This window comes from Nocardioides sp. NBC_00850 (assembly GCF_045207335.1).
Lineage (GTDB): Bacteria > Actinomycetota > Actinomycetes > Propionibacteriales > Nocardioidaceae > Nocardioides.
Map to the genome: position 1 here is coordinate 1,121,086 of NZ_CP108845.1, position 56,986 is coordinate 1,178,071.

The 56,986-nt window shown below is 69.0% G+C and carries 55 protein-coding genes and 1 tRNA gene (1 of these 56 cut by a window edge); 21 read left to right on the plus strand and 35 right to left on the minus strand.

The genetic code is table 11. The features are described from left to right. Positions 1-249: 249 nt before the first annotated feature. Positions 250-1,044 (minus strand): HAD family hydrolase, encoded by a 795-nt coding sequence (locus tag OH802_RS05505; protein WP_406025858.1) that lies wholly within the window; start codon positions 1,042-1,044, stop codon positions 250-252. A gap of 124 nt (positions 1,045-1,168) precedes the next feature. On the opposite strand from OH802_RS05505, the gene ssd reads away from it, so the two are divergent. From ssd to OH802_RS05540, 7 genes are all read left to right on the plus strand, one after another. Beyond that, the gene (gene ssd / locus OH802_RS05510; protein ID WP_406025860.1) at positions 1,169-2,224 is read left to right on the plus strand and encodes a septum site-determining protein Ssd; all 1,056 of its coding nucleotides are present in this window, start codon (positions 1,169-1,171) and stop codon (positions 2,222-2,224) included. Beyond that, entirely contained in the window at positions 2,221-3,387 is a 1,167-nt protein-coding gene (locus OH802_RS05515) for a TadA family conjugal transfer-associated ATPase (protein ID WP_406025862.1), read from the plus strand. Before ssd ends, OH802_RS05515 begins: the two co-directional genes overlap by 4 nt. Further along, positions 3,384-4,157 (plus strand): type II secretion system F family protein, encoded by a 774-nt coding sequence (locus tag OH802_RS05520; RefSeq protein ID WP_406025864.1) that lies wholly within the window; start codon positions 3,384-3,386, stop codon positions 4,155-4,157. The genes OH802_RS05515 and OH802_RS05520 overlap by 4 nt, the downstream gene beginning before the upstream one ends. After that, positions 4,154-4,870, plus strand: a complete 717-nt coding sequence (locus OH802_RS05525) for a type II secretion system F family protein (RefSeq protein ID WP_406025866.1) — start codon at positions 4,154-4,156, stop codon at positions 4,868-4,870. The genes OH802_RS05520 and OH802_RS05525 overlap by 4 nt, the downstream gene beginning before the upstream one ends. A 257-nt stretch (positions 4,871-5,127) precedes the next feature. Then, a complete protein-coding gene (locus OH802_RS05530; protein WP_091044736.1) occupies positions 5,128-5,304 on the plus strand; it encodes a DUF4244 domain-containing protein in 177 nt (58 codons plus the stop codon). Between the two features lie 3 nt (positions 5,305-5,307). Continuing rightward, positions 5,308-5,691 (plus strand): TadE family type IV pilus minor pilin, encoded by a 384-nt coding sequence (locus tag OH802_RS05535; protein WP_406025869.1) that lies wholly within the window; start codon positions 5,308-5,310, stop codon positions 5,689-5,691. Continuing rightward, the gene (locus OH802_RS05540) at positions 5,688-6,059 is read left to right on the plus strand and encodes an Rv3654c family TadE-like protein (RefSeq protein ID WP_406025871.1); all 372 of its coding nucleotides are present in this window, start codon (positions 5,688-5,690) and stop codon (positions 6,057-6,059) included. Before OH802_RS05535 ends, OH802_RS05540 begins: the two co-directional genes overlap by 4 nt. Here OH802_RS05540 and OH802_RS05545 read toward each other — a convergent pair. Together OH802_RS05545 and OH802_RS05550 are read right to left on the minus strand one after the other, a co-directional pair. Beyond that, positions 6,056-6,403, minus strand: a complete 348-nt coding sequence (locus tag OH802_RS05545; protein ID WP_406025873.1) for a hypothetical protein — start codon at positions 6,401-6,403, stop codon at positions 6,056-6,058. The genes OH802_RS05540 and OH802_RS05545 overlap by 4 nt on opposite strands. 15 nt (positions 6,404-6,418) lie before the next feature. Then, positions 6,419-8,725, minus strand: a complete 2,307-nt coding sequence (locus OH802_RS05550; RefSeq protein ID WP_406025875.1) for a DEAD/DEAH box helicase — start codon at positions 8,723-8,725, stop codon at positions 6,419-6,421. 186 nt (positions 8,726-8,911) lie between these two features. Between OH802_RS05550 and OH802_RS05555 the strand changes: the two genes are divergently transcribed. Then, entirely contained in the window at positions 8,912-9,247 is a 336-nt protein-coding gene (locus tag OH802_RS05555; RefSeq protein ID WP_091044749.1) for an anti-sigma factor antagonist, read from the plus strand. A gap of 102 nt (positions 9,248-9,349) precedes the next feature. Continuing rightward, complete coding sequence (locus tag OH802_RS05560; protein WP_406025877.1) at positions 9,350-10,828, plus strand: methyltransferase; 1,479 nt, start codon at positions 9,350-9,352, stop codon at positions 10,826-10,828. Here the strand turns inward: OH802_RS05560 and OH802_RS05565 are convergent. Further along, complete coding sequence (locus tag OH802_RS05565; protein ID WP_406025879.1) at positions 10,776-11,531, minus strand: hypothetical protein; 756 nt, start codon at positions 11,529-11,531, stop codon at positions 10,776-10,778. The genes OH802_RS05560 and OH802_RS05565 overlap by 53 nt on opposite strands. Positions 11,532-11,823: 292 nt before the next feature. Between OH802_RS05565 and topA the strand changes: the two genes are divergently transcribed. Beyond that, positions 11,824-14,517 (plus strand): type I DNA topoisomerase, encoded by a 2,694-nt coding sequence (topA, locus tag OH802_RS05570; RefSeq protein WP_406025882.1) that lies wholly within the window; start codon positions 11,824-11,826, stop codon positions 14,515-14,517. Positions 14,518-14,646: 129 nt separating this feature from the next. Here the strand turns inward: topA and OH802_RS05575 are convergent, their stop codons facing one another. The 6 genes from OH802_RS05575 to OH802_RS05600 are packed head-to-tail and all read right to left on the minus strand — an operon-like array spanning position 14,647 to position 19,301. Then, a complete protein-coding gene (locus tag OH802_RS05575; RefSeq protein ID WP_406025884.1) occupies positions 14,647-15,672 on the minus strand; it encodes an ion channel in 1,026 nt (341 codons plus the stop codon). Next, the gene (locus tag OH802_RS05580) at positions 15,672-17,243 is read right to left on the minus strand and encodes a polyamine aminopropyltransferase (RefSeq protein WP_406025886.1); all 1,572 of its coding nucleotides are present in this window, start codon (positions 17,241-17,243) and stop codon (positions 15,672-15,674) included. The genes OH802_RS05575 and OH802_RS05580 overlap by 1 nt, the downstream gene beginning before the upstream one ends. Beyond that, positions 17,240-17,662 (minus strand): DUF350 domain-containing protein, encoded by a 423-nt coding sequence (locus tag OH802_RS05585; RefSeq protein WP_350660294.1) that lies wholly within the window; start codon positions 17,660-17,662, stop codon positions 17,240-17,242. The genes OH802_RS05580 and OH802_RS05585 overlap by 4 nt, the downstream gene beginning before the upstream one ends. A 28-nt stretch (positions 17,663-17,690) precedes the next feature. After that, complete coding sequence (locus OH802_RS05590; protein ID WP_406025888.1) at positions 17,691-18,182, minus strand: DUF4247 domain-containing protein; 492 nt, start codon at positions 18,180-18,182, stop codon at positions 17,691-17,693. Next, positions 18,175-18,687, minus strand: a complete 513-nt coding sequence (locus tag OH802_RS05595; protein ID WP_406025890.1) for a DUF2617 family protein — start codon at positions 18,685-18,687, stop codon at positions 18,175-18,177. Before OH802_RS05595 ends, OH802_RS05590 begins: the two co-directional genes overlap by 8 nt. After that, positions 18,684-19,301, minus strand: a complete 618-nt coding sequence (locus OH802_RS05600; protein WP_350660291.1) for a DUF4178 domain-containing protein — start codon at positions 19,299-19,301, stop codon at positions 18,684-18,686. Before OH802_RS05600 ends, OH802_RS05595 begins: the two co-directional genes overlap by 4 nt. A 132-nt stretch (positions 19,302-19,433) precedes the next feature. Between OH802_RS05600 and tmk the strand changes: the two genes are divergently transcribed. The 4 genes from tmk to OH802_RS05620 all read left to right on the plus strand — a co-directional run bounded on the left by tmk (position 19,434) and on the right by OH802_RS05620 (position 23,470). After that, on the plus strand, positions 19,434-20,084 hold the full coding sequence (gene tmk, locus OH802_RS05605; protein ID WP_406025893.1) for a dTMP kinase: 651 nt from the start codon (positions 19,434-19,436) through the stop codon (positions 20,082-20,084). Next, positions 20,081-21,241, plus strand: a complete 1,161-nt coding sequence (locus OH802_RS05610) for a DNA polymerase III subunit delta' (protein WP_406025895.1) — start codon at positions 20,081-20,083, stop codon at positions 21,239-21,241. The genes tmk and OH802_RS05610 overlap by 4 nt, the downstream gene beginning before the upstream one ends. Then, positions 21,238-22,758 carry an alpha/beta hydrolase gene (locus tag OH802_RS05615; protein WP_406025897.1) on the plus strand — a complete coding sequence of 507 codons (1,521 nt, stop codon included), beginning with the start codon at positions 21,238-21,240 and terminating at the stop codon, positions 22,756-22,758. Before OH802_RS05610 ends, OH802_RS05615 begins: the two co-directional genes overlap by 4 nt. Positions 22,759-22,882: 124 nt before the next feature. Continuing rightward, on the plus strand, positions 22,883-23,470 hold the full coding sequence (locus OH802_RS05620) for a hypothetical protein (protein WP_406025899.1): 588 nt from the start codon (positions 22,883-22,885) through the stop codon (positions 23,468-23,470). Positions 23,471-23,570: 100 nt separating this feature from the next. Here OH802_RS05620 and OH802_RS05625 read toward each other — a convergent pair whose 3' ends face one another. Beyond that, positions 23,571-24,497 (minus strand): LysR family transcriptional regulator, encoded by a 927-nt coding sequence (locus tag OH802_RS05625; protein WP_406025901.1) that lies wholly within the window; start codon positions 24,495-24,497, stop codon positions 23,571-23,573. A gap of 11 nt (positions 24,498-24,508) precedes the next feature. Here OH802_RS05625 and OH802_RS05630 point away from each other — a divergent pair, with 11 nt between their 5' ends. Together OH802_RS05630 and OH802_RS05635 are read left to right on the plus strand one after the other, a co-directional pair. Further along, positions 24,509-24,784, plus strand: a complete 276-nt coding sequence (locus OH802_RS05630; RefSeq protein WP_406025903.1) for a hypothetical protein — start codon at positions 24,509-24,511, stop codon at positions 24,782-24,784. 13 nt (positions 24,785-24,797) lie between these two features. Then, positions 24,798-24,870 (plus strand) — tRNA-Thr (locus tag OH802_RS05635). Between the two features lie 59 nt (positions 24,871-24,929). On the opposite strand, the gene OH802_RS05640 is transcribed toward OH802_RS05635, so the two are convergent. The 7 genes from OH802_RS05640 to OH802_RS05670 all read right to left on the minus strand — a co-directional run bounded on the left by OH802_RS05640 (position 24,930) and on the right by OH802_RS05670 (position 30,439). Next, the gene (locus tag OH802_RS05640) at positions 24,930-25,781 is read right to left on the minus strand and encodes a tyrosine-type recombinase/integrase (RefSeq protein ID WP_406025905.1); all 852 of its coding nucleotides are present in this window, start codon (positions 25,779-25,781) and stop codon (positions 24,930-24,932) included. Between the two features lie 392 nt (positions 25,782-26,173). Further along, on the minus strand, positions 26,174-26,719 hold the full coding sequence (locus tag OH802_RS05645) for a hypothetical protein (RefSeq protein WP_406025907.1): 546 nt from the start codon (positions 26,717-26,719) through the stop codon (positions 26,174-26,176). After that, complete coding sequence (locus tag OH802_RS05650) at positions 26,716-26,949, minus strand: hypothetical protein (protein WP_406025909.1); 234 nt, start codon at positions 26,947-26,949, stop codon at positions 26,716-26,718. Before OH802_RS05650 ends, OH802_RS05645 begins: the two co-directional genes overlap by 4 nt. Beyond that, entirely contained in the window at positions 26,942-27,703 is a 762-nt protein-coding gene (locus tag OH802_RS05655; RefSeq protein WP_406025911.1) for a TIGR04255 family protein, read from the minus strand. Before OH802_RS05655 ends, OH802_RS05650 begins: the two co-directional genes overlap by 8 nt. Before the next feature lie 732 nt (positions 27,704-28,435). Further along, positions 28,436-28,627 carry a hypothetical protein gene (locus OH802_RS05660; protein ID WP_406025913.1) on the minus strand — a complete coding sequence of 64 codons (192 nt, stop codon included), beginning with the start codon at positions 28,625-28,627 and terminating at the stop codon, positions 28,436-28,438. A 55-nt stretch (positions 28,628-28,682) separates the two neighbouring features. Continuing rightward, the gene (locus tag OH802_RS05665; protein ID WP_406025915.1) at positions 28,683-29,564 is read right to left on the minus strand and encodes a hypothetical protein; all 882 of its coding nucleotides are present in this window, start codon (positions 29,562-29,564) and stop codon (positions 28,683-28,685) included. Between the two features lie 293 nt (positions 29,565-29,857). Then, entirely contained in the window at positions 29,858-30,439 is a 582-nt protein-coding gene (locus tag OH802_RS05670; protein ID WP_406025917.1) for a hypothetical protein, read from the minus strand. Positions 30,440-31,973: 1,534 nt separating this feature from the next. Here OH802_RS05670 and OH802_RS05675 point away from each other — a divergent pair. The 3 genes from OH802_RS05675 to OH802_RS05685 are packed head-to-tail and all read left to right on the plus strand — an operon-like array spanning position 31,974 to position 38,317. Next, the gene (locus tag OH802_RS05675; protein ID WP_406025919.1) at positions 31,974-34,250 is read left to right on the plus strand and encodes an immunoglobulin-like domain-containing protein; all 2,277 of its coding nucleotides are present in this window, start codon (positions 31,974-31,976) and stop codon (positions 34,248-34,250) included. Positions 34,251-34,260: 10 nt separating this feature from the next. After that, the gene (locus OH802_RS05680; RefSeq protein WP_406025921.1) at positions 34,261-36,816 is read left to right on the plus strand and encodes an alpha-L-arabinofuranosidase C-terminal domain-containing protein; all 2,556 of its coding nucleotides are present in this window, start codon (positions 34,261-34,263) and stop codon (positions 36,814-36,816) included. 10 nt (positions 36,817-36,826) lie between these two features. Then, positions 36,827-38,317, plus strand: coding sequence for a family 43 glycosylhydrolase (locus OH802_RS05685; RefSeq protein ID WP_406025923.1), 1,491 nt, complete (start codon positions 36,827-36,829; stop codon positions 38,315-38,317). Positions 38,318-38,475: 158 nt separating this feature from the next. On the opposite strand, the gene OH802_RS05690 is transcribed toward OH802_RS05685, so the two are convergent. After that, positions 38,476-39,777, minus strand: coding sequence for an MFS transporter (locus OH802_RS05690; RefSeq protein ID WP_406025925.1), 1,302 nt, complete (start codon positions 39,775-39,777; stop codon positions 38,476-38,478). A 182-nt stretch (positions 39,778-39,959) separates the two neighbouring features. On the opposite strand from OH802_RS05690, the gene OH802_RS05695 reads away from it, so the two are divergent. Next, the gene (locus tag OH802_RS05695) at positions 39,960-40,652 is read left to right on the plus strand and encodes an SDR family NAD(P)-dependent oxidoreductase (RefSeq protein ID WP_406025927.1); all 693 of its coding nucleotides are present in this window, start codon (positions 39,960-39,962) and stop codon (positions 40,650-40,652) included. Between the two features lie 20 nt (positions 40,653-40,672). Here the strand turns inward: OH802_RS05695 and OH802_RS05700 are convergent, their stop codons facing one another. The 10 genes from OH802_RS05700 to OH802_RS05745 form a co-directional block, all read right to left on the minus strand. Continuing rightward, positions 40,673-41,530: an alpha/beta hydrolase gene (locus tag OH802_RS05700; protein ID WP_406025929.1), complete on the minus strand. Its 858-nt coding sequence runs from the start codon at positions 41,528-41,530 to the stop codon at positions 40,673-40,675. 42 nt (positions 41,531-41,572) lie between these two features. Continuing rightward, positions 41,573-44,032 (minus strand): DUF6351 family protein, encoded by a 2,460-nt coding sequence (locus tag OH802_RS05705; RefSeq protein WP_406025931.1) that lies wholly within the window; start codon positions 44,030-44,032, stop codon positions 41,573-41,575. Between the two features lie 91 nt (positions 44,033-44,123). Then, positions 44,124-45,716 carry an MDR family MFS transporter gene (locus OH802_RS05710; RefSeq protein WP_406025933.1) on the minus strand — a complete coding sequence of 531 codons (1,593 nt, stop codon included), beginning with the start codon at positions 45,714-45,716 and terminating at the stop codon, positions 44,124-44,126. A gap of 99 nt (positions 45,717-45,815) precedes the next feature. After that, positions 45,816-46,421, minus strand: coding sequence for a TetR/AcrR family transcriptional regulator (locus OH802_RS05715; protein WP_406025935.1), 606 nt, complete (start codon positions 46,419-46,421; stop codon positions 45,816-45,818). Between the two features lie 73 nt (positions 46,422-46,494). Beyond that, positions 46,495-46,983, minus strand: coding sequence for a nucleoside deaminase (locus OH802_RS05720; protein ID WP_406025938.1), 489 nt, complete (start codon positions 46,981-46,983; stop codon positions 46,495-46,497). A gap of 50 nt (positions 46,984-47,033) precedes the next feature. Next, a complete protein-coding gene (locus OH802_RS05725; protein ID WP_406025940.1) occupies positions 47,034-47,621 on the minus strand; it encodes a superoxide dismutase family protein in 588 nt (195 codons plus the stop codon). A 72-nt stretch (positions 47,622-47,693) separates the two neighbouring features. Then, positions 47,694-48,371, minus strand: coding sequence for a hypothetical protein (locus OH802_RS05730; RefSeq protein WP_406025942.1), 678 nt, complete (start codon positions 48,369-48,371; stop codon positions 47,694-47,696). Positions 48,372-48,472: 101 nt separating this feature from the next. After that, positions 48,473-49,810, minus strand: coding sequence for an MFS transporter (locus OH802_RS05735; RefSeq protein ID WP_406025944.1), 1,338 nt, complete (start codon positions 49,808-49,810; stop codon positions 48,473-48,475). Between the two features lie 25 nt (positions 49,811-49,835). Next, positions 49,836-50,846: a PDR/VanB family oxidoreductase gene (locus tag OH802_RS05740; protein ID WP_406025946.1), complete on the minus strand. Its 1,011-nt coding sequence runs from the start codon at positions 50,844-50,846 to the stop codon at positions 49,836-49,838. 10 nt (positions 50,847-50,856) lie between these two features. Next, the gene (locus tag OH802_RS05745; protein WP_406025948.1) at positions 50,857-51,960 is read right to left on the minus strand and encodes a Rieske 2Fe-2S domain-containing protein; all 1,104 of its coding nucleotides are present in this window, start codon (positions 51,958-51,960) and stop codon (positions 50,857-50,859) included. A gap of 116 nt (positions 51,961-52,076) precedes the next feature. On the opposite strand from OH802_RS05745, the gene OH802_RS05750 reads away from it, so the two are divergent. Next, entirely contained in the window at positions 52,077-52,670 is a 594-nt protein-coding gene (locus OH802_RS05750; protein WP_406025950.1) for a PadR family transcriptional regulator, read from the plus strand. Between the two features lie 10 nt (positions 52,671-52,680). Here OH802_RS05750 and OH802_RS05755 read toward each other — a convergent pair whose 3' ends face one another. The 6 genes in view from OH802_RS05755 to OH802_RS05780 are tightly spaced (at most 4 nt apart) and all read right to left on the minus strand, a layout consistent with a single transcriptional unit that may run on beyond the window. Then, complete coding sequence (locus OH802_RS05755; protein ID WP_406025952.1) at positions 52,681-53,823, minus strand: ATP-binding protein; 1,143 nt, start codon at positions 53,821-53,823, stop codon at positions 52,681-52,683. Then, complete coding sequence (locus tag OH802_RS05760; protein ID WP_406025955.1) at positions 53,820-54,506, minus strand: response regulator transcription factor; 687 nt, start codon at positions 54,504-54,506, stop codon at positions 53,820-53,822. Before OH802_RS05760 ends, OH802_RS05755 begins: the two co-directional genes overlap by 4 nt. A gap of 4 nt (positions 54,507-54,510) precedes the next feature. Next, positions 54,511-54,945 (minus strand): hypothetical protein, encoded by a 435-nt coding sequence (locus tag OH802_RS05765; protein WP_406025957.1) that lies wholly within the window; start codon positions 54,943-54,945, stop codon positions 54,511-54,513. Then, complete coding sequence (locus OH802_RS05770) at positions 54,945-56,087, minus strand: molybdopterin-dependent oxidoreductase (protein ID WP_406025959.1); 1,143 nt, start codon at positions 56,085-56,087, stop codon at positions 54,945-54,947. The genes OH802_RS05765 and OH802_RS05770 overlap by 1 nt, the downstream gene beginning before the upstream one ends. After that, positions 56,084-56,776, minus strand: a complete 693-nt coding sequence (locus OH802_RS05775) for a methyltransferase domain-containing protein (RefSeq protein ID WP_406025961.1) — start codon at positions 56,774-56,776, stop codon at positions 56,084-56,086. The genes OH802_RS05770 and OH802_RS05775 overlap by 4 nt, the downstream gene beginning before the upstream one ends. After that, positions 56,773-56,986, minus strand: partial view of a DUF2064 domain-containing protein gene (locus tag OH802_RS05780; protein WP_406025963.1) — the 3' portion only. The gene runs 446 nt beyond the window's last position; only the last 214 of its 660 coding nucleotides appear in the window; its start codon lies beyond the right edge, outside the window; it ends in the stop codon at positions 56,773-56,775. The genes OH802_RS05775 and OH802_RS05780 overlap by 4 nt, the downstream gene beginning before the upstream one ends.

The window sequence follows — 56,986 nt, forward strand, 5'->3', positions numbered from 1 at the left end:
AACACCGGGTGCCACCGCTGACACGAGCGTTTCTGGTTACCAAGCGTGCAAGGTCTGGTCACTGCGTCGGGATTTCTCCCCGGCTACAGCACCCCATCAGATGGGTGGATCGCCGCGTGGGTGCCTCTCACTCGTGACGTCTTGTTACACCTCTGTTTCTACGCTGATCGGCGGCCAGATACAAGGCTGGAATTTCTGCAGGATGAGGAGGATCATGTCGCTCCTGCAGAATTCTGAATTCGGGGCGGGTCAGGCGCCGAGGCGACGGCGCTTCGTGCCCGCCCAGATGACGCCGCCGGCGATCGCCACGGCACCCCCGACGGCCAGTGCGGCCAGGGTCGGCGTGGACGGGCTGAGCACGCGGCTGCGCAGCGCGACCGGCTTGTTGAAGACCAGGATGTCCCAGCCGCGTTCCTTGGCGGCCTTGCGGAGGTCCTTGTCGGGATTGACCGCGAACGCGTGACCGACCTCCTCCAGCATGGGGAGGTCGGTGACGGAGTCGGAGTAGGCGTACGACTGCTCGAGGTCGTAGCCGAAGCGCTCGGCCAGCTGCTGGACCGCGCGGGCCTTCTCCTCGCGGTAGGCGTAGAGCGCGATCTCGCCGGTGTAGCGGCCGTCCTCGATCTCCATCTGGGTGGCGACGACGTGGTCGGCGCCGAGCATCGTGCCGATCGGCTCGACCAGCTCGGTGCCGGAGGCGGAGACGATGATGACGTCGTGACCCTGGGCGTGGTGCTGCTCGATGAGCTGAACCGCCTCCTCGTAGACGAGCGGGTCGACCACGTTGTGGAGGGTGTCGGCGACGATCTCCTTGACGGTCGCCACGTCCCAGCCGGTGACCATCTCGGAGAGTGCCTTGCGCATCTTCTCCATCTGGTCGTGGTCGGCACCGCCGACGACGTAGACGAACTGCGTGTAGGCCGAGCGGATCATGGCCGCGCGGGTGATCAGGCCGCCAGCCTGGAAATGCTTGGAGAACGCAAGCGTGCTCGACCTCGCGATGATCGTCTTGTCGAGGTCGAAGAACGCAGCGATGCGTGTCATGGCCACATCGTAGACGCCCGCTGGGCGGGCCGATCACCATCCACAGGGCGGGTCCAGGACGGGGTTATCCACAGGTCCCTGATTTGCGGGTGGAATTGTCGGTGTCCCGGCGGATCCTGCTGCCATGACCTCGGAACCGCTCGTCATCACCTCGGACTCGTTGCTCGCCGCTGAGGCGGCTCGCCTGGCCGCCGCCTCCGGCGTCACCGTCGAGGAGTGCACCGACGCCGTCGGCGCCCTGCGCCGATGGCAACGCCCACCACTGATCCTCGTCGGCGCCGACCTCCTGGCGGAGGTGGCATCGCTGCGTCCACCTCGAAGAGACGGGGTGTACGTCGTGGGATGGGGCTCGACCGGCGAGCCCCTGCTCCGGGCCGCGCTGGAGGTCGGCGCCGAGACGCTGCTCGAGCTGCCGTCGGCCGAGACCGTGGTCGCCGGACTGCTCGCCGACGTCAGCGACGGGGAGGGCGGCGACGGCATGGTCGTCGGCGTGCTGGCCGGATCGGGTGGAGCCGGTGCGACGACGTACGCCGCGGCCCTGGCAAGCCTGGGAGCCGATCGCGGGTCGACGCTGCTGATCGACGCCGACCGGCTCGGCCCCGGAGCCGGGCGGGTGCTCGGCCTCGACGAGATCCCCGGCGTCACCTGGGGCGATCTCGGGCAGACCGCCGGGCGACTGGGCGCGCGGGCGTTGCGTGAGGCGGTGCCGCACGTCGGGTCGCTGGGCCTGCTGGGGTGGCCGGGCGGCGAGGTGGTGCCACCGCGGCCGGAGGTGGTGCGCGAGGTGCTCGCCGCCGCTCGTCGCGGCCACGACCTGGTCGTGGTCGACCTGCCACGCGAGTCGGACGCCGGGGCCGAGGCACTGCTGACCGGCTGCGACATCGTCCTGGTCGTCGTTCGGGCGAACGTCACCGGCACCGCGTCCGCCGCCCGGCTGATCTCCCGCCTTCCCGAGCGGGATCGGGTGCAGGTCGTCGTCCGCGGCCGCGCGGCCGAGCCGGAGGCCGTCGGGCGTGCGCTCGGGCTCCCGGTGATCGCCTCGATGTCCGACCAGCGCGGGCTCTCGGAGGCCATCGACCTGGGCCTGGGGCCGATCCGGTCGAAGCGGGCGCCACTGGCCCGCGCTGCGGCCGAGGTGCTGACGCGCTGCCGGGTCCGAGCCGGGGTGATGGTCGCATGATCGGGGCCGTTGACATCGCACCCCAGGTCGTCGACCTCGTCCGCGACCACCTGGCGCGTACGCCGGGAGAGCTCACCCCGCACCGGGTTCAGGAGGCGCTCCGTGCGGAGGGGCGGATCGTCGGTGATGCGACCGTGCTGGCCGTCTTCGAGATGCTGCGCCGCGACGTGGTCGGCGCGGGGCCGTTGGAGCCGCTGCTGCGGTTGCCGGGGGTGACCGACGTCCTCGTCAACGGGCCCGATCAGGTCTTCATCGACCGCGGATCCGGTCTGGAGCCCGCTCCGGTCGCGTTTCCTGACGACGACGCGGTTCGGCGGCTGGCGCAGCGGTTGGCTGCCGGGGCCGGTCGCCGCCTGGACGATGCCTCGCCCTACGTCGATCTGAGGCTGGGCGACGGCAGCCGGTTCCACGCGGTGCTCGCGCCGCTGGCGCGACCGGGCACGGTGATCTCGTTGCGGGTGCCGTCGGCGCGGGCGTTCACGCTCGCCGAACTGGAGGCTTCGGGGATGGTGGTTCCCCACGTGGCCGATCTGCTGCGCCGGCTGGTGCTGGCGAGGTCGGCGTTTCTCGTCTCCGGAGGCACCGGCACCGGGAAGACCACCTTGCTGGCGTCGCTGTTGTCCTTGGTGCCGCCGGAAGAGCGGCTCGTGCTGGTGGAGGACGCCTCCGAACTGCGTCCGGACCATCCGCACGTGGTCGGCCTCGAGGCGCGCCCGGCCAACATCGAGGCCGCCGGCGCCGTCGAGCTCCATACGCTGGTCCGCCAGGCCCTGAGGATGCGTCCGGACCGGCTGGTCGTGGGTGAGGTGCGTGGCGCCGAGGTAGTCGACCTCCTCGCCGCGTTGAACACCGGCCACGAGGGCGGCTGCGGCACGCTGCACGCCAACTCAGCCGCCGATGTCCCGGCGCGGGTGGAGGCGCTGGCGCTCGCTGCCGGTCTCGGCAGGGAGGCGGCGCACAGCCAGTTCGCCTCCGGTGTCGACGTGGTCGTGCACCTGCGCCGACGTGACGGCCGCCGGGTGCTGACCGAGATCGCGGTCCCGTGTCGCGGAGCCGATGGTCTGGTCCGGATGGAGACCGCCTTCTCGGTTGCCGCCGATGACGTCGTGGTCGCCGGACCCGCCGCGGACCGGCTCGAAGCGCTGCTGGGAGCCGAGCGGTGAGCGGGCTGAGCCTCGGCGTGGTCGCCGGCCTGCTCGGTACCGCCGCCGCGCTGATGCTCCGCCCACGAGCAGCGGTCGGATCACGGTCGCCTGCGTGGCGGGTGCCGCGGTGGTCGTTCCTCCTGGTCGCCCTGATCCCCATCGTCTTCCCGGGCAAGGCGGTCGTCGCGGCTGTCTTGCTCGGGATCGCCACCTTTGGTGGTGTCGCTCTGTGGCGGCGCCGCTGCGAGCGGATCGAGGCTGGGCGTACGGCCAACCGCGTCGTCGAGGCCTGCGAGCAGATGGCCGCCGAGCTCGCCGCCGGGCACCCGCCTGGTCCCGCGCTGACGCAGCTCGCCACGGAGTGGCCGGTGATCGAGCCGGTCGCGGAGGCGCAGCGGATGGGCTCCGACGTCCCTGCGGCGTGGCGGCAGGTCGCCGAAGTTCCAGGTGCGGGATCGCTCAGGGTGGTCGCCGCAGCCTGGCAGATCGCTCACCAGACCGGGAGCGGTCTCGCGGACGCACTCGACCGGGTGGCGCTCGACCTGCGGGCCGCGGCCGCCACCCAACGGGTCGTCGACGGCGAGCTCGGCTCGGCGCGCTCCACCGCCCGCCTGATCGCGGGTCTGCCGGTGGCGGCCCTGGCGATGGGCAGCGGCGTCGGTGGCGACCCGCTGGCGTTCCTCTTCGGTTCGCCCGTGGGCCTGGCCTGCCTCGGTCTCGGACTGCTGCTCGGCTGGCTCGGGCTGTGGTGGATCGAGGGCATCGCGCGTGGGGTGGAGGCGAGATGAGCGTCTGGCTCGTGGCCGTCGCGCTCGGGCTGGCGGCAGCGTTGCTGCCGGCGCCGGCAGCAACACTTCCCGGCAGGGTCGCGGCCGTTGCGGATCGGGGTGATCCCGACGGCTGGATGATGCGCTGGCGGCCGTTGCTGGCGCTGCTCGCCGCCGGCGCCGTCTACTCGTTCGTCGGCGGCACAGCGGGTGCCGTACTCGCCGCTCCGGCGGGTGTCGTCTGCTGGCTGGTCATCGGCCGGGTCGAGCCCGCCGAGGTCCGGCGCGAGCGGGAGGCCGCGAAGGCCGATCTGCCTGCCTTGGTCCGCCTGCTCTCCGCCGCGCTCTCCTCCGGCGCGGCGCCCGCCGAGGCGCTCGTGGCCGTCGCCGCAGCGCTGCCCGGGCCGGCAGCCGCCCGACTCCTGCCGGCGGCTTCGCGGCTTCGTCTGGGAGCCGATCCGGAGAAGACGTGGCGCACCCTGGTGGACGATCCCGCGCTGGCGCCGCTGGGCCGAGCACTGGCCCGAGCTCAGGCGACCGGTGCCCCGGTCGCCACGACGGTCGAGCGCCTGGCCGACGATCTGACCAGAAACGCCCGCGCCGAGGTCGAGGACCGCGCCCGCGCGGTGGGCGTCAAGGCCGCCGTACCGCTCGGCATCTGCCTCCTCCCCGCCTTCCTGCTGCTCGGCGTCGTCCCCGTCGTCGGCGGCCTCCTCTCCAACCTCGGCATCTGACCCGTCGAGACGTCACCCCCGTCGGCCGAGACGTCACCCGCCTCGGCCGAGTTGGCAGCCGAATGCCGACTCGACCGACGTACGTGCCGTCTCGGCGTGCTTGTTTTCCCTGATCAACGGGCCGTTTGTCATCCACAGGTCGGGTTCGGGACCGGGTTGTCCACAGTTGGCGACATGGCGGTCGCGGATGTCGGTGGAGCGGGTCATTGTCGTCGTGAACGGCCGTACCGACGGCCATCGACCAGAGAGGACCAACCATGGCCAAGGCACATCTTCGGAAGGACGAGAAGGGGATCACGACGGCCGAATACGCTGTCGGGACGGCGGCAGGCGCGGGGCTCGCCGGTCTGCTCTACAAACTGCTCACCGGTGGCTTCGGCAACGACCTGCTCAACAGGCTGTTCCAGCACGTGCTCAGCCTGCTGGGGATCTGACCCGTGGTCCGCGGGCATCGGGACAAGCGGGACGAGCGAGGCGCCGCCACCGCGGAGCTGGTGATGGTGATCCCGCTCCTGGTGGCCGTGACCATCGGGCTGGTGTGGTTGCTGTCGGTGGGAGCGGCGCAGATCCAGGTGGTCGATGCGGCTCGGGAGACCGCCCGGGCCGTCGCTCGAGGGGACGACAGCGGCTCCGCCGCCGCCCGCGGACGTCGGGTCGGGCCTGTGGGCACACAGGTGAGTGTCAGCGCCGGCGCCGAGGAGGTCGTCGCCTCGGCCCAAGCCCGGGTGACCGGGCCCGGTGGGATCTTCAGCTGGATGCCGGGTGTGACCGTGCGCGGCGAGGCGGTCGCCGCGACCGAGGCGACGCAGGGGGAGCAGTGAGCACGGTCCGGCCCGGCATGGACGAACGCGGGTCGGCAGCCCCGTTCGCTGTCGGCGCCATCGGCCTGTTGCTCTTCCTCGGCGCGGCGCTGGGTGTGGTGGGCGCGGTCTTCGTCGCCCACCGCACCGCACAGTCCGCGGCCGATCTGGCCGCGTTGGCGGGAGCCAACGCGCTCCAGGTATCCGAGGACGCATGCGCGGCAGCGTCGACGATCACCGACCGCAACGGCGCCACATTGGAGTCGTGCGAGATCGCCGGCGAGGACGTCACCGTCACCGTGCGGGTCGAGGGACCGCGCTGGCTCGGTCAGCCGGGGGACCCGGTCGCCGAGGCGAGAGCCGGCCCGACGGACTCACGCTCGGACTAGGCGTCCTCGGACTTCGGCTCGGGCGCGATCTTGGGCTCGGTCTTGGTCTCGGTCTTGGTCTCGGACTTGGTCTCGGCGTCCTGCAGCGTCTTGGCCATGTCACGCATCTGGCGCTTCTGCTTCATGTACTTCACCTGGTGCTTGCCGCCCCACTTGGTGAGCGAGAGGCCGAAGAGGAGAAGGACGCCGGCGACGAGGCCGATCACGAAGATCGTGGTCGAGCCGACCGGGAGACCGAGCAGGGTGGCGGTCGGGTCGTCGAGATCACCGTTACCGGTGGTGAAGAGACCCAGCACGATGAGGACTGCGGCAACGACGATCAGGACAAGGCCAAGGATCAGCATTTCCCCAGGGTAGGCCTATTTGTGCAGCAGCAGCCGCAGCAACACGATCGCGCCTTGCTTGTCGAGCGGGTTGTTCTGGTTGCCGCACTTGGGCGACTGCACGCAGGAGGGGCAGCCGTCGTCGCACTCGCACGCCTCGATGGTCTCCAGCGTGGCGCCGAGCCACTCCCGGGCGGCACGGAACCCGCGCTCGGAGAATCCAGCCCCGCCGGGATGCCCGTCGTAGACGAAGACGGTGAGCATGCCGGTGTCCGGGTGGGACGCGGTGCTGACGCCACCGATGTCCCAACGATCACAGGTGGCGATCAGCGGGAGCAGCCCGATCGAGCAGTGCTCGGCGGCGTGGGCAGCGCCCGGGATGTCCGCCGTCTCCAGACCGGCTGCCTCGAGGGCCGAGGCGGGCACGGTCCACCAGACGGCGGAGGTGCGCAGCGTACGTTCGGGGAGGTCGAGGAGCTCCTCGCCCAGCACCTCACCGCTCGGCTGTCGGCGGCGCAGGAAGGAGACGACCTGGTGGGTGACGTCGACGTCGCCGTACGCCAGGCGGCACTCTCCCCACGCGACCTGCTCCCGCTCGGCGACGATCGAGATCTCAGTGATCTCCCGGGCGAAGGTGGAGTAGCCGGGGTCGTCGCGGGAGATGACCGCGACGTTCTCCTCCAGGTCGAGCTCGTGCACGAGATAGGTCTCGCCACGGTGTACGTAGACGGCGCCGGCATGCGCGCTCGCGTGTGAGCTCGCCGCGTCGACCGTGCCGACGACCCGGCCGGTCTCAGCCTCGATCAGCTGCACCTGAGATCCGCCCGAGGAGCGGATGTCGGCGAGGTCGGCCGCGCGGCGGCGGTCGGTCCAGTACCAGCCACGCGGCCGCTTGCGCAGCAGCCCCGAGGCGACCAGGTTGTCCAGGATCTCCCGGGCACCCGGCCCGAAGAGCGGCAGGTCCGGCTCGGTCAGAGGCAGTTCCTGCGCGGCGGCGCACAGGTGGGGGCCGACGACGTACGGGTTCGCGGGGTCGAAGACGGTGGCCTCGACCGGCTGGCCGAGAAGCGCATCGGGATGGGTGACGAGGTAGGTGTCCAGCGGGTCGTCGCGGGCGACCAGGATGCCGAGGGCGTCACCCGCGCCCCGCCCTGCCCGGCCGATCTGCTGCCAGAAGGCCGAGCGCCTGCCGGGATAGCCTGCCAGCACGACAGCGTCCAGACCGCTGATGTCGATGCCGAGCTCGAGCGCGTTCGTCGCCGCCAGCCCGAGCAGCTCGCCGGAGCGGAGCGATGCCTCGATCGCGCGGCGTTCCTCGGGCAGATAGCCACCGCGGTAGGACGCCACCCGCCCGGGCAGCGACGGATCGACCTCTTCCAGCTCGGCCGCCGCGGTCAGGGCGACCTGCTCGGCCCCGACCCGGGAGCGTACGAAGGCCAGGGTGCGTACGTCCGAGGAGACCAGGTCGGCGAGGAGGTCGGCGGTCTCGGCGGAGGCCGCGCGGCGCACGGGAGCGCCGTTCTCGCCCGCGTGCGAAGTCAGCGGCGGCTGCCACAGGGCGATCGAGAGCTCCCCGCGTGGTGACGCGTCGGCGGTCACCGGGAGGACCGGAAGGCCGGTGAGCCGCTCGCCCGCGATCGACGGCTCGGCGACGGTCGCCGAGGCGAGGATGAACGTCGGCGACGAGCCGTAGAGCGCACAGATGCGCCGCAGCCGCCGCAGCACGTGCGAGACGTGCGCCCCGAAGACGCCGCGGTAGTGATGGCACTCGTCGATGACGACGTAGCGCAGCGAGCGGAAGTACGCCGTCCATCGCTGATGACCGGGGAGCAGCGAGCGGTGCAGCATGTCGGGGTTGGTCAGGATGTACTCGCCGAAGTCGCGAGCCCAGTCCCGCTGCTCCCTGGTGCTGTCACCGTCGTGGGTCACCGCCCGCACGTCGACGCCCAGCTCGCGCAGCCCGGTCAGCTGGTCCTGAGCGAGCGCCTTGGTGGGTGCGAGATAGAGGACGCCGGCGCCGCGCTCACCACGTGGACCCCGCCCATCTCGGATCGCGGTCAGTGCGGGCAGCTGATAGGCCAGCGACTTCCCGGAGGCGGTGCCGGTCGACACGATCACATGCGTGCCGTCATGGGCGGCCTCAGCCGCCACCGCCTGATGCTGCCAAGGACGCTCGATCCCGCGAACGGCGAAGGCGGCGACCACATCGGCCGAAGCCCACGTCGGCCAGTCGGCGAAGACGGCCTCTCGCGGCGGGACCTGCTCGAGGTGAGCCAGCCGGTCCTCGCGGCCCGGGACGTCCGCGAGCCGGCGTACGAGATCACCGGTCGCTGTCGTCAACACCTGCCTATTCTCCCAGAATCCTGGTGGCCGCCACGCTTGCGGCCCCGCATCGTGTCCATGACGTTGCGAGTTTCTTGCGCGCATCCTGGTGAGCCGTGGTTACATTACGATCGACTCCGGGTATCGGACACCAGGCATGCCGACCGGAGCTGGTTGTCTCACGTTCCTTGGCAGGAGAACTTCGAAGTGGATCTGACGCTTGCGACTCGCGAGCTCGACTCGGCCACCATCGTGGCCGTGGGCGGCGAGATCGACGTCTATACCGCGCCGAAGCTGAGGGACAAGATCACCGAACTCGTCGCGCGGGGTCACTACGACATCGTCGTCGACCTCGAAGCCGTGGAGTTCCTCGACTCGACCGGCCTCGGCGTCCTGGTGGGTGGCCTGAAGAAGGTGCGCCAGCACAACGGCATGCTTCGCCTGGTCTGCACGCAGGAGCGGCTGCTCAAGATCTTCCGGATCACCGGCCTCGCCAAGGTCTTCGACATCCACGCCAGCGCCGAGGGCGCGGCAGCGGGCTGACCCAGGGCCACAGACGACTGAGCGAGGTCGAGCGGCGAGCTTGCTCGTCCGCTCGCGCCGAGCGAGGGAGTGAGCGCGCGAAGCGCGCATTAGGCTCCAGGTGTGAGTGACCTCCCGCACCGGCTCCGTGACGCCCTCCAGCAGGCCGACTTCTCCTACGACTCCGTCGCCGAGCTGCTCGGTCCGACCGCGCACAGTGCGCTGAGTCGCAACGAGACGCTGCCGGGCCGGCGGCGCACCCACGGAGGCTCCCCGCTGGAGACGCTCATCCGGCTCTTCCTGCTGCAGACGACCGTGTCCCTGGACCACGCCGAGGCAGCCCTGCCCGGGCTCGTCGACCGGCTCGCCGTCGAGGGGATCCTGGAGCAGTCGGTCGGCGAGGTCGCGGCCCGCCTCGACGTACGTCCGTACGCCACCGATGACACCGCCCTCTGGGTCGTCTCCGACCTCACACCGGGGCTCGACGGCGGCCCCCAGCGCGTCGGCCACGAGCACGTGCTCGGGATCAGCCCCGCCTCGACCTCCCTGGCGCAGCTGACCATCCGCGACCAGGTCGGCACCTCGCTCGATCTCGGCACCGGCTGCGGCGTCCAGGCCCTCCACCTCGCCACCCACAGCGACCGGGTGGTCGCGACCGACGTCAACCAGCGAGCCCTGTGGATCACCACCTTCAACGCCGCCCTCAACGACGTGGCGGACCGGATCGACGTACGCAACGGGTCGTTCTTCGAACCCGTCGCCGGTGAACGCTTCGACCTGATCGCCACCAACCCGCCGTTCGTGATCAGCCCGGCGACCGGTGAGCGCCTCGTCTACCGCGATTCCGGGCTCCCTGGCGACCGGGTGGTCGAGGACATCGTCAGAGCCGCTCCCGGCATGCTCACCGAGGGCGGCTGGTGTCAGATCCTGGGCAACTGGATCATCTCGGAGGACCAGCCCTGGGACGACCGCCTCGAGGGATGGCTCGGGGACGAGGTCGACGCGTTCGTGGTCCAGCGTGAGGTGCTCGACCCCGCGGCGTACGTCGAGCTGTGGCTCAAGGACTCCGGCCACCACGGCGCCCAGGACTACCTGACCCGCTACGACACGTGGCTGTCCTGGTTCGAGGAGCAGAAGATCGAGGGTGTCGGGTTCGGCTGGATCAACTTGCACCGCACCGGCGCGAGCAACCCGAAGCGCGAGCTCCTCGAGTGGCCCTACGACGTCGAGCAGCCGATCGCCCCGGCGCTCAAGGCGTGGGGCGACGCGGCCCGCGTCGAGGTCTCCGAAGACTCCACGCTGGTGATCGTCGAGGACGTCCAGCAGGAGACCCTCGGCCAGCCCGGCGCCGAGGACCCCAGCACCGTCATCCTGCGCCAGCAGCGCGGCCTGCGTCGCGCACGCCAGGCGGACACGATCGAGGCGGCCCTCGCGGGCGCGTGCGACGGCGACCTGACCGTCGGCCAGATCCTCGACGCGCTCGCGCAGATCCTCGACCGCGACCCCGCGGTCGTGCGCAGCAGCTATCTGCCGATCGCCCAGGAGCTGGTCAGCGAGGGCTTCCTCCGTCCCGCACCAGGCACGCCTGGTCCCGCAGCCTGATCAGGCGTCTGCGCACGCTCGAGACCAGCAGGTCCGGATAGCCCAGCGGCTCGAGGTCGGGAAGGTCGCGCATGCCCCACGGCCGCTGCGTCTGCCACGGCCAGAAGCCACGGAGAGCGGCCGCCAGCTGCTTGCCGTAGGCCGACGGCATCTTCTTCACCCCCAGCCGCTCCTTGAGCTCGGTCGCGGTGACCAGGCCACCCGGCCCGGCGAGCCCGTTGGCGCCCAGGACCGTCCAGACGATCCCGGCCGCCACCTGAGCCGGCTGTGTGGGCCGGTCGACGACCAGCGGGTCGATCTCCCACAGCCGCAGCAGCGCCCGTCGTAGCGCGAAGCCCACCTCCTCGACCGGGAAGTCGGCCGCGACCTCGTCGAGCAGCGCGGCGACCGCCTCCAGCTGCGTACGTCCCGCCGCATCCTCCACGACCGGCAGGTCCAGCTCGTCCTCGACCAGCGGCGCGGCATCCAGCGCGGTGACCGCCTCGTGGCCGCCGCACAGCGCGGCCAGCCAGTCCAGGGCCACCTCGTGGTCGGGTCGTGGCGGCGTATCCGGCTCCGCCCAGCGTGGCCGGGTCAGCTCGGCCTCCAGGCGCTCCAGGATCACGTTTGTCCGGGTGAGCAGCTGCGCGCACTCAGAGCAGACCAGGTGCTCCGGGGGTGTGGCCAGACCCTCTATGTAGTCGATGTATTCGGCGTCGATCATCAGCAGAGACCTCTCGGTTCGGATTGGTCTCGCCGTCCTCGAAAGCCACCATACGGACGAGCACCGACAGTTTTTGGACATGGCCGGATGAGACACCGATTTCACGCTCCCGCTCCCGACCGTGCTAGGTATTGTCTTCGCGGCGCCCAAGGCAACACGCCATGTTGTCCGAGAGCTCAGTGCCGCATGAACCGCGGTGACTGGACCCATGCCGGCTGGAGACACGCGCTAACGTGTCTCGCCAGAGCTTGTCAGTGGTGCCAGGCTCTGCTGCAGTGAGATAAGGACGTCAGTGGCACACAAGTTGGTGATCGTCGAGTCCCCGGCGAAGGCTCAGAAGATCGGCGGATACCTCGGACAGGGGTATGTCGTCGAGGCATCCGTCGGGCACATCCGCGACCTTCCGCAGAGCGCGGCAGACACCCCTGCCAAGATCAAGGACAAGCCGTGGGGGCGCTTCGGCGTCGATGTCGACAACGGCTTCACCCCTTACTACGTCGTGCCCAGCGACAAGAAGAAGCAGATCGCCAAGCTCAAGTCGCTCCTCAAGGACGCCGACGAGCTCTACCTCGCCACCGATGAGGACCGCGAGGGTGAGGCGATCGCCTGGCACCTTCTCGACGAGCTGAAGCCGAAGAAGGGCATCCCGGTCAAGCGGATGGTCTTCCACGAGATCACCAAGGCCGCCATCCTGGCTGCCGCCGAGAACCCGCGCGAGCTCGACATGGACCTCGTCGAGGCCCAGGAGTCGCGCCGCATCCTCGACCGTCTCTACGGCTACGAGATCTCCCCGGTGCTGTGGAAGAAGGTCATGCCCCGCCTGAGCGCGGGCCGTGTCCAGTCGGTCGCCACCCGGCTCGTCGTCGACCGTGAGCGTGAGCGGATCGCCTTCCGCACCGCCTCCTACTGGGATCTCGCCGGCACCTTCGACGCCGGCTCCGACCACGAGCCGCGGATGTTCCCGGCCCGGATCACCTCCGTCGACCGCAGCCGCGTCGCCCGCGGCACCGACTTCGGTCCCGACGGCCTGCTGAAGAGCGACAAGGTCGTCCACCTCGACCGCACCCGCGCCGAGTCCCTCGTCGCCGGCCTCGAGGGCCAGACCTACGAGGTCCGCTCGGTCGAGTCGAAGCCCTACAAGCGCAGCCCGTACGCCCCCTTCCGCACCACCACGATGCAGCAGGAGGCGAGCCGCAAGCTCGGGATGAGCGCGTCGACCACGATGTCGGTCGCCCAGCGTCTCTACGAGAACGGCTTCATCACCTACATGCGTACCGACTCCACGACCCTGAGCGGAGACGCGGTCAGCGCGGCCCGCGCTCAGGTCAGGGAGCTCTACGGTGCCGAATACCTGCCCGACGCGCCCCGGACGTACGCCTCCAAGGTCAAGAACGCCCAGGAGGCCCACGAGGCGATCCGTCCCGCGGGTGACTCGTTCCGCACCCCGGCGCAGACCGGCCTGACCGGCGACCAGTTCCGCCTCTACGAGCTCATCTGGATGCGCACCGTCGCCTCCCAGATGAAGGACGCGGTCGGCAACTCGGTCGCCATCCGTCTCGGCGCCACGGCGGCCACGGGCGAGGACGTGGTCTTCTCCGCGACCGGGCGCGTGATCACCTTCCACGGCTTCCTGAAGGCGTACGTCGAGGGCACCGACTCCGCCGACCAGACCTCCGACGACCAGCAGACGAGGCTCCCGAACCTCACCGAGGGCGACCGGGTGAACGCCGCGAGCCTCACCGCGGACGGTCACGAGACCAAGCCGCCTGCCCGTTACACCGAGGCGACCCTGGTCCGTGAGCTCGAAGAGCGCGAGATCGGCCGTCCGTCGACCTACGCGAGCATCATCCAGACCATCATCAACCGCGGCTACGTCTTCAAGAAGGGCACCGCGCTGGTGCCCGCCTGGGTCGCGTTCTCTGTGGTCAGGCTGCTGGAGGAGCACTTCCCGCGCCAGATCGACTACCGGTTCACGGCGAGCATGGAGGAGATCCTCGACGAGATCGCCAAGGGCGACAAGGACATGACCACCGAGCTCGGGGAGTTCTACTTCGGCTCCGAGCGGGTCATGGGCCTCAAGCCGCTGGTCGACGGTCTCGGCGACATCGACGCCCGCGAGCTGGCGACCTTCCCGGTCGGCGGCCCGGAGTCCGGGGTCAACCTCCGGGTCGGCCGCTACGGTCCCTACATCGAGGGTCCTGGCGACGACGGCACTCCGTTCGCGGTGCGTGCCAACGTCCCCGACGACCTGCCGCCCGACGAGCTCACACTGGAGAAGGCCAAAGAGCTCTTCGCCAACCCGGCCGGCGAGGAGCTCAACCTCGGCGTCCACCCCGAGACGGGTCTCACCGTCGTCGCGAAGAGCGGGCGGTTCGGTCCCTACGTCACCGAGCAGCTCCCCGAAGACGCGAAGAAGGGCGCCAAGCCCCGCACCGCGAGCCTCTTCAAGTCGATGAACCTCCAGACCATCACGCTCGAGGACGCGGTCAAGCTGCTGACCCTGCCCCGGGTCATCGGCACTGCCGCCGACGGCGAGGAGATCACCGCCCAGAACGGCCGCTACGGGCCCTACCTGAAGAAGGGCACCGACTCCCGGACCCTGAGCTCGGAGGACCAGCTGCTCACGATCACGCTGGAGGAGGCTGAGCAGATCTACGCCCAGCCGAAGCAGCGCGGCCGTGCCGCCGCCAAGCCGCCGCTCAAGGAGCTCGGCCCCGACCCGGTCTCCGGGCAGCCGATGGTCGTCAAGGACGGTCGCTTCGGCCCCTACGTCACCGACGGTGAATACAACGCCACTCTCCGGGCCGCCGACGACCTGGAGACCCTGACCGCCGAGCGTGCCGCCGAGCTGCTCGCCGACAAGCGCGCCAAGGGCCCGGCGAAGAAGACCACCAAGCGGGCGACGAAGAAGACGACCAAGAAGTCCCCGGCGAAGAAGTCGACTGCCAAGAAGACGACCAAGAAGGCCGCGACCAAGAAGTCGTGATCAGGTTGGAACTGAGCGTGGCGAATGAGAAGTACGCCTGACTTCTCAGGTGTTTCCTGCACTTCTCGGGTGTTGCAATGCCCGAGAAGTGCAGGAATACCCGGTTAACCGGGTATTCCTACCCACGCGTCAGCCGAGCGACCCGACGACCTCGTCGTAGTCCAACCGGTCGGCCGCGATGTAGAAGAGCCTCGCGCCAGGGGAGACGGGCAGGTCCCACGGCGGACTGACCTGGATGCCGTCGACGGTGCGTACGGCCAGGAGCGTGGCGCCGTGCGAACGGCCGAGAGCGGCGTGCCAGGCGCCGACGTCCACGGTTGCGGCCGAAGGGGGCACGGTGAGCGAGTAGGTGCCCTTGCCGCCCGCGGTGGCGAGCTCCTGGTAGACCTCCGCGATCCCGGGGTCACTGAGCTCCTCGGCGATCAGCTGGGTGTTGTGCCACTGGACGCAGTGGACGGTGGTGTCGACGCGGAAGATGGTGCGCTGCACGCGCAGGTCCCGCAGCGCCACGATCGTGTGCACCGAAGGAGCCGCGGTGTTGGCGGCGACGGTGAGCGTGACCGCCTCGTTGTCGTCACGCGGGTCGATCAGCACGCTGTGCGCCTTGGACAGCCCGGTGCGAGCGAGCACGTCGAGATCGGTGATGTCGCCGCGTACGAAATGAAGGCGGTCCTCCCCGGGCATCGGATGCTCGGAGAGCTGGTCCTCCCAGGTCGCGAGCACGACCTCCCGCTCCGGCTCGGAGAGCAGTTCGGTCAGGATCCGCTCGGTGCGTCTGGCGGCGTAGCCGAGCATCACGATGTGGTTCTGTCCGCTGAAGCTGATCTCTCCACGCATGCGGCGTCCTTTGGCGTTCTCGATGATTGCCGAGATCCGGCTGAACAAGATGGCGAGGGTGGTGATGGAGCCGAAGACGACGTACGCCCCGACGAGCCGACCACCGGTGGTCTCCGGGAAGAGGTCGCCGTAGCCGACCGTGGTCGCGGTGACCAGGAACCACCACCAGTAGTTGGTGGGGCGCACGATGTCGCTGCCCGGCTGGACCAGCGCCATCGCGATCCAGCCGGTGACGAAGACGAAGCCGATGATGGCGAGCGGGAGCACCCACGCGTAGTGCCGCGACGTGCGCCGGACCAGTCGGAGAAGGAAGAACATCAGTAGCCCACCCAACCGTTCCGGGCGTAGTCCAGGATCGCCGGATCCAACAACGTGGTGATCGACGTCGGCCGCTCGGCGCGGTCCGGCGGGAACGACGAGGCGGCCGCGAGCACGGCGTCGCTGGCGTAGCGCAGCCCGCCCGGCGCCTCGTCGTCGAGTGCCAGCTCAGGGGCGGAGCCGTCGCGGGAGGCGAGGACGTAGCCCCAGTTCCCGAAGGAGGGTACGTCCGCCTGGTAGGGCGTGGTCCGGTAGCCGGCCTCGGTGAGGGTGTGCCGCACCGACCAGAACGCGTCGGGCGCGAAGAACGGGCTGCCGGACTGCACGACCATCCGGCCGGACGGGGCGAGCAGCCGCGCGATCATGCTGTAGTTCTCGACGGAGTAGAGCTTGGCCAGAGCGGTCGAGTCCGGGTCCGGGAAGTCGGCGATGACCACGTCGAACGGAGCCCCCGAGTAGTCGCGCACCCAGGAGAACGCATCGTCGGCGACGTACGTCAGCCGGGGGTCCTCCAGGGACCCCGACGTCAGCGACGAGACCGGCTCGAAGGAGCGCGCCAGGGACACCACCGCCGGGTCGAGATCGACCAGCGTCACCGAGGAGACCGTCTGATAGCGCAGCACCTCGCGCGCTGCGAGCCCGTCGCCACCGCCGATGATCAGCACCCGCTGGTGCGGCCCGTTCATCGCCGGATGGACGAGCATCTCGTGGTAGCGGTATTCGTCGAGCGAGGAGAACTGCAGGTCACCGTCGAGGAAGAGGCGTACGTCATCGAACTCCGGCCCGACCGGAGCGCCCCGTGTCACCACGATCTCCTGATAGGCCGAGCGCTGGGAGTGGATGATCGGGTCGCGGTAGAGCGCCTGCCGGGCGTTGAGCTCGAAGGAGTCGGCGGTCACCGCGGTCAGGCCGAGGGCGACCGCGAGTGCGCCACAGATCGCCGTGACCGTCCCACGCTGCCGGCGTGAGCCGGCCAGCGCCACCCCGACCGTCCAGGCGGCGAGGACGTTCAGGGCAGCCGTCGCCACCGTCCCCACCAGCAGCCCCAGGGTCGGCAGCAGCACGAACGGGAACGCCAGCCCGCCGATGAGCGCCCCGACGTAGTCGACCGCGTTGATGTCGGCGACCGCGAGCGAGGCCTGCTGGCGCCGCAGCCGCTGCAGCAGCTCCATCAGCAGCGGGATCTCGGCGCCCACCAGAGCGCCGATGAGGAACGTCACCAGCAGCATCATCGGGGTGTAGAGATGCAGCCAGGCGAACGCCGCGTAGAGCGCCGGCACCGAGGCGCCGCCGACCGCGGCGAGCGCGATCTCCACACCGACGAACGAGCGCAGCGGCCGCGCGGTGAGCGGCTTGGCGAGCACGGCGCCGATGCCCATCGCGAACATCGACACCGCGATCACCAGCGACGTCTGGGCGATCGAGTTGCCGAGCAGATAGCTCCCCAGCGTCACCAGCGCGAGCTCGTAGACGAGGCCGCAGGCAGCGCAGACGAACACCGCCGCGAGGACGAGCAGCCGCGCTGCCCGTCCCTCGGGCAGCGCGGACAACGAGGGGAGAGTCAGGCTCACGTGATCGAGGCCGCCACGATCACGCCGACGGCCAGCTGCACCGCGACGGCGACCCAGATCGCCGGGTCGTCCTTGTCGTCGGTCATCAGCTCACCGAGCCGGCCCGGGGTGAGCAGGTCGAGGATCACGAACGCGAACGCGAGCAGGGCGATCCCGATGAGACCGTACGCAGCCGTCTCGGCGAGCCCCTGGAGCGTGTCCGCCTCCGCGGTGTAGATCGAGGTGGCCACGATCGTCGCGATCGCGACGACCGAGGAGCCGAGCAGCAGCGCCGGGTCGCGGCGGTGCTCGACGAAGATCAGCTGCCCAAGCCGGCCCGGCGTGAGCAGGTCGATCACGTAGAAGCCGATCATCAGCAGAACCAGCCCGAGGGCGGCGAAGGCGACGGTGGACAGCAGTCCGCTCACAAGGTCAGTCATCGGTTCATCTCTCCAGTCTGAGGGGTGGTCACTTGCCGGATCCGCTGCCGCCGCCGCGGAAGGAATCACCGCTGCTGCCGCCACCGCTGTTGCGGCCGTAGTAGCTGTTCCAGCCCCACAGTCCGATCACCGTCGCGTGGTGGCGGTAGCCACGGTCGTACTCGTAGAGCGTGATCGTCGATCCCGAGGGCGTACGCGGCTCCACGACGACCAGCCAGTCGTCGTCGTAGCGCAGGTAGTGGCTGGATCCCTCGGCGCGGTTCTCGTCGGCGTCGGTGCCGCTCGCGATCTGGTTGGCGACCGAGCTCACCGAGCCGTCGTCCTCGAAGACGATCCCGGCCTCGCTGTCGGGGTCGGTGCCGCTGACGTGGTCGAAGTTCTTGCGCAGGTACTTCTCTGGGCTGTTCCCGTCGCCGGACACGGCGATGGCGATGATGATGGCGAGCGCGACGCACCCCGCGACGATCGCCCAGCCGATCAGCTTGCGGTTCGGGCCTCCGGAGCCATGGGGTTCAGACACTTGTGCCCTCCTCGGGCCGGTAGCTGGTGGTGGTGGCGACGATCTCGCCGGTCTGTGGGTAGGTGTGCCAGGTGTTCCAGACGATCTGCCCGGCGTCGGACCGGTCCAGGGCCAGCGCGGTCACCGCGTGCGGGTCACCCGGGAAGTGCGCGACGACGGCATCCGTACGCCCGCTCAGCCGCTCCACGAGGCGCGACGCCCGCGCGGCGAGCTCCTCGGGCCCCATCTCCTCCACGTGCGAGGCGAGGCGGTAGCCGCCCGCCGCGTGAGCCTCGGGAAGGGGCGCGGCCTCCGCGATCCCGCACGCGATCGTCTCGTGCAGGAGCGGGCGGTCGTGGCGGCGTACGACGACCTGGTGGCTGGCACCCAGAACGCTCAGCGTCACCGTGAGACCGCTGCCGAGGTCAACCGTCCGGGAGGCCAGTGGGGTGCAGGGGGTCGGTGCGAGGGTCCAGCGCAGGGTGTCACCGCGTACGTCCGCGAACGGGACGTCGAGGAGCGTCACTCGTCGTCCAGGGTGGCGGGCCGGTCGGTGGAGGGGTAGACGGTCAGCTCGAACGGCTGCAGCACCTCGCCGAGGGAGGGCTCCCAGTTGCTGCCCCACTTCTCGAAGCCGAGCAGCTTGCCGTCGACCGACTTGTAGTCGGCGTACTCGGCCGTGCCCGAGGGCGCCGTGCCGGTCGCGCCGGTGGCGGTGAAGGCGGCGGAGCCCTTCTCCTGGAGCCGGTAGGCGACGCCGCCGACGATGATGTCGCGGTCACCGACGGCGCCCTGCTCGATGTCTCCGAGCGGGATCGCGTGCCACAGCGAGACCTCGAAGCTCTCGTCGTCCTCGATCGAGAGCCACTTCTTGCCCTCGGCGTCGTCGAGCATGTGCTCGGTCCAGCGGTAGCCGTGCTCGTCGAAGTCGATCCGTCCGCGGACGAACCAGTTGTGGCCGAGGTATTCGATGACGTCGCCGTTGCGCACCTGGCGCAGCTGGTCGGAGGCGTGCTTGTGCTGGTCGCCGATGAAGTCGTCGGGCTCCTTCTGCGCCGTCGGCTGCTGCCGGCTCTTCCAGAGCAGGTAGGCCGCGACCGCGAGGGCGGCCAGCAGCAGGACGATCAGGACGTAGATCACCGGAGACTCCTTGGTTCAGCGTGAGGACGACCCGAACCTTAACGTGGAGGTGCGACCTTCGACATCCGGGAATCGCCCCATCCGCGGGCGGCGTACTCCGGGGTTGTCGGTACCACCCCGTAGGTTTGCCTCGTGAGGTTTCCGGGTGTCTACGCAGAGCACGGCGTCTTCGTCTGTTTCGAGGGCGGCGAGGGGTCGGGCAAGTCCACCCAGTCGCGGCTGCTCCACGAGGCCCTGACCGCCCGCGGCCACCGGGTTCTGCTGACCTTCGAGCCGGGCGACACGGCCGTAGGCAAGGACGTACGCCGCATCGTGCTGTCCCCGGAGACCGGCGACCTCGACGACCGGACCGAGGCGCTCCTGTTCGCCGCCGACAAGGCCGAGCACATCGAGTCGATGGTCCGCCCGGCGCTGGAGCGGGGCGAGGTGGTCATCACCGACCGCTATGTCGACTCGATGCTGGCCTACCAGGGCGCTGGCCGGGTGCTGGACGCCGCGCAGCTCGAGGAAGTGGCGCGGTGGGCGACCGCCGACCTGCGGCCCCACCTGACCGTGCTGCTCGACCTGGACCCGACCGCCGGCTTCACCCGGTTCGAGGAGCGCGACCGGATGGAGCAGGAGTCGGTCGAGTTCCACCAGCGGGTCCGCGCCGCGTTCGTCGGGCTGGCCAAGCGGAATCCTGACCACTACCTGGTCCTGGACGCTCGCGCTCCGGTCGAGGAGATCCACGCCGCGGTGCTGGCGCGCCTGGAGCCGCTGCTCACTCAGGCGGTGAGTGCATGAACGTCGCCACGACCTCGGTCTGGGACAACCTGGTCGGCCAGCGCCACATCATCTCCACGCTGCAGACCGCAGCGACGGGCCACGGCATGACCCAGTCGTGGCTCTTCACCGGCCCTCCGGGCTCGGGACGGTCCAACGCGGCGATCGCCTTCGCCGCCGCGCTCCAGTGCCCCAACGGAGGCTGCGGCCAGTGCCACGCGTGCCACACCGTGCTCGCGGGCAGCCACGCCGACGTCAACCTCGTCCGCACCGAGAAGCTGACCCTCGGGGTCGACGAGATCCGCGACCTCGTCCGCCAGGCCGCCCTCAGCCCGGCCGGGAGCCGTTGGCAGATCCTGATCATCGAGGACGCCGACCGGCTCACCGAGCAGGCCAACAACGCGCTGCTCAAGGCGGTCGAGGAGCCCGGCGCCCGCACGGTGTGGATGCTCTGCGCGCCGACGGTCGAGGACGTACTCCCGACCATCCGGTCCCGGTGCCGGCTGGTCACGCTGTCCACTCCGACAGCGCCCGACGTCACCGTCTTTCTGCAGCGCACGCTCGGTGTCGACGAGGCGCGTGCGGCCTACGCGGCGCGCGCGAGCCAGAGCCACATCGGCCGGGCCAAGGCGCTGGCCCGCGACGACGACACCCGGCGCCGGCGCGAGCAGGTGGTGGCCTACCCGGCCCGGCTGAACACCCTCGCCGACGCGCTCCGGGCCGCGGGCGAGCTCGCTGCCGTCTCGAAGGAGGAGGCCGACGCGGTCACCGCCGACCTCGACGCTCAGGAGAAGGCCGACCTCGACACTGGCTACGGCGTGGTCGATCGCGGCCGCCGACCGCGTGAATACGGCCCGGCGCTGTCCGCGCTCGAGAAGGATCAGAAGCGCCGCGCCACTCGCCGCCACCGCGACGTGATCGACCGCGGGCTGATGGACCTGGTCTCGGTCTACCGCGATGCGATCGCGATGGCCGCCGGCGCTCCGGTGACCCTCGTCAACGAGGAGCACCGGCGCGAGATCGAGCAGCTCGTCGCGGCCTCGACCCCCGAGCTCAACCTGCAGCGGATCGGGGCGATCTTCGAAGCCCGTGAGCAGCTGCTGGAGTTCAACGTGCAGCCCCAGTTGGTCCTGGAAGCGATGATGGTGGCGCTGTTGCCGCCCGGAGGAGATCAGTGAAACTCAAAGCAGTGACCGGTGCCGCCGCGCTGACCGCTCTGACCGTGATCGCCGCAGGCTGTGGTGCCGACGGCGGCACCCCCGACGCCGACCAGGTGAGCCCGAGCGCGGAGGCGACCGCGGCCCCGACCGAGGGGCTGCAGTCCTTCTACAGCCAGAAGCTGGACTGGAAGGACTGCAACGGCACCTTCGAGTGCGCGACCCTAGAGGTCCCGCTCGACTACTCCGACCCGACCGGCCGCACCATCGAGGTCTCGGTCATCAAGGACCCGGCCAACGAGAAGAAGATCGGCTCGCTGGCGATCAACCCGGGTGGCCCTGGCGGCTCGGGCATCGAGTACGCCCTCTACAACAACCAGTCCTTCAGCTCCACCGTCCGCGACTCCTACGACATCGTCGGCTTCGACCCGCGTGGTGTCGGGCAGAGCACCCCGGTCGACTGCCTCGACGACGAGAGCCTCGACGCCTACGTCGCGGTCGACCCCGACCCCGACACTCCGGCCGAGGAGAAGGCGTACGTCGACACCGGCGTCGAGATGGCCAACGGCTGCGCCGCCCAGAAGGACGGCATCTCCGCCCACGTCAGCACCGTCGAGGCGGCTCGGGACATGGACGTACTCCGGGCTGCGCTCGGTGAGGACCAGCTCGACTACTTCGGCGCCTCCTACGGCACCCAGCTCGGCTCGACCTACGCCGAGCTCTACCCCGACCGGGTCGGCCGCTTCGTGCTCGACGGTGCGATCGAGCCCGGGCTGAGCGTCCTCGAGGCCAACCTCGCGCAGGCGAAGGGCTTCGAGGTCGCGCTCCGCTCCTACGTCGAGAACTGCGTCGACGAGGGCAGCTGCTTCCTCGGCGACAGCGTCGACGAGGGCGTCGAGCGCGTCCAGAAGCTGATGGCCGACATCGACGCCGAGCCGCTGCCCGCCGGCGACCGCGAGCTGACTGCCGGCAACGCCCTCTACGGCCTGATCACCCCGCTCTACGTCGAGTCCTACTGGCCCTACCTCACCGACGCCCTGCAGGCGGCGCTGAAGGGCGACGGCTCCCAGCTGATGAGCCTCTCGGACCAGTACGCGGGCCGTGACCCCGAGGGTGGCTACATCAACAACACGATGGAGGCCAACTGGGCGGTCAACTGCCTCGACGACTCCTCCGGCCTCAGCCCGGAGGAGGTACGCAAGCAGGTGCCCGCCTTCGAGGAGGCCGCTCCCACCTTCGGTGCCGCCCTGGCCTGGATGCTCAACGGCTGCGCCGCGGAGAAGTTCAAGGCCACCGAGCCCGAGCCCGAGATCGACGCCGAGGGCTCCAACCCGATCGTCGTCGTCGGCACCACCCGCGACCCGGCCACGCCCTACGCGTGGGCCGAGGCCCTCGCCAAGGCTCTCGACAACGGCGTACTCGTCTCCCGTGACGGCGACGGTCACACCGGCTACATGCAGGGCAACGGCTGCGTCGACGACGCCATCGACGCCTACCTGGTCGACGGCAAGGTCCCCGACGACGGCTTGGAGTGCTGACACCGCTCGAACAGCGGATTTACCTTATGTGGGGTGGGTTCTCGTCGTGACGCCCCGGCGGATCTCTCTGGACCAGAGGATCTCAGCCGGAAGCATCACTTCGAGAGGAAGGATCACGAGCACCGTGATCATCAACCAGCGAATCCGTTCGACGACGAAGGTCTTCGCTGCCACCGCCATCGCCTCCCTGGCGATCGCGGTAGCCCCCGTCATCAGCCAGCCCGCCCACGCCACTACACCCGACGGGACCGTCGCCAAGGTCATCACCAAGGTCGTCAAGGTCTCCGCCAGCAAGTACGGGACGACGTCCTACCGCCCCGTCGGCAAGCTGACCGCGGGCGGCAACCCGATCAAGGGCAAGCGCATCCACCTGCAGAAGAAGGCCAGCGGCCGCTGGATGAGCGTGACCTCCTGCGTCACGAACAGGTACGGCAAGTGCGCCGTGATCGTGACGCCGAAGGCCAGCCGCTACTACCGCTGGAAGTTCGCCGGCGACGCCAACCGGCGGGCCGACGTGTCCGCGTCGTTCTACCTGAAGAAGCGCGTCTCGGGTCTGGACTACACCTACGCCAACGGCGAGCAGGTCTTCAACGCCACCTCGACCAACGACCGCGACTGCGGTGAGATCCCGGGCTACAAGAAGCCCGTACGCGTCCACGGCTCCGACCCGTGGCGCCTCGACGCCGACAACGACGGTTACGGCTGCGACTGAGCCGGGACCTTCGTCAAGGTATGCAGGTCGAAGCTCACATCCCCAGCGGAACTCCGCATGGGATGTGAGCCTTCGGCTGCATACCTTGCTGGAGGAACTGCTAGCGCCGGTGGACCGGGTCCGCGATGGCCTGGATCCGCTTGGTGGCCAGCTCGATCATCAACGTGGCGGCGGGGGAGAGGGTGGCGTCGGTGCGGTGGACGACGGCGAACGTGTCGTACGTCCGGGGCCGCAGTGACACCCAGCCGGCCTTCGGCGCCAGCCGGGGGAGCAGCTGTTCGGCTGCTCCCTTGGCGATGACGCTGTCGGCATAGCCCATTCCCACCAGCTCGACGGCCGTCTCGATGTCCTCGACCTCGATCCGGCTGGGTGGGTTGCGGCCGGTCTCGTGGAGCAGGTTGCGGATGGTGACCCGGGTGGGGTCCTCGGAGCTCCAGCTCGTGTCCGACATGACCAGCGAGGCCAGCGAGAGCCGGTGTGGGGTGACCGGAGTGGCCAGGTGGGCCGGGTCGGCCGAGATGTAGACGAGCTCGTCGCGCGCCACCGGCGTGACCTTCAGCCCAGGACCGGAGACGCTGCCGACGAGCAGCATCGCCGCCTCGAGCCGTCCGCGCCGCAGGTCCTCCTGGACCTCGGCGGAGTTCTGCCCGCTCAGCTCGACGCGCACGCCCGGATATCGGTCCAGCACGTCGGCCACCAGACCGGCGCCGCCGTAGAGCCGCGCGATCCCGAACATCCCGAACCGGATCGTCCCGGTCTCGAACTGTTTCACCGCCTGCACAGCCTTGCGCGCGTCCTCGGCGGCCGCGACCGTACGCTCCGCGTGCGGCCTCAGCTCGTCGGCCACACCGGTCGGCACCACCCCACGCCCGACGCGGCGGAAGAGCTGGACGCCGAGCGTACGCTCGAGGCCCCTGACCTGCTCCGAGATCGACGGCTGCGCATACCCGAGCTCGTCGGCCGCCGCGGTCAGCGAGCCATGCTCGTAGACCGCGAGGAACACGCGGAGCTGGTGCAGCGACAACATAGAGACATCCTATGACTTTCCAAGGAAAGATCGTCTACCTCTATGAATCGCCGGCGGTCATCATTGAATCACCACCCCTGTGTCCGCAGTCGGTGGTTGACCCACGTTCAGAGAAGAGCAAAGCAACAATGAAGCACGGCGTACGCCGCTTGGGCCGCCTCATCGGCAAGGGCAAGCCCACCCGCATCACCATCGACGAGCACGTCGAGGCGCACCGTTTTAGTGTCGAGCGCGCAGTCTCGGTACACTCATCCGGTCCGCTCAACCAGAGCCGCTTCATGCGGTAACGGCTGACGGTACGCCGCCTTAGCTCAGTCGGCAGAGCGTCTCACTCGTAATGAGAAGGTCGTCGGTTCGATTCCGACAGGCGGCTCCGACAAAAAACCCGCCTGACCTGCGGAAACGCGCAAGGTCAGGCGGGTTTTCTTTGCTCTACGGCTGGTCGCGGTTCTCGGATTCCCCCCGGATTCCCCCCGAACCGTTCAGACGGTCCAATCCGGCCTGGTCTGCGACCGTTCCTAGGTGGTGCAGATAGATGTTCGTCGTGGCGATCGAGGCGTGTCCCATCCACGCTTGAACCGTGGTGGCAGAAACGCCTTTGGCAAGCCAGAGACAGGCGGCCGTGTGGCGCAGGTCGTGGATCCGGCGACCGTGGGAGATCAACTCCCAGTCGACCGCGCGTTTCGTGGCGGTCGCGTGCAGTCGGTGGCCGGTCGCGGTGACGAACACCAGGTCTCGCGGTGTGCGACCCTCGATCAACTTTCGTACGACCGGCAGCACCCGGTCGGCAAGCGGGACGAATCGCGACTTGCCCGACTTCGTTGTCTTGACCTCGCCCCCTTCCGGTGTCGCGCGACGTACGTAGATTCCGGGAACCGGCGCCATCGTGATGTCACTGACCCGCACCTCGCGCAACTCCGACCAGCGCAGGCCGGTCCAGCCAGCGACCAGCAGAATGTCGGCGAGGCGGTCGAGGTCGCGTGCCCGGTTGGCAGCGGCCACCGGGCCGATCGAGTCTCGCGGCGCCAACTGCGCGGCATCCTGAACGAACGTCTCTAACTCGGCCTCGCTGAACGGGTGCATTTCCTTCTGGACCTCACTTGCCTTGGGGACTCGGGTGGGGGTCACGGGGTTGTGCTGGACGATGCGCTCACGGACGGCCCACCCGAAGAATGACGAGAGTGATGCGCGGTATCGGCGAACCGACTTCTCGGCCAGGCCGCGGCGGCGCAGCGTGACCAGGGCGCGGGTGACCTCGCGCTCGGTGACAGAGCCGATCTGCAACGCAGACAGCGCGGGCGGGGTGAGGCGTGTCAGAGCGGAATCCGCGACGTACGTCTTAGGCGCGACCGTGGTCGCCCGTTCCTCCAGCCAGATCGGCAGCGCCTTGCGGACTGTGATCTGTCAGAGCTTGACGCATTGATCGGAGCCCTCGATGGATTCTCCCGTTGACCGAGGGCTTCGAGCGGGACTGTGGTTGTTTCTCCGAGACGGGCATTTGGGCCAGCCGACCAAGGGTCGGGGCATGATGGGTCGATTTCGGCATCGCATAGACCCGCAGATGATCGGGCCACGTTCGAGTACGGCGGTCGACGCTCGGATGCGGCGCGGATGGAACACCCGCAGCTCAAGACCAGCCCGTTCTTCGGGTCGGCCAAGTCCCGATCCGGGGCCACCTACTTGGGTGCCTTCCTAGTCCACTGAGCGATCCACTTGTGATGAAACAAGTCGATCCCAGCTTCCGAGAGCTTGGCCACACGCGTGTCGCCGACGGTGGGCACTATCCGCCGATCGGCCTCGTCGCCGGTCTCCTCAGCTGTGAAATCCTTCAACTCCGTTCGGAGCATCACGGCAGGAAGGGTGAACGGCTGCGTCAGCGACAGGTAGCCTTCTCCAATCCCCGGCAGTTCGCCGAGATACATCACTTCATAAGGCTGCGGCGTGTCCTTCGTGCGACGAAGTTGATCCGCTTGCTGAGGTTCAAGCCTGTCGACATCCTGAATCGGCAGGAATGAAACGTATTCGAGACGCGACTCACCCGCCCTTGTCTTCTTGTCAATCGCACACCCATGGCTCACCAGTAGCGCAGGACCACGCCCAGGTGCTTGCGCCGCAATGCCATTGGCCACCCCGACCCGAGTCACCAGTACCGACTCGAAGATATCTCCCTGCGAAAGCCAGGAGTCGTGGGGCCACACAACGAGCGGCGACGACTCGGTCACCAGTCGATGTCAGGCTCGGTGATCACAGCCAGCTCGATCTCGGTCACCGACGCATCCGCATCGAAGTCGATGTCCGAAACGCGCGCGAACGAGGAAACGGATAGATCCGCTGTGCTGCGAACCCGAGTACCGACGACAGCGCCGCTTAGTCGCCCCTCTGCCCGGCGACGAAGCGAGGCGCTCGCATCCGGAAGCGCCCGCGAGTAGCCCGTCGCACGTGGATCAGTCACGCTCCACATCGTCAATCAGCCCTCTCGTTGCGTCCGTGATGCAAGCTTCAAAGACGTAGTTCTTTGTCAACCTCAACGTATCGAGTCTAGCGCGAAGCTGGGAGTCAAATTCAGGATCTTCCGCGATCAAGTTCGCACTCGATTTGGTGTCAACGTCCAACAGCAGCGCCGGGCGGCTAGTGCCATCAGATCTCTGGCTCAGGAGGCTCGTTGTCACCGTCGCGAGCACGTCGACGCTCGGGATTGGAATGTCAACCTGCATGAAAAGTCCGGAGACCGCTTGCGGCAGGTACGGAGAGACGTTGACCGAGGTTCGTAGGTAGTCAGTGACCTCGATGCCATTCGATGGAATCGGGATCTCGTTGACGAATCGCAGGCCGATCGACTCGACGACCCTCGTGCCAGCAACTCGCTTGTAATCCAACCAACGGGCCTCCGCCTCTTCCAGAAAGGCCTCCCAGGCCGTGTACTGCCGTCGCCAGATGAAGGCGAACCGGGCAACGTCGGCCACGACACTTCCCTCGTCATCCCTCCTGTTGAAGAGGGAACCCGTCCGGTCTCCACGTGTCGATCCAACAACTGCGCCATCTACGTACGAGAACTCACCTGCAACGTTCAAGACCGGCTGAGGAGCTGCGAAGTCTTCGTCGGCAACCACGCCTTCGAGCTCATCGACTGTCAGGTCGCTCCGATTCTGAACCCGCAGTTCCAGGATCGCTTCAACGATGGGCGCCCGTGCGTATCTGCGCCCCAAATGCAGGCCGGGCGTGGTCTCCCATGCCGCGGGATCTAGACCGGTCAGATCGCACTCCTAGGTCGGGCACTCAGCAAGGGTCAGTGCACACGCTAGCGCGTTGCCCGCTCTCTGAGGAGGTGTGCTTGCAGTACGAGCCGACGCACTTCGACTCCGCCGACGCCCAGGAAGTCGGGCGTCGGCGGTAGATCGCTGCCAGCAGCACGTCGTCTCATCCGCCATTGTTCGCCAACTCCGCCTCCCCCGTGGTGGCCGGTCGTCACACTTGGAAGAGGCTCGCCGAACGTCCACGAACGCCCCGCGGTCCGCCGGTCGCCAGGTGCCTAGACGGCCTCGACGGCGCGGCGGTCAGTACGCGCGGCTCGTGATCGTTGAAGGCGGGGTCAGTCAGTCGCGGGCGTACGCGGGAGCGCAGGACGTAGGTCACTGTCTGATGATATGTCGAAGGGGGAGCGCCACCTCGCATTGATCGAACAAGCGTTCTAGTCTTTGTGGCATGCACGAGGCGACACCGACACACGTCTGGGTGGATGTGACTGGCGCGTGGGGGTACCACTCAAGCCCGGGCGTCCTGCTGATGTGGCGTAAGAGCCACCGGGACGAGTGGGAGGGATGGGTCGTGTACGCATCGACTTACTCCACCGGCCACGGCTTGAAAACCCACGTCACGCAGTCTTGGGTCAACGCCGCGCACATCCGCGAAGCGGACAGCTCGCCGCCGAAGTCGTAACCCTAGTCGGACTCGATGAGTGCTACCGGAACGCCAGGACCCACAACGACGGCGATCGTGCCGCCGAGTGCGAGTTCGAGCTCCACGAAGCCGCCGTTCTTTCCAACGCTCACGATCTTCTCTTGACAAGTGGTCCGGTCGACGTTCTCGGCGAGTCGCCAAGCCTGACCGGCATAGAAGACTGAGACGGCCATAGTGAGTTCCTGTTCGTTTGGTGGAGTCCTGCGGGCAACGGTATCCACCCTTAGGTTAAGGGTGACGTTGGACCAGACCGACGTTGAACAAGTGGACGAGGGAAACCGCGATTGTCACGGCCGCGGTCGCCTCGTCAATCGAGACGTCTCCTGGTGCGCTCGGTTGCCCGCCGTGGCGGTCGTGCTGGCCATGCCAGAGCATTCGCGCCATGCCGATCACCACGTCAATGCTTGGGGCGGAGACATGCTCCCGTTGCATCGGGAGCGTCCAGCCGTGCTGATCCTCTAGCTGTTTGAGAACGGTCCCAAGGGTCGCGCGTCCATTCGACGGCGACACCACGGGAACGGCCGCGTCCTCGACGGCTTGAATCGCTAGCCGGTACGCCTCGCTTGGGTTGGGATCGATGCCATAGAGCGCTTCCCATGCCTTGGCCAGGCGGATACCGGCGTGGCCGGAGCGGAGCATGACGTCATCGGACGCTGTTTGGACGCCGAGCGCCACCCGTCGGACTAATCCTCGCTTCCCTGCGCGGGTGCCCACCTGCCATACAGACTTGTTTCGGAGCAGCAGGGCCTCAAGGGCGTCAGCCTGTACGGATTGGTCGTGAGCGAGCAGGTAGTCGACCAGTTGCAGGGTTCGGTCCTGCTGCTTCAGTGCGTAGAGCGCATTGTCGATCGTCTGGGAGACACTTGTGCCGCGCCGGAAGCTCGGTATCGCGAAGTGGAGCGTCTGGGCCATTTGCTCAACGAGGTCAACGTTCAGTTTCGCGTAACCTGATCCACTGTATCCGCCGCGTACGTAGGTGGTGACCTGATCCCGTATCCAGTCCCACATTGGTGCGTTCAGCCAGGCTGGAATGCCATCGTGGAGCGCATCGTATGCCGCGACTTCCTCGGCATCGTCAGTGCCGAGCGGACGCCACGTCTCGTCAGTCATGGTGCAATCCTGGCATCGAACGACGGCCGAAAATCGGGCCTATTCGTCCGTAGCGCGTCCGCAGCCTTGGGCCTCATTCCGTTTCGGCAGGTCAGCGGGAGTGCGTCCGGCGCTCTGTAAATCCGTCGGCTTTGCCTTCGAAGGTTCGAATCCTTCATCTGCCACGCCTGGGAGAACACCCCGGTGACCAGCGGAAACGCTGGCGACCGGGGTGTTTCGCTTGTCTGGCTGTGTCCAGCCATAGCCCGCTAGTTGCAGGCGTTCACGTCCCCGGCACGTCCCCGGGGGGTCGCTCAGAGGCGGTCGGCCCACGCCTCCCAGGTCATCGCCTCCGTCGCCTTGGCGACACGCTTTGAGTAGTCCGTGTCGCCTGGCGATGAAAAGGTCTCAAGGCGATAGATGTCCAGGTCAAGCGGGTATGTGTCCGTGTAGGTGCGCCCGCGGTCGTCCTCGTAGCTGACCGCCACGGTTACCTGGTGCGGGATGCCTTCGTCATCATGCGTCAAGTTGCAGTAGATGTTGTTCAGCGCCTCGCCGGGACCGAGTACGGGTATCGCCTCCGCGTAGCGCCGCGTGATGAACGGGCCAGCGATTGCCGGTTGGCCGCTTGACGCGATCTCGGCGGTGGGGAGAGTTGGACTGAAGGTGACGCGTACACGCCGGGCGAGACTGGCGCCAGCGTTCTTGACGATCAGGTACATCGAGCCGTGTGAGGTCCGCGGACCAGGCCGCAGCGTCGCAATCACGACAGGCCGGGCCTGATCATGGCTGTCCTTGCGCTGCTGGTTAAGCGCCCATCCAGCGACGACTGCAGTCACGATCGCAGCGACGGCACTAGCGCCGGAGAAGAGGGCCGACCATTGAGATGAGTCCATCAAGCGATGGTAGATCCGAGGATGCGGCGGCTGCACTTCCGTTCTAGGGCCAATGCGACCTCAGTCCGCCAAGCCTGTGATGACAGGCCCGCGCGGCGTGGCCTCGAACTGGACCGACACAGCCTGCGGGACCCGCAATCGGGGCGCGATGGTGGTCGAGCGTCGGCGGTAAAGCGTCCGTATGCATCCCCTGAAGTGGGGACGTCTTGTTGCGTAATTCGATCCCGTGGGCGGTGCGACGGGTTTAGAGCTTCGGCGCGTGCGTCGTCCCACACTCGGTAGACGTTTTCATGCTGACGGGGTTCTGGTATGGCGGCGGCAGCGGAACGCCACCGTTGCCGCCTCGGCCGGTGCGGGTGACGAACAGCTGGCTAGAGCCACTCTGGCGTACGCGTGGCTTTCTGGTGCGCTCAACGATGTGGACCCCTAGTGGTCTGGGAGCCCCGGATCCAGTCGACTCGCATCCGCACTCACGGGCAGGCTCTTCGCCGACCGTCCTCGGTCGCCGGGTGATTCGGCACGGTTCGCCCTCCTGAAATGCACCCAAGTGCCTACAACCACCAACAGAAAGCCGCACACCGCAACAGCGATCAAAGCGGACATCGAGAGAGCCATCGGAACTACCCAACGGGTCGGGATTGGCTCACCTTGATCGGAACTAACAATCGCGCCCACAGTACTGCCCGCGAGCGCAGCGCACGCGACACCGCTTGCGATCCACAGGGTCCGCGCAAGGCTCGTCCATAAGTCAAGTCTTGACTTTGATTCGGAGGAATCTGTCCCAAGCCCGACGCGAGCCGCGTATCGAGCTGTTCTCTCGTCCACGATGCGTTCCATTCGCACGGCGGCTGGATTACCAGGTGGAAGATCTGCGAGCACGGCGACCTCCTCGCGAAGGTGTCGCAGTTCTCGACGAGGCCCTAGGCGGGCAGATGCCATTGCAGAGATAGCCACACCCAGTAGTCCGCAGACTGCAACGACTGCTTCCAGCATATCGACAACGATGCCACGAACTGCCGCAGACCGGGAACCGGTACGTCTGCGATCAAGACGAGCCGCATAGCCCAGGCGACTCTGACCCCAATCAGCGAACCTGGCCGCCTGGCGGTCATGAGCGACGGCGAGAACGGGTATTAAGCCGTATGTTCGAATGCGGGTGCGGTCCGCAATCATTCCCCCCCGATTCCCCCCGAGGGTGCTAGATCATTCAACGCATGCAACGCGGGAAACGCCTGCTCACGCTATTGCATCGGGTTGTCATGCCCTCGTAATGAGAAGGTCGTCGGTTCGATTCCGACAGGCGGCTCCACCCAAACCCTCGTCTGACCAGCCAGAACATGGCAGGAACGGCGGGGGTTTCCGCGTTTTCGCCCACCGCGCCCGTCGGGGAGTAGTCGGCCTGAACGCTCACGAGACTTGCCTGGCGACTCTTGACGGCAGCCTCCGACCCCTGGTTATGTTAGCGCTCACATTCATGTGACCGCAGTCACAGTGAGTGGCCCGGCGTTTGTCCAAAGCTGACCCTGGAGCGCAGATGGACCAGTCGAATCCGACCCCCGAAAACCCGCGCCGGAAGCATCTCGGGCGCACCCTGGCGGCGCTCGCGTCGTTGCCCCTGATCTTGGCCGGCCTGGTGACCACCGCGCCGGCTCAAGGCGCGAGCGACGTGGGGCTCGTCGTCCACTACCCCCTCGACCAGACCACCGGCACCACGGTCGTCGACGAGTCGGGCGCCGGTCGCAACGGCACGCTGGTCGGTGACGCGACCTGGCTCGGCGGCGAGGGGCTGTCCCTCGGTGGCACCAACGGGCACGTCAGGCTGCCGAACGATGTGATGGCCGGACTGACGTCGATCACCGTCTCGCTCGAGGTGAAGATCGCAGCGGACCAGGCCACGCCCTACTTCATCTGGGGCCTGGGCAACACCGGCTCCAACGGCACGGGCAACGGCTACCTGTTCACGACCGGCAACGCCTATCGGACGTCGATCGCCACCGGCAACTGGAGCACCGAGCAGACGGTGACGGCCGGCCGCAACCTGGTCCGCGACACCTGGAAGACCATCAGCTACACGCTCGCCGACGGCACCGCGGTGCTCTACGAGGACGGTGTCGAGGTCGCCCGCCGCACCGGCGTGACCATCACGCCCGGTCAGATCGGCAACGGGGTCACGACCGCGAACTATCTCGGCCGATCCGTCTACAGCGGCGACCGTCATCTGAAGGGCCAGTTGCGCGACTTCCGGATGTACGACCGCGCGTTGACGGCGGCAGAGGTCCACGAGCTGGGCCACGTCACCGACGAGCAGCGCGTCGAGCGCGACCTCGCCTGGCTGGACCTGGGCGACACGTCCCGCGTCGTCAGTGACCTCTCGCTCCCGAGCAGCGGCCCGAACGGCTCCACCTTCACCTGGGCCTCCTCCGACCCCACCGTCGTCTCCGCGACCGGCGACGTCACCCGCCCGCCCTACGGCAGCCCCGACGCCGCCGTGACCCTCACCGCCACGGCAGCCCACGGCTCCGCCAGTCAGCCCGAGGCGTTCACCGTCAACGTGCCGGCCGACATCAGCGACGAGGAGAAGGTCACTCGCGCCGCAGCCGCGCTCAAGGTCTGGGACGCCGACCAGCTCCGCGGCAACATCACCCTGCCGACCCAGGGCCTGCACGGCACGACCGTCAGCTGGACGTCCAGCGAGCCTGCCGTCGTGACGCCGACCGGCGAGGTCGACCGGCCGGCGTACGGCGAGAAGGCCGTCCGCCTGGCACTCAACGCCACCGTGAGCCTGGGCAAGGTCAAGGACAAGCGGCAGTTCCGCCTGACGGTCCTGCCGCTGCCGAAGCAGGAGCCGCTCGAGGGCTACACCTTCGCGTACTTCACCGGCGAGGGGACGGCCGACGGCGAGCAGATCTACCTCGCCGCCAGCAGGGGCAACGACCCTCTCCACTGGGACGAGCTCAATGGCGGCCAGCCGGTGCTGCGGTCGCAGCACGGCGACAAGGGCGTACGCGACCCGTTCATCATCCGCTCCCCGGAGGGCGACAAGTTCTACCTGATCGCCACCGACCTCAAGATCTACGGCAACGGGGACTGGGACGCGGCACAGCGCAGCGGGAGCCGCTACATCGAGATCTGGGAGTCCACGGACCTCGTGAACTGGTCCGAGCAGCGACATGTCCGCGTGTCCTCGCCGCAGGCCGGGAACACCTGGGCGCCCGAGGCCTACTACGACGAGGGGATCGGGGCGTACGTCGTCTTCTGGGCCTCCAAGCTCTACGACGAGGAAGACCCCGAGCACGCCGGCAACACCCACAACCGAATGGTCTACGTCACCACCAGGGACTTCCGGACCTTCAGCGTGCCGCAGGTGTGGATCGACCCGGGCTACTCGGTGATCGACTCCACCGTCGTCGAGCACGAGGGGACCTACTACCGGTTCACCAAGGACGAGCGGAACAACACCTCCACCACGCCCTGCAGCAAGTTCATCGTCGAGGAGAAGGCCACCTCGCTGCTCGACCTGGACTGGAGCTTCGTCGCGGAGTGCATCGGCAAGGCGACGGCCGACAACCCGGGCATCGACCGCGGCGAGGGGCCGACGATCTTCAAGTCCAACACCGAGGACAAGTGGTACCTGTTCATCGACGAGTTCGGCGGCCGCGGGTACGTGCCCTTCGAGACCACCGACCTGGACTCGGGCTTCTTCCGGATCTCCAGCGACTACCAGCTTCCCAGCCGCCCCCGCCACGGGACCGTTCTCCCGGTGACCAAGGCCGAGCTGGACCGCATCCGCACCGCCTACCGCGTGTTCTGAGGAGACCATCGTGCACAGAATCCGTCTGCTGACCGTCCTGTCCGCCGCCACCGTCCTCGCACTGCCCCTGTCCTACGCAGCGCCCAGCCTCGGCGCGGACCGGCGAGCCGCTGCACCCGAACCCGACTACACGATCACAGCCCACGCCGGTCAGCCCGGACCCGAGATCAGCGACACGATGTACGGCGTCTTCTTCGAGGACATCAACTACGCGGCCGACGGCGGCCTCTACGCCGAGCTCGTGCGGAACCGGTCCTTCGAGTTCCTGCCGGCTGACAACCGCTCCTACACCGGGCTGACCGCCTGGACCCCGCGAGGAGAGGGCGGAGGCAGCGGCAATGCGGCCCCCGTCGACGACGGCTCCCGACTCAACGAGCGCAACCGCACCTATCTGCAGCTCTCCCTGGCCAACACCGCCGGCGGAACGTACGGCGTCTCCAACGGCGGCTGGAACAACGGCGTCGCGCTCGAGGCCGGCAAGCGCTACGACTTCTCGGTCTGGGCACGCTCGGACGCCGCCGGCGGTACGCCGCTGACCGTGTCGCTGCGCGACGAGACCGGCGCCACCTCGTACGCCGATCCGGTCCGAATCCAGGTGAACGGTGACACCTGGAAGAAGTACGCCGGCACCTTCACCGCGACGTCCAAGACCGACTCCGCACGCCTGTGGCTGCAGGGGGAGGGCGTCGGCACCCTCCGCCTCGACATGGTCTCGCTGATGCCCGAGGACACCTTCATGGGCCGCGAGAACGGGCTGCGCAAGGACCTCGCCGAGAAGATCGCGGCGCTCGAGCCGGAGTTCGTCCGCTTCCCGGGCGGCTGTCTCGTCAACACCGGCAGCATGTCCGGCTACGACGCCGCCTCCGGCTGGCAGCGCGCCCGGTCCTACCAGTGGAAGGACACCGTCGGCCCGGTCGAGGAGCGCGCGACGAACGCGAACTTCTGGGGCTACAACCAGTCCTACGGACTCGGCTACTACGAGTACTTCCAGTTCGCCGAGGACGTCGGGGCGATGCCGCTGCCGGTCGTGCCGGCGCTGGTCACCGGGTGCGGCCAGAACCGGGTCACCGACGACGAGGCCCTGCTGCAGCGCTACATCCAGGACACCCTCGACCTCATCGAGTTCGCCAACGGCCCGGTCGACTCCGAGTGGGGCGCCCTGCGCGCGGAGATGGGACACCCGGAGCCGTTCGGACTCACTCATCTCGGCGTCGGCAACGAGGAGAACCTGCCGGCGGAGTTCTTCGAGCGGTTCGAGAAGTTCCGCGCGGCCATCGAGGCGCGCTACCCGGAGATCACGATCATCAGCAACTCCGGCCCCGACGACCAGGGCGCGCTCTTCGACCAGCACTGGGCGCAGAACCGGGCCGCCGGCGTCGACATGGTCGACGAGCACTACTACAACTCCCCGACCTGGTTCCTGCAGAACAACGACCGTTACGACAGCTACGACCGCAACGGGCCGAAGGTCTTCCTCGGCGAGTACGCCTCCCAGGACAACAAGCTCTTCAACGCGCTGTCCGAGGCGGCGTACATGACCGGGCTCGAGCGCAACGCCGACGTCGTGCGGCTCGCCTCCTACGCCCCGCTGCTGGCCAACATCGACCACGTGCAGTGGCGCCCGGACATGATCTGGTTCGACAACGACCAGTCCTGGAGCTCCGCTAACTACGAGGTCCAGAAGCTGTTCATGAACAACGTCGGTGACTGGGTCGTGCCCAGCGAGGCGACCGGCAAGGTGATCGAGGCGCAGCCCATCACCGGTGGCGTCGGCCTCTCCACCTGGGCCACCTCGGCGGCGTACGACGACGTGTCAGTCACCGCACCCGACGGGACCTCCCTGTTCGCCGACGACTTCCAGGACGGCAACGCCGAGGGCTGGAGCTCCCTGGCCAACCGGGGGAGCTGGTCGGTCGTCGACGGCGCCTACACCCAGACGGACGCTGCTGCCCAGGACACCCTGGTCGGGGCTGCGGACATCACCGCGAGCGACTACGACATCAAGCTCAAGGCCAAGAAGCTGTCCGGCGCCGAGGGCTTCCTGGTGGCGTTCGGGGTGAAGGACTCCGGCAACCTCTACTGGTGGAACATCGGCGGCTGGAACAACACCCGCACCGTCGTCGAGAAGGCCACCAACGGCGGCAAGGAGACCCTGGTCGCCCGTGAGGGTCACTCGGTCGAGACCGGACGCACCTACGACGTACGGATCGAGGTCCGTGGCACCCACGTCCGGCTCTTCCTCGACGGCCAGCTCTTCCAGGAGTTCGACGACGACCAGGTCACCGAGCCGTTCGCGCAGGTGGTCACCCGGGACGAGGCGACCGGCGACCTGCTCGTCAAGGTCGTCAACGCCCAGGCCGAGCCGGCGGTCACCCGCATCGACCTCGGCGTCAAGGTCGCCTCCAGGGCGCAGATGACCGTCATCAGCGGCGACCCGGAGGAGCAGAACACCCGTACCGCACAGCCGATCAAGCCGGTCACCAGCACCATCCGCGGTGTCGACAGCACTTTCACGCGCACGTTCGCGCCGTACTCCGTGACCTTCATCCGCATCCAGACCCGGTAGGGGAGCATCCATGTCCGATCACCTGAACCACCTCAGCCTCCGGGCCGGCTTCAGCAGGCGACACCTTCTGCAGGCCGGGGTCGGCCTCGGGGCGGCGGCTGCCCTCGCCGGGCAGGTCGCGCCCGCCGCCGCGGCGCCGTCCACGCCGATGCCCAGCGACGCCGAGATCTGGGGAGTGCCGACCCTGAACCCGCTCGTCGAGCGCCGGGCCGACCCGTTCGTCACCCGTCCCGTCGATGGGATGTACTACCTGACCGGCTCCGTTCCCGAGTACGACCGTCTGGTGATCCGCGGGTCGGCCTCGCTCGCCGGCCTCGCCACCGCGGCGGAGTCGGTGATCTGGCGCCGCCCCGCCAGCGGGAAGATGGGCGGCCACATCTGGGCGCCCGAGCTGCACCGCATCGACGGTCGCTGGTACGTCTACTTCGCCGCCGGCGACTCCGACGACGTCTTCCGGATCCGGATGTACGTCATGGAGTCGACGCTCGCCGACCCGCGCGACCCCGCCGGCTGGGGCGCACCGCAGCAGATCATCACGCCGTGGCAGAGCTTCGCCCTCGACGCCACCACGTTCGAGCACGCCGGCCGCCGCTACCTGGTCTGGGCGCAGAGCGAGCCCGAGATCGCGGTGAACACCAGCCTCTACATCGCCGAGATGAGCTCTCCGTTCGCGATCAGCACCTTCCCGGCACGGATCGCGACCCCGACCCGCAGCTGGGAGGTGCAGGGCTTCAAGGTCAACGAGGGGCCCGCCGTGCTGGTCCGCAACGGCCGCGTCTTCATGACGTTCTCCGCCAGTGCGACCGACTCGCGCTACTGCATGGGCTTGCTCACCGCATCGGCGGACGCCGACCTGCTCGACCCGGCGTCGTGGGTCAAGAGCCCCGATCCGGTGTTCACGACGAACGTGCAGACCGGGCAGTACGGCCCGGGGCACAACTCGTTCACGGTCGCCGAGGACGGCGTGACCGACGTTCTCGTCTACCACGCCCGGGACTACCGCGACATCACCGGCGACCCCCTCTACGACCCGAACCGGCACGCTCGCGTGCAGAAGGTGGTGTGGCACGCGGACGGCACACCCATGTTCGGGGTCCCGGTCGGGAAGGGCGGACCGATCGTGCGGCTCACCCCGCTGGACGCGCCGGGCTCGTTCGTACGCCACTACGAGTACGCCGTGCGGGTGGACCATGCCCCGAAAGACCTCGCCGACAGCCAGTTCCGCTTCGTCCCCGGGCTGGCCGGCGACGGCTCGGAGTCGCTGCAGTCGGTCAACTTCCCCGACCGGTATGTCCGGGTCACCGGTGGCACGGTCCGGATCGACCCGGTCGAGCCCGGCCCGGCGTACGCAGCTGCGGCCAGCTTTCGTCGGATCCCGGTCAAGGGCGGCGTCTCGCTGCAGGTGGCCACGGACCGCGGCGACTACCTCCAGCACGACCGTGGTGCGCTCACCGTCGGTGGCACCGCGGGACGGCGCTCCAGCACCTTCACCCTGACCTGAACACCGGTTACCAGATGTCGAGGTTTGGCGACGCTCGACGCAGGATGCGTGCTATCACTTCCGAGTGCGGTCCGGGCGCCCGTGCTGCTGGAGTCCCCCCACTCGGTAGCGAGGGCGTCCAGGACCGCACGCCAAGTTCGCGTGGGCTGCGTCCATGGTCAGACTCGATCCGCCGACACGACCTCGACCGGCTGCTCGGAGTGAGGCCCGGTCCACCAGACGACGGTGGTGACCAAGCCGATTGCGAGCAACACGGCGGTCATCCAGAACGGATAGGTGCGGTCGATCCCCGAGAGCCACCCGGAGATCAAGCCGAACGGGGCGGCAGCGAGCATCACCGCGGTGCGCTGCAGTGCCATCACCCGTGACCGCTCGGCCTCGTCGACGTGGAAGGCGACGAGCGACTCCGAGAGCATGAAGAGCATCCCCGCGCCGAAGCTGTCGAGGAGGAGGCACACCCCGAGAAGCGCGTACGTCACCAGGTCGGCCTCACCCTCGGCGGCGGGGATCACGACGAGCACGAGCTGGCCGGCCAGATAGATGCCGAAGCCCCACAAGGTCGCCTGTTTGAGATCGTGCCCCGAGGTCAGCCGGCGGATGAGGGTGAAGAGGAAGAGCACCGACAGCAGCGAGCGCACCATCGGAAAGAACGGCAGCACCGGGTCGGGCACGTGCAGGTGGTGGTTGACCAGGACCTGCCAGAAGGTGGCGTTGACAAGGGTGACAGCCGCGACGAGGGCGGCGATGGCCAGCGCCAGCAGCGAGCCGCGCGAGCGGGCCAGCAGCCGCGCGGCCTCGCGGTAGCCGGCGAAGAGGCGCCAGAGGCTCTCATGCCGGGTCTGCTCCATCCGGATCCGGCCCTGTCGGGTCTCGTGGGAGGCGGCGTACAACAGGATGATCTTGGCCAGCATCACGACCGCGGCGTTGATGAAGAGCACCCGCACTGCGGGCTCCATGCCGAACTGCGCGACCATGAAGGCGGCGATCGGGGCGAAGAGAGCCGAGCAGTCGGCCGCGACCCGCACCAAGGAGTAGATGCCGGTGATCTGGTCGCGCTCCGCGTCCTCGACCATCAGGCAGTCCCAGGCGTTCTGCGTGACCTGCAGTGCGCCGTTGAGCAGCGACGCGGCCAGAAAGGCCCAGAAGTCCTGAGCGAACGCCCAGATCAGACAGGGGATCACGAAGGCGATCACGTCGAAGACCGCGTTCGTCAGCCGACGTCCCATCCGGTCGGTGATGATGCCGCCGGCGAGCCCGAAGAACACCTGGGAAATCATCCCGGCGGTTGCGAGCAGGCCGATCTGTGCGTCGTGCAGTCCGAGCGTGAGCATGAAGACGGAGAGGTATGGCAGCACCAGCGCCATCGACAGGCCCCACATCGGCTCGGTCCACACGCATGCGCGTGGGTTGCCACGGAGGTGGATCAGGGTATGCCAGAGGGAGCCGGGGGAGGATGCCACCGGGACAGTGAACCAGGGGTGACATCGAGGGTGGAAACGCTTTAGTCGGGCTCCTGCGACGTCCGATTGCCGCCAGAAGTGACGGACCGACATCGGTTGAATGGTTCATGAAGCAACCAATTCGAACGATGGGAAGCACATGAAGGTCGCCCTTGTCACCGGAGCCAGCCGCGGTATCGGCGATGCCACGGCACGCCACTTGGGCCCAGAGCGGCAACAACGTCATCCTGACCGCCCGCCGTCCCGAGACCCTCGAGGCAGAGGTCGAACGGCTCAACCGCGACGGCCACTCGGCCTCGGCACTCCAGCTGGACGTCACCGACCGCGACAGCGTGCAGCGTGCTGCTGACCATGTCGCCGCGACGTACGGTCACCTCGACGTGCTGGTCAACAACGCGGGCGTCCTTCCGGAGGCCACCAACCCTGACCCGGCCGAGGTCGTCGATCTCGAGATGTTCCGGATCACCTACGAGACCAACCTGATCGGCGCGGTCGCGGTCCTGGAGGCGTTCCTGCCGCTCATCCGCAAGAGCGAGGCGGGGCGCATCGTGAACGTGACCTCCACGATGGGGTCACTGACGGATCAGACCAACCCGGAATCTCCCTACTACGGCATGGTCCTGCCCGCCTACCAGTCGTCCAAGGCGGCGCTGAACAACGTGACCATCGCGCTGGCGAAGGCGCTCACCGAGACTCCCGTCAAGGTGACCTCGGTGTGTCCGGGATTCGTGCAGACCGACCTGACCCCGATCAACCGGGACAACGCACCCACGACGGCGGACCAGGCCGCCGAGGTGGTCGTCCGCGCTGCGACCCTGCCCGACGACGCCCCGTCAGGGACGTTCGTCGATGCCGACGGTCCGGTGCCGTGGTGAGTCCCGGCTGAGCGGTCTGGTCAGCCGGCCGCGATCTCCGCGAGGAGGTCGGCGGCCGGCGCGGGGTGGACGAGCCAGCCGAGGTGGCTCGACCTCAGGGTGTGGACGGCGTACGGGTTGTCCGGGGTGAGGGCGTCGCCCTCGCGGATCAGTCGTTCCTGCATCGCCGGCGGCATGCTGACGTCCTCGCTGAGGCGTACGAACGCACGGGGCACCGTTCCCCAGGTTGAAGCCTGGGCGCGGTCCTCGGAGCCGCCGGCGTCGAGGTTCTCGTCGGGCTGGAAGGTGTTGAGGAACGTACGGAACTCGTCGTCGGTGCCGTCGGCCATGAAGGCGTGCTTGAGACCGGCGAGGACCTCGGGGGAGGCGGTGCGGAAGTTGCAGCGCAGCAGGCCGACGTCGGCGGGGTTCGCGGCGGCCGCGCCGATCAGCGCGGAGGCGTCGAAGGAGGCCATCTCCGGCTCGGCGTTGTACGCCACCGCATCCAGCTCCACCGGGGCCCAGGCCGAGACGTAGACCATCGAGTCGATCAGGTCCGGGCGGGCGTTGGCGGTCGCGGTCAGAGTGATCCCGCCTCGGCTGTGCGCGACGACGATCACCGGGCCGTGCTCCTTGGCCCGCTCTAGCACCGAGACGAGACGAGCCACGTTGTCGGCGAGGGTGACGCCCTTGATCCCGCCCGGGGCCGAAGCGAGCTCGGCGAGGTCCTGGGGCGCCTGGTAGGCCGCCGGGAACGTCGCCTCGAAGCCGTGGCCGGGGAGGTCGACCGCGAGGGAGCGGAGCCCGCGTAGCGCCAGCTCGGCCTGCAGCGGTGCGAACGAGAACGAGTTGGCGAAGGCGCCGTGGACGAGGACGAAGGTCGGCTCCGGGGAAGACATGGGCGAGACCTTAGCCGCGAGTCGGCGATGGCGGCTGGCCTTTTATTCGTCGGCCACACCACCGAACGGAGCCGACCGCGGCGCCTCACCCATCGGCGTACCTCCGTAGACGACCGAGCCGTCGGCGCGCTGGTAGGTCAGCCACGGGACGGTCTCCGTGAAGCCGACGCCCGGCTTGCTGTAGTCGCACACCCCTTCGGGGAAGGCCGCCTCCAACCGGGTCCACTGCGCATCGCTGAGACCGAAGGCGCCGTAGTCGTCAGTGCGACGCAGCGGCTTGAGCTGGCACTTGGCGTTGTCGGAGTAGTTGTTGTCGCCGGCCACGATCCGCGGTGTCGCGAAGTCGGTCTTGACCAGGTCGCTGACCGGTCCGAGCCCGCACACCAGGTCCGAGACCGGGTCGACGACAAGGTTCAGCGCCGGGTCCAGGACCGGGTTGACGGCACCGTTCAGGCCGTCGAGCGCGCCGCCGGTCAGGTCGTCCACGAGCGGGTCGGCGACTGGCAGGAACAGGCCGTCCTCGCTGGAGATGCCCTGGGTCTGGGTGCACCGGTCGTGCAGGTCGCCGGGACGGTCCTGGACCACCTTGTCGGCCAGCGGTACGTCGCGCTCGTCCGCCTCGACCGAGGCCAGCCAGCGGTCCATCGCGAGCAGCGCCTCCTTGGAGTAGCTCGGGTCTCCGATGAGGGGTGTCACGCCGTACCAGATCACCTGGTTGTCGGCGTGACCCTGCTCCCGGGTCAGCCGGTCGCGCATCGCCCAGGCCCAGCGCGCGTCGTGTGCGACGCCCGGGTCCGGTCCGCGGTGGTCGATGATCGCCACGTCGGAGAGGTTGCTGGCGGTGTTGACCATCCCGCTGCGGTAGGCGTTGGTGAGCGCCGTCGGGTCCGCGACCGAGCGCTGTGCCCGCGGCCGGACGTCGATGTCGAGCCCGCCGATCTTCTCGTTGACGTCGACGAACTGCTCCGGCGTGATCGCCCCGGAGCGCAGCGCCTCGAGGCCGTACTGCACGCCGGTGTTGTCCAGCGGCGAGCCCGCGAAGCCGCGCCCGATCTGCTTCTCCTGGGGTGTCCACACACTCTCCGGCCGCGGCCCGAAGACGTTGATCGCACCGTCGATGATCGAGCAACGTACGCCGCCGGGGTTGCGGGCGGCGTCGTAGCGCTCCTGGTCGCTGACCCCGGCGCACGGGTGCGTCGGCATGACCGCCTGCTTGAACAGGCCCTCGTCGGCGGTGACCGCGTTGAGCGGCAGCAGGTGGCCCTCGACCGCCGCCCACTGCAGCGGGTTCCAGAACTTGCCGTCGGTGAGGCGTTCGGAGCTCTCGAAGTACTTGCGGAGCAGGTGATAGTCGGAGAACTGCAGGCCCGGCGAGAGCGAGTCGGGGTAGGAGCAGGTCACGACCAGGCCCTGGTAGATCCCGGGGTAGGCGTTCGCGATCGTCTGCTGGGCGATCGAGCCGCCGGAGCAGCCGCTGCCGATCGTGTAGCGCAGGTCGCCGTACGTCTCGACGAGATGCTCCTTGGCCATCATCAGCGACTCGGCCGCGCTCGACACGTTGCAGTTGTGGCCGGTGTTGGCCAGCGCGGTGGAGAGCATCGCGAAGCCGCGGCCGAGGGCGACGGTCGGGCTGTCCCCGAGGGCGTCCGCGACGACCGGGATGCCGAGGTCGAAGGTGCCGGCGTAGTCGGCGGTCGGCGCGGTCCCGGTCTCGTGGTCCACCCCGCAGCTGCCACCGTGCGGGATGAACAGCTTGTTGTTCCACTGCTGCTGTGGCTGCCAGCGCTGCCACGGCTTGCCCGGCTGCCAGAGCACGGCGATCCGGTACTGGTCGCGGTTCTGGTAGCCGGTCTCGACACGTACGACGAACGGCACCGTCACGCCCTCGTCGGTGGTCGTGGTGGCGACGTCGCGAGGCGGGTCCGCGGGGTCGTAGGGCTGGAGACCGTCGAGCAGCGGGTTGGTGGACCGGTAGAGCCAGCTGATCGTCGGCTCCTGGTTGCACTGTGCGTCCGTCGCGGTCGGCTGGCAGCGCCACGGCTGCAGCTGAGGTCCGGAGAAGATCGGTCCGCCGCGTGGGTGGTTGGTGATCGTGAGCCAGGCGCCGCGACCGTCAGGCAGGCGTGCGGTCAGCTCGTTGGTCCCGACCCGCAGGCCGCGTACGACGCCCTCGATCTCGCCGTTGGGCCGCTCGGCGAAGGCCGCGGTGACGTCGCGGTCACCCTTGCGGCTCGACGAGTGGCGGGTGTCGCCCAGCCCCCTTGATTGCTTCGGGCTCCGCTTCAGCCAGACCCGCAGGTCGTCGGCGTCCGCCCCGTCAGGCAGCGTGATCCGCACCAGGGCGTTGTCGTCGAAGACCAGGTCGGCCCGGTTGGAGAGCGTCTCCAGGACGATGTCCTCGGCCGGAGCGGGTGCCGCCGGGGCAGGTGCCACACCGAGCAGCATGCTCGCGACGAGGGCGGACACCGTCGCGATCGAGAGGGGCAGGGCGCGAGCGGGCATGGCATGCCTTTCCGAGAGCTGCGCACGTCCCTCGAGCGGACGCTCGCCGTGACAGGAGAATGCCCCCTGCCACGGCGACCGTCAAGGAAGCTCAGCCTGCGACCGCCTCCCCGCGGGCGACCATGCCGGCCTCGTCGGAGAGCTTGACCTCCTTGAGGAACAGCGCGAGCGCGAGACCGAGGAGGATCAGCGGTACGAGGTACCAGAACGCCGGTGCGAGCGCCTCGGTGAAGGCATCGACGACCCAGGTGTGGAGCGGCTCGGGCAGCTGCTCGACAGCAGCCGGGGTGAGGCTCCCACCGGAGAAGCCGGCGCCGTCGGCGGGCATCATCCCCGAGGAGGCCATCTTCTCGGCCAGGCCACCGAAGTTGTCGGACAGTCGCGTGGTGAACACGGTCGTGAACAGCGCCGTACCGACAGTCGCACCGATCTCCCGGAAGAAGTTGTTCGCCGAGGTCGCGGTGCCGAGCTCGTGCGGGTCGACGGCGTTCTGGACGGCGAGCACGATGGTCTGCATGACCAGGCCCATCCCGGCGCCGAGCACGAAGATCATCAGCCCGAAGACGACCATCGACATGTCGCCGGTGATCGTGGTCAGCCAGGCGATGCCGGCCGCGGTGATGAGCAGACCGGCGATCGGGAAGATCTTGTAGCGGCCCGTCTTCGAGATCGCGATGCCCGAGCCGATCGCGGTCAGCATCATGCCGGCCATCATCGGCAGCATCAGCAGTCCGGAGCTGGTGATCGAGGCACCGGTCGACATCTGCAGGAACGTCGGCAGCATCGCCATCGCCGAGAACATGCCCATCCCGAGCACCAGGCCGATCAGCGTGGTCACCGTGAAGGTGGGGTTCTTGAAGAGGCGCAGCGGGATCAGCGGCTCGGGCGCGAGGGTCTCGGTGACGATGAAGGCGGCCACCGAGGCCAGGGTGCCGACGAGGAGGCCGAGCAGCTGCGGCGAGGACCAGTCGTAGCCGTCGTGGCCGAGCGACTCCCATGAGGTCAGCAGCACGATGCCGCAGGTGGAGAGCACCATGAACATGATCCCCAGCCAGTCGACCGGGCGCCCGGAGCGGTGCGAGGGCAGCCGCAGGGCGAACCAGGCCACGGCGAACGCGATGATGCCGACCGGTACGTTGATCCAGAAGGTCCAGCGCCAGCCCGGGCCGTCGGTGAGCCAGCCACCGAGAAGCGGCCCGATGACGGCGGAGATGCCGAAGAGGGCGCCCATCGGGCCCATGTACTTACCGCGCTCGGAGGCCGGCACGATGTCGGCGATGATCGCCTGGGACAGGATCATCAGCCCGCCACCGCCGAGCCCCTGGAGACCGCGGGCGGCGACCAGCTCGGGGAAGGTCTGCGCCATCCCGCCCAAGAGCGAGCCGAGCGTGAACAGGGCGACGGCGACCAGGAACGGCCAGCGGCGACCCCAGAGGTCGCCGAACTTCCCGTACAGCGGCATCACGATCGCGATCGCCATGATGTAGGAGGTGATCACCCACCCCTGGTGCTCGACCCCGTCGAGCTCCCCGACGATCGTCGGCATCGCCGTGCTCACGATCGTCTGGTCGAGGGAGGAGAGGAACATCGAGGCCATCAGGGCACCGAAGATCAGCCAGATCGTACGCGGCGTCAGCACGACCAACGGCTTGTCGGGCGCGTCGGGCGCGACCGTTTGACTCATGGGGTTGGACCTTCCAGGCGGGAGTTGAACAGGCAGGGGTTGAAGACGGTGGTGACACACGGGTCCCGTGTGACATGAGAAGTCCCGAGAGAGCTGCGGCTAGTCGTCGAGGAGCAGGCGGAGCTGGGCGACGGCCTCGGGCAGATGCGCCGCCGCATCGCCCTCGTAGCCTGATCGCGCCCACGCGAGCGCGCTCGATCGCATCAGCAGCCCGGCGACCATCCCGATCGTGTCGTCGTCGACAGGGGAGGGCCGTGCCGTGCGTCGCTCGGCGAGCAGCTGCTCGAGCTCGCCGATGACGCGCTGGTGCCAGGCGATGTGTCGCTGGACGAGGCGGGGTTCGGAGACCATCAGCCGCATCGCCCGCTCGCCCTGCTCGATGTTGGGAGCGGCATTCCTGAGGAATCCCGCCACCAGCGCCTCCAGGTCGGTCATCAGCCGCCCCGACGGCCCGCCGGAGACGAACTGCGCGCGCACCTCGGCGTCCAGGTCGATCTCCTGGATACCGAGGACCGCGTCGTCCTTGGAGTCGAAGTAGTTGAAGAACGTACGCGTCGACAACCCCGCCGCGGAGCTGATCTCCTCCACGGTGACGTCATCGAGCCCACGCTCGCCGACCAGTCGCTGAGCAGCCTCGATCAGCGCCAGCCGACGCTCCCGCTTCTGACGCTCGCGGGCGTTCGAAGGAGGGGCAGACGTGGACACGGCACTATTCTTGCAGCGAGTGCAAGTTGCAGTCAATGCAAGAATAATGTGTTGGGGGTTACACCGAAGGCGCTCAGGCCCCCGCAGCCGCCTGGTGCAGCGCGCGGATCTCCTCGACGAGCTCGGGGACAGGACCGACGACCTCGACGGCGGGCGCGACCTCCTGGATCGGCAGCGCTCGTACCGGCGACTCGCCGGCACCCCAGCCGGCCCGCCACTGCGTCAGCTGCTCGGAGGAAGCGATGTAGACGATCCGCCCGACCCCTGACCAGCCATGCGCCGCCGAGCACATCGGGCAGTGCTCGCCGGAGGTGTAGACCGTCGCCCCGGCCCGGGTCGCGGGGTCGAGGTGGATCGCCGCCCAGCGGGCGAGCTCGATCTCCGGGTGCGCGGTCGGGTCGCCGGTCGAGTGCTCTCGGTTGCGACCCTCCTGAAGCGCGTTGCCGGCGCTGTCGGCCAGGACGGACCCGAACGGGCCGTCGCCGTCAGCCAGCGCCTCGGCCGCAAGCTCCAGGCAACGTCGCAGGTGGTCCATGTCAGTCTGGGTCAGATCGGTGGTCACCGTTCCAGTCTGCTGTCCCAGGCGGCGTACGTCGCTTCATTTCACAACGGTCAGCCGGCCTCGATCACCGCGCAGGCGATCCGGTCACCGGCGTCACCGGTCTTGGTGGTGTCCTCGTCCGGGCCCTCGGGGGCGTAGCGCTCCGGGACGTTGGCGTAGTTGTCCCGGCCGGCGTGGATCATGACCGCGCTGCCGTCAGCGTCGCGGAGTTCGTCGAGCGTGAAGGGGCCGGTGAACTCCAGGCTGGCGGTGCCGTCCTCGTTCACGAGGAGCGCGGGCAGGTCGCCGAGGTGCTCACCGTGGGCGCTGTCGTCGGGGTTGAGGTGGCCGCCCGCGGAGAGGAAGTCGCCGGTCTTCGACGGGTCGTCCGGGGCAGCGCTGTCGGCTTCGCACTTGCCGGTCGTGTGCACGTGGAAGCCGTGGTAGCCGGCCGACAGGCCGCTCACCCGGACGCTGATCTGGGTGGCCCCGTCGTCCTCCTCGATCTCGACGGTCCCGACCCTCTTCCCCTCGGGATCGGCGAACCTCGCGCTCACCTCGTTGCGATCGTCCGGGTCAGCATCTGCCCCCTCCCCGCAGGCGGAGAGGGTCAGCAGGCCACACGCGGCGAGTGCGGCAGCCGTTGCACGACGGGACATGGGATACCTCCACGAGAACGGGATCCGGTCGCCTCCACCGTACGCCGCGGTGGAGGCGACCGGCGCGAGGGATCAGCAGCCGTCGCGGAGCAGGCCGGGCTGGCGTCCGACGGAGACCTCGATGAACTCGATCTTCGCGTCGCGGGTGTTGCCGGAGAGCAGGAAGCCGATCCAGCGGTCGCCGTCCTTGACGACCCAGGTCGTCTGGCCGTAGTCGTTGGTCTGCTGGGCGCCGGTCCCGTAGATGTCCTTGAGGACCATCAGGGAGTCGCCGATCGTGACGCCGCGAGCGGTCTCCAGGACGGGCTTGCTCATCCCGAACGAGACGATCTCGCCCTGCTGGTCGTAGGTGACGTCGACGCCGTCGCCGACCTGGTCGGCCCACTTCCAGTGCTTGCCCTCGCAGGCCTCCTCGCGCGCGGTGTCGCGGGTCATCCAGCCCTGCTGCACGAGAGACCGTACGTTGCCCTCGGCCTTGATCTTCCCGAAGGACCCGGGAGCCAACGGGCCGCCCCAGTCGAGGTTCGGCGTCGGAGTGGCCGTGATCGGGACCTCCGACGGGGCCGGTGTCGGCGTGGGAGTCGCGGGCGGTTCCGAGGAGGGAGCTGCGGACGGGGCTGAGGAGGAGGGGGCGGCGGAGGGCGAGCCGGCCGAGGGGGCCGGGTCGCTCCCGCACCCGGCCAGGCCGAGCAGACCGACCACGGCGGTCGCCGCGAGCGCAGCACGGAGCTGGATGCGGGATGTGGACATGGTGACTCCTCGTCGGTCGTACGCCCCGAGCGGGCGTCCTGCCGATCTAGACGGTCCACGGCCCGTCCCGGTTGCAGCCGGGACGGGCCGAATCCCCGCGCCTAGGCCGAGGCCATGTCCGGAACGGTCCGGGCAGCCCGCCCGGTCCGCAGGAACAGCAGCGCGATGGCGGAGATCGCGACCACGACGGCAGCGCCGACGTACAGGTTGACCGGCGTCCACGAGGCGTCGAGCAGGCGCCCGGCGAGCATCGGCGACAGGATCGCCCCGATGCGGCCGATACCGATCGCCCAGCCCATGCCGGTGCTGCGGATCTCGGTGCCGTAGACGGCTGGGGTGATCGTGTAGAGGCCGGCGATGCAGCCGTTGATGAGAGCTCCGACGAGCACGCCGATGATCAGCGCGACGGTGAGCAGGGCCGTGCTGGTGATGAAGACGACCATCGTCAGCGACGACAGCACCGTGAAGCCGATCAGGACCAAGCGGCTGTCCAGCCGGGAGGCGACGAGGCCGTAGAGGACCGAGCCGGCGGTGCCGCCCAGCGCCAGCATCATGCCGGCGGTGACCGCGTCCGCCTCGGCCATGCCCGAGGTCACCAGCAGCTGCGGGGTCCAGCTGTTGACGAAGTAGAAGCCGAACATCGTGGCCAGGAACGCCACCCAGATGAGCAGGGTCGAGCGGCGCAGGTCAGCGCTCAGCAGTACGCTGGGGTTGCCGCTGCGGTGCCGGGTCGTCGGCCGCGGCGCGGCCTCCAGTGCGTCCGAGGTGATCGCGGGCTGGCCGAGCCGCCCGAGGATCCGGTTGATCCGCTCGACGGCCTGCCGCGGACGCCGCTGGACCAGGAAGTCGACCGACTCGGGCAGCAGCACCACGAGAAGAATCAGCGCGATCCCGGTCGCGACCCCGCCGGCGACGAAGACGCTGCGCCAGCCGAGGTCGGCCAGCATGCCGCGCGCGGCCACGCCGCCCAGGGTGGCGCCGATGCCGTACCCCGCCGTGTAGAGGCCGATCGCCAGACCGCGCCAGCGCGCCGAGGCGTACTCGCTTGCGATCACGTTGGTGCTGGCCAGGATGCCGCCGACCCCGAGCCCGGTGACGACGCGGGCTAGGCCGAGCAGGACGGCGGACGGTGCGACCGCGGAGAGCAGCATGCCGAGGGTCGCCAGGCCGACGCTGATCAGGATCAGCGGCCGGCGTCCGATGACGTCGGCGACCGGAGCCAGCGCCAGCGAGCCGACCGCCATGCCGACGAGCCCGGCGCTCAGCAGCACGCCGAGCTCCGAGCCGCTCAGCGCGAACTCCTCGGTCAGCGAGGAGGCGGTGAAGGCCATCGCCATCACGTCGAATCCGTCCAGACAGTTCAGCAGGACGCAGAGGGCGACGACCATCCACTGGTAAGGAGTCATCGCGGCGGCGTCGATGCGCGCACGAAGGTTCATCTCGGGTCTCTTTCGGGGTGGGGGTTCACGGAAGATGCAGGGTCACGGCGGCCGGTTCGCCGGTATCGCCGGGTTCGCCGCGGGCGGCGCGAGCGACGCAGAGGCACAAGGACGCGTACGTCTCCTTCTGCTGTTGGCTCAGGAACACGTCGCGGTGGTCGATGCGGCCGCTGACGTCGAGGACCTTGACCTGGCAGATCCCGCACTCGCCCTTGCGGCAGTCCCACATCACGTCGACGCCGGCGTCTTCGAGCGCGTCGAGCATCGAGCTGTCCTTGCCGACGCGGACGGAGCGGTCGAGCTGGGGGAGGTGCACGACGAAGTCCTCCGCCGCCCAGGCGCCGCTGCTGCCGAAGGTCTCGAACCGGAGGTTGGGCTCCGGCAGCTCATGAGCCACCCAGGCGCGGCGGATCGCGTCCATCAGCCGGATCGGCCCACACATGTACATCTCGGTCCTCGCCGCAGCCGGGGAGTCGGCGATCTCGCCGACGAGCGCCTCCACGTCGAGGCGTACGTCCTCGTCGTCGACGAACACCCGCACGCGATCGCCGTGCACCTGGACGAGCTCGTCGAGGTGGGCCATGACCGCACGCCGCCGGCCGGCCAGGACGAGCGTGTAGTCGGCGCCGCGGCGGCGCAGGGTGTCGGCCATCGCCACCAGCGCGGTGATGCCGATGCCGCCGGCGACCAGCACGTAGCGGTCGGCGCCGACCCCGAGCGGGAAGCTCTGGACCGGGCCGGTCATCTCGACCACGTCCCCCACGCGGAGGCCGTGCATGTGGCGGGACCCGCCGCGAGAGCTCGCGGCCAGCTGCACCCCGAGAGTGAGCCGGCGACCGCCGTCCTCGGAGCGTACGACGGAGTAGGACCGCTTGCGGACGTGCCCGTCGAGGTCGAGCCGGAGGTCGATGTGGGTGCCGGGCGCGGCATGGACGGGGCGGTCGGGGCAGAGCACGATGCGGCGTACGCCTTCGGCGAGGTCATCGGTCTCGACCACACGGCCCTGTTGCCACCAGGTCTGGGTGTTCACTGCCATGGCGGCTGCCTCACTTCGCAGCCGCGGCGGCGGGGAGACCCTCCGCCTGCAGCATGCGGTCCAGGATCCGGCGTACCCACATCCCACCGGCGTCGATGTTGAGGCTGTAGAACTCGTGGTCCGGGTTGGCATCGATCGCGCGCTGCTGGGCGGCCAGCATCTCCTCGTCCTCACCGAAGACACCGTGGACGCTCTGGCGCAGCTGGGTCGTGATCGTCTGGCTCTCCAGTCGGTAGTTGCGCATGAAGGCCCAGAAGTAGTGCGACGTGCGCGCGGTCTCGGGGGTGATCGTGTTCATCACGAAGCCGTTGACGCCCTGGCTGCGGTCGCCCTCGGGGGCGCCGGTGCCGGCCTTGGCGACGCCGACGTCGATGCGGATCGTCGAGGGGGCCTCGAAGTGGATGATCTGCCAGCGGTCGACCTTCCCGCTGAAGCCGGGGAACCGGTCGCGCATGTTCTTCAACCAGAACGGGGGCGCGTCGATGTCGCGCATCCAGCGGGTCACGGTCACGCCGCGGTCGGAATGGCTCACCTCGAACTCGGCCTCGGAGAGCTCGTCCTGCCCGATGCTCGAGCTGTGCACGAACTCCTCGTGGGTGAGGTCCATCAGGTTGTCGAGCACGAGCTGGTAGTTGCAGGGCGCGTAGATCGTCTCGCCGTCGCCGGCCCACTCCGGGGAGTCCATCTGGTGCATGTCGGGCACGGCGTCGGGGTCGGCGAGGTCGGGGTCGCCCACCCACACCCACACGTAGCGATGACGCTCCACGACCGGGTAGGACGGGACGATCGCGCTCGGGTTGATCGTCTCCTGCGCGGGCATGCTCGTGCAGCGGCCGGCCGAGTTGTAGCGCAGCCCGTGGTACGGGCACTGGATCTCGTCGCCGAGCACCTTGCCCTTCGACAGCGGCGCCAGCCGGTGCCAGCAGGCGTCGGCCAGGGCGACGGCGCGACCGTCGCTGTTGCGCCACAGCGCCAGCGGGCGGTCGGCGATGGTGCGGGCGAGCGGCTGCTTCGCGGTCACCTCGTGGTCCCAGGCCGCGACGTACCAGGCGTTGCGGGGGAAGTTGAAGATCTTGCTGGCGGCGGTGACCGGAGGCGAATCCAGGATGGTCATGTGGAAACTCCCTATGGAGATAGGTGTTGTGCTCGTCACAAACTACCTATCTCTATAGTTAGTGGCAAGAGGCGGGTACGCTCGCGCCACAGTCACTGCGTGAAGAGGGGGTCACGATGTCGCTGAGGTTCGCGCTGCTCGCGCTGCTCACCTCACGCCCGATGACCGGCTATGACGTCTCCAAGCAGTTCAGCCAGTCGGTGGCCCACGTCTGGCACGCTCCCGACTCGCAGATCTACCCGGAGCTGAACCGGATGGAGCGCGACGGCCTGCTCGAGTCAGCGGTCGTGCCGTGGGGCAAGAAGGGCACCAAGAAGGAGTACGCCGTCACCAAGGCCGGGGTGAAGGCTTTCCGGGAGTGGATGGACGAGCCCATCGAGATCCGCCGGCAGCGGGAGCCCGCCTACCTCAAGGCGGCCTACCTGGAGTGGGCCGAACCCGGCGCCGCGCGCGCCGAGCTGGAGCAGTTCCGTGACCACTGGACCGAGCATCTGGCGATGCTCGAGGCCACCCGCGCCACGCTCGTCGACCGTAGCCACCCCACGCTGGCCCGACGCCTCGAGCACTACGACGCGAGCCAGTGGGACCGGATCGTGCGCTACAAGATATTCGCCTACGACGGCCTGATCGACCAGGCCCGTGCCGCGGTCGCCTGGGCCGAGCGCGGCCTCGTGCTCGTCGACGAGCTGGAGGGCTCGACCGTCGACTGAGCCGGCGCGGTCATGCCGGCAGGCGTACGTGGAACCGGCAGCCGGTCGCGGCCGGAAGGTTCTCCACCCAGACCCTGCCGCGGTGCGCGTCGACGAGACCCTTGACGATGGCGAGACCGAACCCGGCGCCCTGAGCGCCCGCGCCCTCGGGTGCGGTCGGGGTGCGCGCGGAGCTGCCCTGCCAGCCGAGGTCGAAGACCCGCTCCATGTCACTGGGATCCAGGCCGCCACAGCCGTCGCTGACGCTGAGGTCGACGCTGCGTACGTCTCCGGGGGCCAACCGACAGTGCACCTCCACCGTGCCGTCCGCGGGGGTGTGCCGGATGGCGTTCATCAGCAGGTTGGAGACGACGCGGGACAGGCTTGCCGGGTCTGCGGTGATCTCGAGGCCGTCCTCGACCTGGCCACCGAGGCGGACCCGCCGCTCCCGGGCGACCGGGTCGGCCCCGGCCAGCGCCTCGCTGACCAGGTCGCCGAGCAGGACCGGCTCCGGTGTCAGGGTGAGGGCACCGGCTTGGATCCGGGAGAGCTCGAAGAGGTCGTCCACGAGCCGGGCCAGACGCTCGACCTCGACGCGGATGCGCTGGTGGTAGCGGTGGGGGTCGGCGGCGATCCCGTCCTCGAGCGCCTCGGCCATCGCCCGGAGCCCCGAGAGCGGCGTACGCAGGTCGTGGGCCACCCAGGAGACCAGCTCGCGCCGGGACTCCTCGAGCCGGGCCTCCCGTGCGCTCGCCTCCTCGAGCCGCCGCTGGGTCTCGGCGAGCTCGGCAGACAGCGACCGGAGCTCTCGCGGTCCGCTCTCCGCAGGCTGCTGATGACCTCCGAGCGCCATCTCCCGGGCCTGCTGCTGGACCGCGCCCGACCAGCGCACCATCGCGGAGCCGATGACGAATGCCACCAGGATCGCCACCACCACGGCGATCGAGGTGACCACGGTGATGACCTGCAGGTCGTGGCCGGAGAGGAACATCAGCCACGCGATCCCGAGTACGCCACCGAAGACCGTCAGCACCGCGACGGCTGCGACCAGGGTGAGCTGCCAGCGGATCGACCAGCGGCGCGTCAGCCAGGCGACCAGGAGCCCGGCCAGACCGACGGTGAGACCGGCGCCCGCGGCGACGAGGGCGATCTGGACGGCATCTGCGGTCTTCACGCGCCCACCTCCGCGGTCTCCCAGCGGTAGCCGACGCCCCAGACCGTCACCAGCCGCTCCGGCCGGGTCGGGTCGGACTCGATCTTCTCCCGCAGCCGGCGTACGTGGACCGTGACCGTCGAGCGGTCGCCGATCGTCCATCCCCAGACGTGCTCGAGCAGGTCCTCGCGGGTGAAGGCCTTGCCGGGGTGGCCGATCAGGTAGCGGAGCAGGTCGAACTCCCGGGTGGTCAAGGACAGCTCCGCCCCGGCGTTGGTCGCTACCCGCCGGTCGGCGTCGACCACCAAGGAGCCGTCTGAGACGACGCCGCCCTCGCCGGAGTGGCCGGTGCGCTTGAGCACCGAGTCGACGCGCAGCACCAGCTCCCGCGGGCTGAACGGCTTGCCGACGTAGTCGTCGGCGCCCAGCTCGAGCCCCATGATCCGGTCGGCCTCGCTGCCGAGCGCGGTGAGCATGATGATCGGCACCTCGCCCGCCTGCCGCAGCCGGCGGCACACCTCCAGCCCGTCGATGCCGGGCAGCATCAGGTCGAGGATGACGATGTCGGCGGGCCGCTCGCTCATCGCACGCAGCGCCTGTTCGCCATCGCCGGCCTCGACGACGTCGTGCGAACCCGCGCGCAGGTAGGAGGCCAGCACCTCGCGAACGGTGAGGTCGTCGTCGACGACGAGCACGCGTGCCATGGGTCTATTCCTCCTCGACGTTCGACCGGGCGGGCTGTCGTGAGCGTAGTTCGCCGAGCGCGACGGCGACACCGGCGCACACGCACAGAGCCGCGAAGACCAGCAGCCCCTGGGTGTAGTCGCGGTCGAGGAGCGTCGGGTTGTCCGGCTTCGCGCCGAACCGGCCGAGGACCGGGATCGCGACCAGCGCCGCCGGCCCCAGGAGCACGAGCACCGTCACGGCGCCGCGGGCGACAGCTCGGGGCAGCAGCCGGCCTCCGACCCACCCGAGCCCGAGCACCACCGGCGCCAGGATCCCGTCGTGGATCACGACCGCCGCCGCCAGCCAGACGGCGACCTCGACGATCTGGCCGAGGTCCTGCCGGCTCACCAGCAGCCAGGCGCCGTACGCCATCCCGACCGCCCCGAGCAGGATCAGCCCTCCGCGCATGCCTCTCATCAGAGCACCTCGATCCGGGAGACCCATTTGGTCTGCATGACCCCGGGACGGTCGGGCGCGATCAGCCGGACCGGGTAGCCGTGGTCCATCGAGAGCGTCTCGCCGTCGAGCATGAGGGCCATCAGGGTCCGGTCGTCGTCGGCGAAGTTCGGCGGAAGCACCGTGTCCGCGGAGGCGCTGAACGTCTGGATCGACCGGACCCGCACGTCGCGCCCGCGCGGGGCGCCGACCAGGTCGAGCAGGTCGCGGAGACGTACGCCGCCCCACTCGCCGGCGACGCTCCAGCCCTCGACGCAGGCGATCGGGAGGGTGTGGTTCCGCTGCTCCATGGCGACCAGGTCGTCGCGGGTCAGCGACCGCGTCGTGGCGCCGTGGACGACCTCGAGCCGATAGGCAGCGCTGCTCGCTTCGGCCACCACGCCGGCTGAGTGGGCGGTCCGGTTGATCGGGATGCCCTGTTTCCGCGACCGTGGGGACAGGACCGCGATGCGGCCGACGCCGGGAACGGTGCCGGCGGCGTAGAGCACGGCGGCAGCGACCGCGGACGTGCCCGCCAGGGCCAGCACGCCGCGCCGGCTGACCGGCCCGGGCCGGACCGCGTTCGGCCGGTCGTGGGAGGTGTCGTCGACGTCGCCCTTCAGGGCGTCGCGTACGACCGGCAGCTTCACCGCGATGTGCACCAGCAGCGCTCCGACGGCGACGAACGCGAGCGCGTAGTGGGTGCTGCGGAAGCTGAAGCCCCACGGGTACCACTGTGCGACGTTGAGCAGACCGGTGGTGAGCTGGACGATCGACGTACTGACCAGGATGGCGATCGAGCCGCGCTCCAGCGCCGTCGGCAGTGCCTCGCGGACCTGCCGCGGCAGCGGCTGGAAGAGCTTGGGGAAGACGACCCACAGCTTGACCAGCAGCAGCGGGATCGCGGCGGTGCCGGCGACGACGTGCAGGCCCTGGGTGAGCTGGTAGAGCCGCGACGGGCTGGCCGGAAGCGGCACCGGCTGATGGTCGAGCTGGGCGTAGTGGCTGATCAGGCCGGTCACGAGCGCGACCAGGAAGCAGATCCCGAGCCACAGTCCGACCCGCGCGGCGACGGCGGCGCTGCGCAGACGCGAGCTGAACGAGTCCTCCGAGGGGATTCTCATGCGGCGTCCTCCACGAGTACGGCGACCCAGCGGTCACCGGCGGGGGTGAGCGGGGTCGGGGCTGACGGGCGGGGCAGTGCCCGCCGATGCGGGAGCGGCTCGAGCCGCCTCACCGCGAGTCCGACCTCGGCGGCGATCGATCCGATCGCGTCGGCGCTGACGACCGCCCAGGGGAACTGCGAGGAGCCACCGCAGTCGCAGACCAGCTCCGCGAGCATTGGGCCGCTCGGCGTCCCGGGCGGATGCACCTCGGCGACCACCCGGCCGCCCGGCACGAGCAGCCGGCGTACGCGGGCGAGCAGGGCGAGCGGGTCCCCGCCGATCCCGACGTTGCCGTCGGCGAGAAGAGCGGTCGTCCACCAGCCCTCACCGGGCAACGGCTCGAAGAGGTCGCGACAGACCGCGCGGCCACCGCGGGCCTCGGTCTCGACAACGGCCTCGGGGACGACGTCGACGCCGAGGGACGGCAGACCCCGGGCGGCGAGCGCGGCGGTCATCCTGCCGGGGCCGCAGCCGAGATCGACCGTCGGTCCGGCGCAGTAGGAGAGCAGGGCGAGGTCCGCCGCGTCGGCGGTGCGGGTCCAGTCCTCGACCGGAAGTCGCGAGGCCATGCCGTCGACGCTCACCACCCGGCACTCCTCGCTGGCGAAGGCATGCGCGAACGCCGACTCGGCCGTTACGGCGGTCATCGGGCGACCCGCGCGATCTCGGCCGCGATCTTCGCGAACCGGGTCCCGGGGGCGGCTGCGGCGACGGGCGCGACGTCGGCGAGGTGGTCGACGTCGCGCTGCCGCTCACCGGCGGCGACCCGGAGGCCGAGTGCTTCGAGGGCGGAGCGGGTGGCTGCGTACGTCTGGGGGGTCGACATGGATACGTCACGCAGCGCGGTGGCCGCCGAC

What these genes read in the sequence shown, in the direction of transcription:
- OH802_RS05700 (WP_406025929.1), bottom strand. Translation starts at nt 41,530, where the DNA reads ATGTCTTCCCCGGAGCCGACCTTCGTCCTCGTCCACGGCGCCTTCGCC.
- OH802_RS05705 (WP_406025931.1), bottom strand. Translation starts at nt 44,032, where the DNA reads ATGCCCGCTCGCGCCCTGCCCCTCTCGATCGCGACGGTGTCCGCCCTC.
- OH802_RS05625 (WP_406025901.1), bottom strand. Translation starts at nt 24,497, where the DNA reads ATGTTGTCGCTGCACCAGCTCCGCGTGTTCCTCGCGGTCTACGAGCAT.
- OH802_RS05765 (WP_406025957.1), bottom strand. Translation starts at nt 54,945, where the DNA reads ATGAGAGGCATGCGCGGAGGGCTGATCCTGCTCGGGGCGGTCGGGATG.
- OH802_RS05710 (WP_406025933.1), bottom strand. Translation starts at nt 45,716, where the DNA reads ATGAGTCAAACGGTCGCGCCCGACGCGCCCGACAAGCCGTTGGTCGTG.
- OH802_RS05740 (WP_406025946.1), bottom strand. Translation starts at nt 50,846, where the DNA reads ATGGCAGTGAACACCCAGACCTGGTGGCAACAGGGCCGTGTGGTCGAG.
- OH802_RS05725 (WP_406025940.1), bottom strand. Translation starts at nt 47,621, where the DNA reads ATGTCCCGTCGTGCAACGGCTGCCGCACTCGCCGCGTGTGGCCTGCTG.
- OH802_RS05735 (WP_406025944.1), bottom strand. Translation starts at nt 49,810, where the DNA reads ATGAACCTTCGTGCGCGCATCGACGCCGCCGCGATGACTCCTTACCAG.
- OH802_RS05760 (WP_406025955.1), bottom strand. Translation starts at nt 54,506, where the DNA reads ATGGCACGCGTGCTCGTCGTCGACGACGACCTCACCGTTCGCGAGGTG.
- OH802_RS05630 (WP_406025903.1), top strand. Translation starts at nt 24,509, where the DNA reads ATGACTTTCCAAGGAAAGATCGTCTACCTCTATGAATCGCCGGCGGTC.
- OH802_RS05515 (WP_406025862.1), top strand. Translation starts at nt 2,221, where the DNA reads ATGATCGGGGCCGTTGACATCGCACCCCAGGTCGTCGACCTCGTCCGC.
- OH802_RS05665 (WP_406025915.1), bottom strand. Translation starts at nt 29,564, where the DNA reads ATGACTGACGAGACGTGGCGTCCGCTCGGCACTGACGATGCCGAGGAA.
- OH802_RS05675 (WP_406025919.1), top strand. Translation starts at nt 31,974, where the DNA reads ATGGACCAGTCGAATCCGACCCCCGAAAACCCGCGCCGGAAGCATCTC.
- OH802_RS05695 (WP_406025927.1), top strand. Translation starts at nt 39,960, where the DNA reads ATGCCACGGCACGCCACTTGGGCCCAGAGCGGCAACAACGTCATCCTG.
- OH802_RS05530 (WP_091044736.1), top strand. Translation starts at nt 5,128, where the DNA reads ATGGCCAAGGCACATCTTCGGAAGGACGAGAAGGGGATCACGACGGCC.
- OH802_RS05770 (WP_406025959.1), bottom strand. Translation starts at nt 56,087, where the DNA reads ATGAGAATCCCCTCGGAGGACTCGTTCAGCTCGCGTCTGCGCAGCGCC.
- OH802_RS05730 (WP_406025942.1), bottom strand. Translation starts at nt 48,371, where the DNA reads ATGTCCACATCCCGCATCCAGCTCCGTGCTGCGCTCGCGGCGACCGCC.
- OH802_RS05610 (WP_406025895.1), top strand. Translation starts at nt 20,081, where the DNA reads ATGAACGTCGCCACGACCTCGGTCTGGGACAACCTGGTCGGCCAGCGC.
- OH802_RS05545 (WP_406025873.1), bottom strand. Translation starts at nt 6,403, where the DNA reads ATGCTGATCCTTGGCCTTGTCCTGATCGTCGTTGCCGCAGTCCTCATC.
- OH802_RS05775 (WP_406025961.1), bottom strand. Translation starts at nt 56,776, where the DNA reads ATGACCGCCGTAACGGCCGAGTCGGCGTTCGCGCATGCCTTCGCCAGC.
- OH802_RS05575 (WP_406025884.1), bottom strand. Translation starts at nt 15,672, where the DNA reads ATGTTCTTCCTTCTCCGACTGGTCCGGCGCACGTCGCGGCACTACGCG.
- OH802_RS05585 (WP_350660294.1), bottom strand. Translation starts at nt 17,662, where the DNA reads ATGACTGACCTTGTGAGCGGACTGCTGTCCACCGTCGCCTTCGCCGCC.
- OH802_RS05525 (WP_406025866.1), top strand. Translation starts at nt 4,154, where the DNA reads ATGAGCGTCTGGCTCGTGGCCGTCGCGCTCGGGCTGGCGGCAGCGTTG.
- OH802_RS05505 (WP_406025858.1), bottom strand. Translation starts at nt 1,044, where the DNA reads ATGACACGCATCGCTGCGTTCTTCGACCTCGACAAGACGATCATCGCG.
- OH802_RS05685 (WP_406025923.1), top strand. Translation starts at nt 36,827, where the DNA reads ATGTCCGATCACCTGAACCACCTCAGCCTCCGGGCCGGCTTCAGCAGG.
- OH802_RS05750 (WP_406025950.1), top strand. Translation starts at nt 52,077, where the DNA reads ATGTCGCTGAGGTTCGCGCTGCTCGCGCTGCTCACCTCACGCCCGATG.
- OH802_RS05660 (WP_406025913.1), bottom strand. Translation starts at nt 28,627, where the DNA reads ATGGCCGTCTCAGTCTTCTATGCCGGTCAGGCTTGGCGACTCGCCGAG.
- OH802_RS05670 (WP_406025917.1), bottom strand. Translation starts at nt 30,439, where the DNA reads ATGGACTCATCTCAATGGTCGGCCCTCTTCTCCGGCGCTAGTGCCGTC.
- OH802_RS05745 (WP_406025948.1), bottom strand. Translation starts at nt 51,960, where the DNA reads ATGACCATCCTGGATTCGCCTCCGGTCACCGCCGCCAGCAAGATCTTC.
- OH802_RS05565 (WP_406025879.1), bottom strand. Translation starts at nt 11,531, where the DNA reads ATGATCGACGCCGAATACATCGACTACATAGAGGGTCTGGCCACACCC.
- ssd (WP_406025860.1), top strand. Translation starts at nt 1,169, where the DNA reads ATGACCTCGGAACCGCTCGTCATCACCTCGGACTCGTTGCTCGCCGCT.